This is a genomic window from Cellulomonas sp. PSBB021, assembly GCF_002240455.1.
GTDB classification, from domain to species: domain Bacteria; phylum Actinomycetota; class Actinomycetes; order Actinomycetales; family Cellulomonadaceae; genus Cellulomonas; species Cellulomonas uda.
In genome coordinates this window covers 1-57,671 of the sequence record NZ_CP021430.1, presented here as the reverse complement: position 1 = coordinate 57,671, position 57,671 = coordinate 1, and the positions used below count along the sequence as shown (strand labels likewise).

Here is a 57,671-nt window from a genome sequence, read left to right as displayed (position 1 = left end):
TCGTGTACTTGACGGTCAGCGGGTCCTCGGAGACGACCTCGTACGTACCGAACGACTCGTCCTTGGCGACACCGGGGTTGCCCGCGGCGAAGCTCGACCCGTCGACGTAGTTGAACCACGCGCGCGTCGGGTAGGTCGTGACCTTCGCGTTGATGTCCGTGTTGCCGTTGCTCGTGTTCGGGTTGAACGAGAAGAACTGGTTCGTCTCGGCAACGGTGAGCGTGCCGCCGGTGGTGGCCGCCTCGGAGGCCGACGGAGCGCCGGTGGCGTCGTCGTCCGAGTCGCCAGGCGCGTTGGAGCACGCGGTGAGCACGAGCGCGGTGGTCGCGAGAGCCGCGACACCGGCCAGGGATCGCCTGATCTTCAATGTTCCTCCAGGGAAGGTGGAGGTCCGCAGGACCGCTCGTACGAGGTACGGCTGTGAGGCAGACCGCCAGGGTTTGGCGCAACGTTAGTCAAGCGTTTTCGGGCAAAGCGGGCTGGGACCCGGCCGACCCCTGATCGTTACCCGATTGATACTGACCAGTACGTCTCAACTTTCGAGACAGCGGCGGCGATTCATGCCGAAAAACTACCTCTCTCCAGCGGGAAGGCTGTCCACCATCCGTCAAATCGGCGACGGTCCCACGCGCGATGTGTTAAGGCCCCGTTACACACCGGCCACCTGCCGGACACGTCCCGGCAACACGACCGACCGCCGACGCCTCGGCAGGACGGCACAATGCGGGCGTGAACCTCACCGACCTCGCCCGCCGTGCGGGACGCACCCGCTGGTTCGCGCGGCTCGGCCGCGCGACGTCGCGGCTCGACCGACGCCTGCAGCGGGCGACCGGCGGGCGGTGGACGGTCCTCGGCCGCGCGCGCCTGCCGCAGCTCGTGCTCACGACCACCGGCCGCCGCTCGGGCGAGCCGCGCGAGGTGGTGCTGCTCCACGTGCGGCACGAGGACGCCTGGGTGGTGCTCGGCTCCAACTGGGGCCAGGCCCACCACCCCGCGTGGGCGCTCAACCTGCTGGCCGACCCGCGGGCCCGGGTCACCGTCGAGGGGGCCACGCACGAGGTGGCCGCGCGTCTCGCCACGCCTGCCGAGTCACGGGTGCTCCTGCCCCGCCTGCGGGAGACCTGGCCGGGCTACGAGGCGTACGAGCAGCGCGCCGGCCGCGACCTGCACCTGTTCGTCCTCGAGCCCGTCCGGTAGGCGTGCGCACACCTACCACGCGGTAAGTCTTTTCGGTTAGGCTCGCCCGCGTGGGATCGCTCCCGCACGCTCGTCGTGCGGCTACGGGACCCACCGGCTCGCGCCGCCGCCGTCGTGATCCCCGTCGTAAAGGACCTGTCGTGACCCCACCCCTCGAGACCGCCGGCCGCACCGAGACGGGCACGGCGCCCTACCTCGACGCGACGCTCCCCGTCGCGGAGCGCGTGGCCGACCTCGTCGGCCGCATGACGCTCGCCGAGAAGGTCGGCCAGATGATGCAGCTCGACTCGCGCGGGTCCGTGCGCGGCCTGATCGAGGACACGCACGTCGGCTCGATCCTGCACACGTCCCCCGCGCTCGTGCGCGAGGCGCACGAGGTCACGGCCGGCACGCGCCTGCGCATCCCGCTGCTCATCGCCGAGGACTGCATCCACGGCCACTCGTTCTTCGAGGGCGCGACGATCTTCCCCACGCAGCTCGGCATGGCCGCCTCGTGGAACCCCGGCCTGGTCGAGCGCGCCGCGCGCGTCACGGCCGTCGAGGTCGCCGCGACCGGCATCCACTGGACCTTCTCCCCCGTGCTGTGCATCGCACGCGACCTGCGCTGGGGCCGGGTCTCCGAGACGTTCGGCGAGGACCCGTTCCTCATCGGCGAGCTCGCGTCCGCGATGGTCAAGGGCTACCAGGGCGACGGTCTGACCGACCCGACGGCGATCCTCGCGACCGCCAAGCACTTCGCCGGCTACTCCGAGACGCAGGGCGGGCGGGACGCCACCGAGGCGGACATCTCGCGCCGCAAGCTCACCGCCTGGTTCCTGCCGCCGTTCGAGCGCGTCGCCCGCGAGGGCTGCGCGACGTTCATGCTCGGCTACCAGTCGATGGACGGCACGCCGATCACCGTGAACGACTGGCTGCTGACCGACGTCCTGCGCGGCGAGTGGGGCTACACCGGCACGCTCGTCACGGACTGGGACAACGTCGGCCGCATGGTCTGGGAGCAGCAGATCCAGCCCGACCACGCGCACGCGGCCGCAGCCGCCGTGAAGGCGGGCAACGACGTCATCATGACGACGCCGCAGTTCTTCGACGGCGCCCAGGAGGCCGTCGCGGCCGGCATGCTCGACGAGGCCGCGATCGACGCCGCGGTGTCCCGCATCCTCACCCTGAAGTTCGAGCTCGGGCTGTTCGAGGACCCGCGCCGCCCCGACGACGCGCGCATCGCGCAGGTGCTCGGCACCCCCGAGCACGAGGCGCTCAACCTGGAGCTCACGCGCCGCTCGATCGTCCTGCTGCGCAACGAGGGCGTCCTGCCGCTGGCCGGCGGCTGCACGGCGGGCGACGACGAGCGCGCCGTCGCCCCCGCGGGCGCCGAGCGCCGGCGCGTGCTCGTCGTCGGCCCGAACGCCGACGACACCGACGCGCAGCTGGGCGACTGGGCCGGCCGCTCGGGCCAGGTGGACTGGCTGCCCGACGGCCACCCGCGCCACATGATCGAGACCGTGCTCGACGGCCTGCGCCGCCGCTCGCCCGAGGGCTGGGAGGTCACGTACGCGCGCGGCGCCGACATCCTCACGCTGACGCCGGACCCCGAGGGCGAGTACTTCCCCGACGGCCAGCCGCGCCCGCAGGTCGTGGCGCCGTGCGAGCCCGACCCGGAGCTCATCGCCGAGGCCGTCGCCGCGGCGCGGGACGCCGACTACGTCGTCGCCGTGGTGGGCGACCGCATCGAGCTCGTCGGCGAGGGACGCTCGACCGCGACGCTCGAGCTCATCGGCGGTCAGGTCGCGCTGCTCGACGCGCTCGCCGCGACCGGCACGCCGCTCGTCGTCGTCGTGGTCGCCTCCAAGCCGCACGTGCTGCCGGACTCGGCGCTCGACGCGGCGGCCGTCGTGTGGGCCGCGAACCCCGGCATGCGCGGCGGGCAGGCGGTCGCGGAGATCCTGCTCGGCCTGGTCGAGCCGTCGGGGCGGCTGCCCATCACGTTCGCGCGGCACGTCGGCCAGCAGCCGACGTTCTACAACCAGCTCCGCGGCCAGCACGGCACCCGGTACGCGGACCTCACGCAGCGTCCGGCGTTCGCGTTCGGCGCCGGGCTGAGCTACACCACGCTCGAGTACGCCGACCTCGAGGTGCTCACGCCGTCGGTCACGGCGGCCGACGAGGTGCGCGCGCGGGTCACCCTCCGCAACACCGGCACGCGCCCCGCGCTCGAGACCGTCCAGGTCTACGTGTCCGACCTCGTCACCACGACGATGTGGGCCGAGAGCGAGCTCAAGGCGTACCGCCAGGTGGAGGTCGCGCCCGGCCAGAGCGTCGTCGTCGAGCTCACGCTGCCGGCGTCCGCGTGCTCGATCGTCGACGCCCAGGCGCGCCGCGTCGTCGAGCCGGGTGCGTTCGAGCTGCGCGTCGGGCCGTCCTCGGTGCGCGAGCAGCAGCTCGTCGCGGGGTTCACCATCACCGCGTGACGCGATGTCCGGTTCACGGCCCGTTCGTGACCCGCCTGGACGTCAGGCGGGTCACGGGCGGGTCACGAGGTGGTGACGGACGTCGCCGGAACCGGTTCCACCGGCTACGGTGACGCCATGCAGGTTCGGGTCATCGGCGACCGTCGGGTGCTCATGCTGCCCGCGGAGGGTCCCGCGATCGGTGCGGCACAGGCGACGGATCTCGTCGGCGACGCCTGGGGGTTCGACGCGTCGGTCGTGGCGGTCCCCGCGCAGCGGCTCGACCCCGACTTCTTCCGGCTGAGCACGCGAGTCGCCGGCGAGATCGCGCAGAAGCTCGTGAACTACCACCTGCACCTCGTCGTGGTGGGTGACGTCAGCGGGCACGTGGCGTCGAGCGAGGCGCTCGCGGGCTACGTGCACGAGTCCAACCGGGGCCGCCACGTGTGGTTCGTCGCGGACGACGACGAGCTCAAGCAGCGGCTCGTCGGCTGAGCGGCGCGCGCCGGCCGGGCCGGCGCCGGGCGTGAGCTACCGCTCCTGCCACGTGCACAGGCACAGGCGGTTGCCCTGCGCGTCCGCGAGCACCCAGAAGCTGGGCGCGTGCGAGTCGTCGACGAGCCGCCCGCCGGCCGCGAGCGCCGCGTCGATGCGTGGCTGCACCTCGCCGGGGTCCACCCACACGTCCAGGTGCCACCGCTGGCGCGGCTCCTGCGTGCCCGACCACTGGAACCACACCGTGGGGAGCGCGCCCGCGGGGTCGCTCAGGTCGTCCTCGCCCGTGTACGCGAGCGCGGCGGTGTAGAAGCCGCGCACCTCGGCGTGGTCGGGGCTGTCGAGCGCCAGCTCGACGAGGCTGCGCTCGGCGCCGCGCAGCTCGTGGCCGGCGTCCGCCGCGAAGCGGCTGATGTCGCGCGCGAGCCGCACGTCCGCGTCCGTGACGCCGCCCGCGTCGTGGCTCGTGAGTCGCACGTCGACGAACGCGTAGCGCAGGTCGAGGTCCGGGTGGTGGTCCTGCTCCTGCGCGGCCGCGCCGATCCGGTCCACGAGCGCGAGCCCCGCGGCGAAGCCTCCCGTGGCGATCCGGGTGTGCAGCCCGCCGGGCAGGTACACCCAGCCCGTCAGGCCGGCGTCGGCGATCTGCTGTCCCGTCAGCGTCTCCATCTCTCCATGCTGACGCCGACCTCCCACACGCGCAGCGTGAGGTGCGCCAGGCGCAGGACCGCGGTCCGTGCGGACGTTCCCCGGCTGCCCCGCAGACGCCCGCGAACCGGTCAGGATTCGAGAAGCCCGCGCACTCTCGTCGTCCCTAGCCTGGTCATGGCACCACGGACGGAGCGCCGACGAAGGGGACGAGACCATGGCTGGACGTGACGAGCAGGGCAAGGGCTTCACCGACGAGGAGAAGGCCGCCGTCAAGGAGCGCGCCAAGGAGACGCGCGCGGCGAAGAAGATGACACCCGAGCAGGCTGCGGCCGAGGTGGTCGCGAAGATCGCCGAGCTCCCCGAGGACGACCGCGTGATCGCCGAGGCGATCCACCGGCTCGTCCAGGACAACGCCCCGGACCTGGCGGCCCGTACCTGGTACGGCATGCCGGCCTACGCCAAGGACGGCAAGGTCCTGGCGTTCTTCCAGCCCGCGTCCAAGTTCAAGGCGCGCTACGGGACGCTCGGGTTCAACGACCCCGCGAACCTCGACGACGGGCCGATGTGGGCCACGACGTTCGCGATCACCGCGCTGACGCCGCAGGTCGAGGCGCAGATCGCCGACCTGCTCAAGCGCGCCGCGAGCTGACGCGCACCGAGGACGGCGGGCGCTGCCGGGCCCCGGTCGCGCCCGTCGTCGCGCGTCAGCCCACCTTCTGGGCGCGCAGGATCGAGGTCATCTTCTTGCCGCGTGCGAGCTCGTCGACGAGCTTGTCCATCCACCGGATCCGCTGCACCAGCGGATCGGCGATCTCCTCGACGCGGTAGCCGCAGATCACCCCCGTGATGAGCGTCGCGTCGGGGTTCATCGCTGGCGCCTGGGCGAAGAACGTCTCGAGGTCGACCTGCGAGTCGACCGCGGCGCGCAGCCCCGCCTCGTCGTAGCCCGTGAGCCACGTGAGCACCTCGTGCAGCTCGTCGACCGTGCGGCCCTTGCGTTCCACCTTCGTCACGTAGAGCGGGTAGATCGACGCGAACGTCATCCGGAACAGGCGCTGCTCGTTCATCTCGTCCCTCCGTCGGCCCCTTGTCAACCCTATGCCGCACATGACGCACCTGATACTGCGCGGGGGGGGGCGACCAGCGCATCACAAGAGCGTGCCGATTCACGACTCAGCGGCTCCTCACCGTGTGAGCCTCGGTGCACCAGATCCCCCACGCCTCTCGCAGAAGCGCACTTGGGGGATTTCTCCGTCTCCCAGGGGGTCCGTGTGCCTCACGGGGCTCTGCGTCCGCGAGGCTCGCTGCGGTACACCAAGCCTGCGATGACCGTCGAAGAACTCGTGAGCCGGCTCGAGGGGCGCGGGCTCGTGATCTCTGACGAGGACAAGGCCGCCCGGTACCTCCGACACATCGGTTACTACCGGCTCTCGCCGTACGCGATCCCCTTCCAGGATCGACACCGGCGCCCGACGAGCGCGCGGACGACCCCGCCGGCGACGAGCAGCGCACGAGCTGACGCCCGGCCGCCCGACCGGGTTCCCCGCGCGCCCAGATGCCGACGCTGCCGGGAACCGGCCCGTCGCGCGGCGGCCTTGCTCAGACGTTGAAGCGGAACTCCACGACGTCGCCGTCGACCATGACGTAGTCCTTGCCCTCGACACGCGCCTTGCCCGCCGAGCGGGCCGCCGCGACGGAGCCGGCCTCGACGAGGTCCTCGAACGAGATGACCTCGGCCTTGATGAAGCCCTTCTGGAAGTCCGTGTGGATCACGCCGGCCGCCTGCGGGGCGGTCCAGCCCTGGCGGATCGTCCAGGCGCGGGCCTCCTTGGGGCCGGCCGTGAGGTAGGTCTGCAGGCCGAGCGTGTGGAAGCCGACACGGGCGAGCTGGTCGAGGCCCGCCTCGTCCTGGCCGTTCGCCTCGAGCATCTCGCGCGCCTCGTCCTCGTCGAGCTCGACGAGCTCGGACTCGAACTTCGCGTCGAGGAAGATCGCGTCGGCGGGCGCCACGAGCGCGCGCAACTCGTCCTGCATCGCGGTGTCCGCGAGGCCCTCGTCGTCGGTGTTGAAGACGTAGATGAACGGCTTCGAGGTCATGAGCTGCAGCGCGCGCACGTGCTCGTCGTCACGCAGGCCCGCGGCGAACAGCGTGGTGCCGGTCTCGAGGACGTCCTTGGCGCGCTGCGCCGCGGCGAGCACCTCGGGGTCCGTCTTCTTGCCGCGGACCTCCTTCTCGAGCCGCGGGATCGCGTTCTCGAGCGTCTGCAGGTCCGCGAGGATCAGCTCGGTCGAGATGATCTCGATGTCGTCCTTCGGGTTCACCTGACCGGAGACGTGCACGACGTCGGGGTCCGCGAACGCGCGCGTGACCTGGCAGATCGCGTCGGCCTCGCGGATGTTCGCGAGGAACTTGTTGCCCAGGCCCTCACCCTCGGACGCGCCCTTGACGATGCCCGCGATGTCGACGAACGACACCGTGGCAGGCACGATGCGCTCCGATCCGAACACCTCGGCGAGCTTCGTGAGGCGCTCGTCCGGGAGCGGCACGACGCCGACGTTGGGCTCGATCGTCGCGAACGGGTAGTTCGCGGCGAGCACCTGCGCGCGGGTCAGGGCGTTGAAGAGGGTGGACTTGCCGACGTTGGGCAGGCCGACGATGCCGATGGTGAGTGCCACGGGCGGCAAGTCTACGGGGGTACCCGCGCCCGCCCGACCGGGGGCGCTACTCGAACGCGATGACGCGCTGCAGCAGGACGGGCGCACGGCGGTCGAGCAGCCGCCCACCGACGCGCACCCCGACCGTCAGCCACACCGCGCCGAGCACGACCCCCAGGGCGAGCGCCGCCCAGCCGAGCGCGGCCGACGAGCGGGACACCGCGAACCACGCGAGCAGCGCGGGCGGCGACGCGGCGACGAGCACGAGCGCCCACCCAGCGGTCTGCGAGAGCACCGTGGCCATCGACGCGCCCTGGCGGGTCTGGAACGGGTTCTCGCCCGGCTGCTGCACGGGCTGCACGAACAGCGCCGAGACGATGCTCGCGCCGCCGTAGGACGTGAGCATGACGCCCGCGGCGGCGCCGAGCAGCGCGGGCACCGCGTCGAGGCGGTCCGTGACCGCGGCGGTCACGACGACGATCGTCGTGACGAGCGGGACCGCGATGATGCCCGACGCGACGACGCGACCCAGCCGGTCGACCACTCCGCGCACGCCCGCGCTCACGTGCATCCAGAACGCGGAGCCGTCGTACGACACGTCGGAGCTGACGCCCCACCCGCACACGAACGCCGCGAGCACACCCGAGGCCAGCACCAGGTCCGCGTTGCCGCCACGCCCGACGACCCACAGGATCACGGGCGTGAACGGCACGATCGCGAGGGCGACCGCGTAGCGCGGGTCGCGGAACCAGTAGACGAGGCAGCGGCCGACGACCGCGCCGAGCGGCGTCGCGGGCACGCGGCTGAGCACCCCGAGCCCCGCTGGCCGTGCGCCGCCGGAGCCGGCGTGCACGGGCTGCACGAGCGTGCGCGCGAGCGCGCCCTCCCAGAGCCGCAGCGCGATCGCGAGGGTCACGCCCGCGATCGCGAGCCGGGCCACGGCGAGCGCCGGGTCCCCCGCGGCGACGTCGGCGGGCGCCGCCCACGCGGCACCGAACGGCGTCCACGCGAGCACACCGACCAGGTCGTCGAACGTCTCGCGGCTGATCTCACGGCCGTTGGTGAGCGTGCCGAGCGTCGGGCCGATGCTCACGACGAGCAGGAGCGTCACGACCGCCGTCAGCTCACGCGCGCGGCGGCGCGCCACCAGCGGCGCCGCGAGCGCGACCACCGCGCGCCCGCCGACGACCGCGACCGCCAGGCCCAGCACCGCGGCGACGACCCCGACGAGGAGCGCACCCGGGTGCCGGAACCACGCGAGGCTCGTCGACAGCGCCGCGACCGCGCTGAGCACGCCCGGCACGCCCACGAGCGCCGCGACCGCGAGCCCGACGACGAGCACGCGCCGCGGGATCGCGAACGTCGCGAACCGCTCCGGGTCGAGCGTGGCGTCGACGCCGAACGCGAGCAGCGGGATGAACCACCAGCCGATCACCAGCGCGGAGCCGACCAGCACGGTGACGGTCCGCTGCAGCGCGACGTCCTGCGTGCCGACCGCGACCATCCCCGCGACGACGATCGCGAGGATGCCCAGCCCGTACAGCACGGCGAACGCGAACCCCACGACCTGCCAGACGCTGCGCCGCAGACCGTTCGCGACGAGCGCGAGCTTCAGTCGGACGAGGTGCGCAACCACGCGAGCCCCTCCCCCGCGACGCGCCCGCCGACGAGCTCGACGAACCGGTCCTCCAGGCTCATGCCGCCGCGCACCTCGTCGACCGTCCCCGCCGCGAGCACGTGCCCGCCCGCGACGACCGCCACGTGGTCGCACATGCGCTGCACGAGGTCCATGACGTGCGACGAGACGATGACCGTCCCGCCCGAGGCGACGTACTGGGCGAGGATGTCGCGGATGTTCGCGGCGGACACCGGGTCGACCGCCTCGAACGGCTCGTCGAGGACGAGCAGGCGCGGGGCGTGCACCATCGCGCACGCCAGCGCGACCTTCTTGGTCATGCCCGCCGAGTAGTCGACGACGAGCGTGCGCGCGTCCGCGACGAGGTCCATCGCGACGAGCAGGTCGCGGGCGCGCTGCGTGACCGTGTCCCGGTCGAGCCCGCGCAGCAGGCCCGCGTACGTGATGAGCTGCTCGCCCGTGAGCCGGTCGAACAGCTTCACGCCGTCGGGCAGGATCCCGATGAGCGCCTTGCCGGCGACCGGGTCGGCCCACAGGTCCTGGCCGTGCACGAGCACCTGCCCCGCGTCCGGGACGAGCAGGCCCGTGGCCATCGACAGCGTCGTCGTCTTGCCCGCGCCGTTGGGGCCCACGAGGCCGTAGAACGACCCGGCCGGCACGACGAGGTCGATGCCCGCGACCGCGACCTTCTCGCCGAACCGGCGCCAGAGCCCGCGCAGCTCGAGCGCGGGCACGCCGGTCCGCGCCGTCGGCACTCCGGTTCCGGCGGACGGGGGCATGGCCGGGGGCATGGCCGGGGGCACGGCCGGGGATGCGGGCTGAGAGGCCGGCTGAGAGGCGGGCTGTGAGGCGGGTGGCGAGGTCGTCACGTCGTCGGGCACGCGGTCAGCATACGGACGCGCGCCGACACCGTCGGCGGTCCGTGGTCCCGCACCGGGCCGCTGAGCTGCGGTCGGGACGGGTGTCGGTGGTGTCTGGCACGGTTCGGCGCATGGGACAGCTGCTGCTCGGGGTGCTCGTGGGACTGGTCGTCGGCGTGGTCGCCGGGGGCGCCGTGGCGTGGGCGAGCGCGTCGCGCCGGTCCGAGGCCGCGGTGCGGCGCGCGGAGGTCGCCGCCGCGGCGGCGGGCGCGCGCCTCGAGTCGGAGCGGGCCGCCGCGCTCGAGGCGTCGGCGCGCTCGGCCGAGCAGTTCCGCGCGCTCGCGTCCGACGCGCTCGCGCAGTCCTCCGAGCAGTTCCTCGCGCTCGCGTCGCAGCGGTTCGCCGCGGATCGGCAGACGCAGGTGGGCGAGCTCGCGCAGCGCGAGCAGGCGGTCCGCGAGCTCGTGGAGCCGCTGACCCGCACGCTCGACGAGGTGCGGGGCCAGGTCGCCGCGGCGGACCGGGCGCGCGCGGCCAGCGACGCCGCGCTGCGGGAGCAGGTCGAGACGATGCGGGTGGCGTCCGAGCGCGTGCGCACCGAGACCGCGCAGCTCGTCACCGCGCTGCGGTCCTCGCAGGTGCGCGGGCGCTGGGGCGAGACGCAGCTGCGCCGGGTCGTCGAGTCCGCCGGGATGCTCGCGCACGTCGACTTCGTCGAGCAGGAGCAGGTGCGCACGGACGAGGGCCTGCAGCGCCCGGACATGGTGGTGCACCTGGCTGGTGGCAAGCACCTCGTCGTGGACGCGAAGGTCGCGTTCCTCGGCTTCCTCGAGGCGCACGAGGCGACCGACGAGGGCGTGCGCGCGCAGCGGCTCGCGGCGCACGCACGGCACATGCGCGCGCACGTCGACTCGCTGGCGGCGAAGCGGTACTGGGACCAGTTCGCGCCCGCGCCCGAGTTCGTCGTGATGTTCGTCCCCACCGAGGCGTTCTGGCACGCCGCTGTCGAGGAGGACCCGACGCTGTGGGAGTACGCGGCGGACCGCAACGTCGTCGTCGCGACGCCCGCCACGTTGCTCGCGCTGCTGCGCACGGTCGCGTACGCGTGGCGCCAGGACGCGCTCGCGGCGAACGCCCAGCGGGTGCTGTCGCTCGGCAAGGAGCTGCACGGCCGGATCGCCACGCTCGGCGGGCACCTGACGCGCCTGGGGCGCTCGATCGACGCCGCGGCCGAGGCCTACAACAAGACGGTCGGCTCGCTCGAGACGCGCGTCCTGGTGAGCGCGCGGCGGTTCGCCGAGCTCGGGGTGGTGAGCGAGGACCTGGTGAGCCCGCCCCCGGCGGACCCGCGCCTGTCGGCGCTCAGCGCCCCCGAGCTGCTGGCGTCCGCGAGCGACCAGCTCGTGAGCCTCGACGGGCTCGACGGCAGCGACCGGGCCGGTGGTCGGTTCGACGAGGCCGACGAGGTCGACGACGTCGACGGCTTCGACACGAGCACCCAGCGCGACGAGCGGGCGCTCGCCGATCAGGCGTCCCGCACGCGGGGCGAGGACGAGCCGGGCGAGGCGTCGGTCAGGCCGGCGTGACGTCGAGCGAGCGACGCGTGCCGCGACGCGGGCGGGCCGGCGCGTTGCCGGACGCCTTGAGGTCGGCGCGCAGCTCGCGCGGCAGCGAGAACATGAGGTCCTCGGTCGCCGTGCGGACCTCCTCGACGTCCGCGAACCCGAACGACGCGAGCCGGTCGAGCACGTCGCGCACGAGGATCTCCGGCACGGACGCGCCCGAGGTGACGCCCACGGTCGTCGCGCCCACGAACCACGCCGGGTCCATCTCGGACGCCTGGTCGATCCGGTAGGACGCGCGCGCCCCGTTCTCGAGCGCGACCTCGACCAGCCGCACGGAGTTCGACGAGTTCGCCGAGCCGACCGTGACGACCACGTCGCAGTGCGGCGCGATCTTCTTCACCGCGACCTGGCGGTTCTGCGTCGCGTAGCAGATGTCGTCGCTGGGTGGGTCCTGGAGCGACGGGAACCGCTCACGCAGCCGGCGCACCGTCTCCATGGTCTCGTCGACCGACAGGGTGGTCTGCGAGATCCACACGACCTTGGCGGGGTCGCGCACCACGACGTCGTCCACGTCGTCCGGGGAGTTCACGACCTGGATGTGCTCCGGCGCCTCCCCCTGCGTGCCCTCGACCTCCTCGTGGCCGGTGTGGCCGATGAGCAGGATGTCGTAGTCGTCGGAGGCGAAGCGGACGGCCTCCTTGTGCACCTTCGTCACCAGCGGGCACGTCGCGTCGATGGTCTGCAGCGAGCGTGCCGCCGCGGCCGCGTGCACGGCGGGCGAGACACCGTGGGCCGAGAACACGACCCGCGCGCCCTGCGGCACCTCGTCGGTCTCGTCCACGAACACCGCGCCGCGCGCGGCGAGCGTCTCCACGACGTACTTGTTGTGGACGATCTCCTTGCGCACGTACACGGGGGCGCCGTAGTGCTCGAGCGCCTTCTCCACCGCGATGACGGCGCGGTCGACGCCCGCGCAGTAGCCGCGGGGGGCGGCGAGGAGCACGCGTCGGTTGGTCACCTGCCCGATCCTACGTGCTCGTCGACGACGACCAGGATCTGGGAGGACAGGTCGTGGACCTCGCCGGCGGTCGCGCCCTTCATCTTCTGCGCGCTCACCGTCGAGAGCAGCAGGACCTCGGGCGAGCACCCGGGCAGCACGCGGAAACGCAGGTCGAACTGCAGCTGGTCGTGGTGGACCTTGCCCGACACGTCGAGCTTCTGCCACCCCCGGACACCGCCCGCGAGCTGCACGCACGAGGCGGGGTACGGGTCGCCGTTCGCGTCGCGCAGCAGGAGCTTGCCGAGGAACCGGGTGAACGTGCCCTTCTTGCGGTCCTCGGGGCGGCAGGTGCCGCGGTACTGCTCGGCGGCGCAGCTGGTCACGTGGATCGTGGCCGAGGCACGCATCCACCGGCCGGGCTCGGTGTCGGTGGGGGCCGCGACGAACGCGGTCATCCGGTTGACGTGCGCGGACGGTCCGCCGGGCACGAGGCGCGCCTGGTCGCCCTGGAGGGGCGAGCTGTACGCGCAGCTCGTCGGCAGCGCCCCGGACGTGCCGAACCGGGGGGTCCAGAAGCACTGCTTGGCGTCGACGTCGTCGTTCAGCACGTCGGAGACGGTGAGCGTGCCGGGCTGCGCGCTGATCTGCGTGACGCGGTCGTCCTGCACCGCGACGGAGCTGCGCGCGCCCCAGCTGCCGTGGCACGCGTACGTCCCGGGGAGCGTGAACGTGAACAGCGAGCGCACGGTCACGGTCGACGCGTCCCACGCCAGGAGGTTGCGCGTGGTGCTCTTCGAGCTCGTCGCGTCGCCGTCGTCGGCCTCGCTCGTGACGACGCGGCCGGGCTCGCCCTCGCCCGGCACGCACACGACGCGCCACTGCCCCATGACCTGCCGGTTGGACCCCGGTCCGGGGCGCAGGACGGACGGGACCTGGAGCGTGACGAGGCGCTTCTCGCCGGCCGACGCGATCGCGACCTCGACGGTGCTGCGGCGCAGCACCTGCATGGGCGGCGAGCCGCTCTCGGGCGGCGTGCGGGCGACGTCGACCCGGTTGCCGGAGAACGTCGCGACGACCTCGCCCGAGCGCTGCGGGCGCGAGGCCGCGACCATCCGGTCGAGCTCGATCTGCCGGCGCACCCGGTCACGCTCGATGGCGACCTCGAGCTCGTGGGCCTTGCGCGCCGCGAGCAGCGAGAGCCGCTCGGCGGAGAACGCGCTCACGCGGCGGGCCGCGGACTCGCCCTGCGAGAGGGCCGCGGAGGCGGCCTGGGCGCGCGCGACGGACGTCGTCGCGGTCGCACCGCCGAGCAGGACGGCGAGCACCAGGACCGAGATGACCGCCAGATGACGCGCTGGGTGGCGGGTCCGTCGGCGATGCACGCGCAGACCATAACCGCTCGCCCCGTGCGGGGGAACGCCCGACCGGCGCGTCGTCACCCCGGCGCGCCGGGGCCGCAGGTGGGCACGTCGGACGAGCCCGGGACGAGGGTGTGTGGGCCGCGTGCGGCAGGCTGGGGGCGTGAGCGAGACGACACCACGCGAGCCGCTGCCCCTGCGGGCGGCGGACACGACGCCGGACCGGCCGTGGCCCGTGCGCCACCTCGCGCCCAAGATCGCCGACTACGTGCAGCGCATGCCGCCGGTCTGGATCGAGGGGCAGGTGCTCGACCTCAAGCGCTGGAACACCACGTGCTTCCTCACGCTGCGGGACACCGACGTCGACATGTCGATCTCGGTGACGACGAGCGCGGCGAGCGTGGCGCGCCTCGGCAAGGGGGTCGGTGACGGTGCGCACCTCGTCGTGCACGCGCGGCCCACGTACCACCTCAAGCGCGGGAGCCTGTCGTTCGCGGCGGACGACGTGCGGCTCGTCGGGCTCGGGGAGCTGCTGGAGCGCATCGAGCACCTGCGGCGCGTGCTGGGTGCCGAAGGGCTGTTCGACGAGTCGCGCAAGAAGCGGCTGCCGTTCCTGCCGGCCGTCGTGGGGCTGGTGTGCGCGCAGCAGGGCGACGCGGAGCACGACGTCGTGTCGAACGCGCGCGGCCGGTGGCCCGCGGTGCGGTTCGAGATCCGCCGCGTGACGGTGCAGGGCCCGCGCGCGGTCCCGGAGGTGAGCGCCGCGATCGCGGAGCTCGACGCGCGGCCCGAGGTCGAGGTGATCGTGGTCGCCCGCGGCGGCGGCCCGTTCGAGGACCTGCTCCCGTTCAGCAACGAGGCGCTCGTGCGTGCGGCCGCGGCGTGCCAGACCCCGCTGGTCAGCGCGATCGGGCACCACCTCGACGCACCGCTGCTCGACCTCGTCGCCGACCTGCGCGCGTCGACCCCGACGGACGCGGCCAAGCGCGTGGTGCCGGACGTGGCCGAGGAGCGCGCGCGGATCGCGCAGGCCCGGCTGCGGTCCCGCGCGGCGCTCACGCAGCGCCTGGCCCGGGAGCAGACGGCGCTCGAGCACTGGCGCAGCCGCCCCGCGCTCGCGCGGCCCGGCACGCTCGTCGACGCGCACGAGACCCGCGTGCTCGCGCTGCGCGAGTCGGCCCGGCGCACGCTCGAGCACCTGCTCGACCGGGCGCAGACCGAGGTGCGGGGGCTCGCGGGCCACGTGCGGGCGTTGTCCCCCGCGGCGACGCTCGACCGCGGGTACGCGGTGGTGCAGCGCGCGGACGGCGCGGTCGTGCGGGACCCCGACGAGGTCGCGGTGGGCGACGCGCTGCGCGTGCGGGTCGCGCGCGGGGAGCTCGCGGCGCAGGTCACGCACACCTGAGACCGGGCGCACGGGCCGGGCCATGATCCGGGCGTGGGCGGGGTCTGGTTGACTGGCGGACGTGCCGAAGCAGACCTCACCCGCGCCCGCGGCGCAGGCCGCGAACGACGACGTACCCGGGCTGACCTACGAGCAGGCGCGCGACGAGCTCGTCGCGGTGGTGACGCGGCTCGAGAGCGGCGCCGAGTCGCTCGAGGAGTCGCTCGCGCTGTGGGAGCGCGGCGAGGCGCTCGCGGCGCGGTGCCAGCAGTGGCTCGACGGGGCGCGGGAGCGGCTCGCCGCCGCGCGCGGGACGAGCGACGAGGACGGGGACGCGTGAGCGCGCAGCCCGTGGCCCCGGGCACGCCGCACGAGCGCGCGCTCGTCGTCGGCGAGGCGCTGATCGACGTCGTGGCGCGCGCCGACGGCACGCGCGAGGAGCACCCGGGCGGCAGCCCCGCGAACGTGGCGCTCGGGCTCGGCCGCCTGGGCCGCGCGGTCGACCTGCTCACGTGGCTCGGGGTGGACGCCGAGGGCGACCTGGTGCGCCGCCATCTGGCCGCGTCGGGCGTGCGCGTCCTGCGCGGGGACCGCGGTGCGGTGCGCACGCCGCTCGCGACCGCGCACCTGGACGCCGCGGGGGTCGCGACCTACGAGTTCGAGCTCGAGTGGGACCTGCCGCACGCGTGGGACGGTGACGACGTCCCGCCGCTCGTGGTGCACACGGGGTCGATCGCGGCCGTGCTGGAGCCCGGCGCGGCGCGCGTCGCGCACGAGGTGACGCGGCTGCGCCCCACCTCCACGGTCACGTACGACCCGAACCTGCGGCCCGCGCTCATGGGGACGTCGCGGCACGCGCTGCCGTACGTGGAGGCGATGGTCGCGCTGTCCGACGTCGTGAAGGTCAGCGACGAGGACCTCGCGTGGCTGCACCCGGGGGTCGCGCCCGCGGAGATCGCCGAGGAGTGGGCGCAACGGGGGCCTGCGCTCGTCGTCGTGACCCACGGCGGGGACGGTGCGTTCGCCGCCACCGCCGCGGGGGCGCGCGTGCGCGTCGCGGCCCCGCGCGTGACGGTCGTCGACACCGTGGGTGCGGGCGACTCGTTCATGGGCGGACTGGTCGACGGGCTGTGGTCGGCGGGCCTGCTGGGTGCCGACCGGCGCGCCGCGCTGCGGGACGTCGCGGCACCGACCGTCGAGGCGGTGCTGCGGCGGTGCGCGCGCATCGCGGCGGTCACGGTCTCGCGTGCGGGCGCCAACCCGCCGCGCGCGCACGAGCTCGACTGACCCGAGGTCACCGACCGGCCGCGGCGCTCTCCTTCTTCTCGCGCGCCTGCGCCCGCTCGAGCGACGCCTTGCGGTCGGCCTCGTTCTGCTCGTCGATCTCGCGCGCACGGTCGGCGTCGAACGTGAGGTTCTCGCCGGTCTCCGGGTCGAAGACGAGGAGCTTGGCGGGGTCGAACCACAGCGTCGCGGTGTCGCCGTCCCGGATCCGGGACTCCGAGTCGAGCGCGACGACGAGCTGCGTGCGCAGGCCCTCGCCGTCGAGGTCGCGGTCGAGCTCCTCGAGCGTGCCCGCGACCTCGTGGCTCGTCTCGAACGGCACGTAGGCGTACAGGTCGGAGCCGAGCCACTCGGTGACGTCGACCTCGGTGTCGAACGTGTGGCCGGCGTCGCGCTTGCCGTCCTCGAGCAGCGCGGCGTCCGCGAAGTGCTCGGGGCGCAGCCCCACGATGACGACGCCCCGATCACCGATCCGCGAGCGCAGGTCGTCGGACAGCGGGACCTGCGCGAACGGCAGGCGCAGCTCGCCGTCGACGACCTCGCCCGGCAGGAAGTTCATGGGCGGCGAGCCGATGAACCCGGCGACGAACAGGTTGACGGGCTGCTCGTAGAGCCCGCGCGGGGAGGCGACCTGCTGGAGCTCGCCCTTGCGCAGCACCGCGACGCGGTCGCCGAGGGTCATGGCCTCGGTCTGGTCGTGCGTGACGTACACGGTCGTCGTGCCGAGCCGGCGCTGCATGCGGGCGATCTCGGTGCGCATCTGGCCGCGCAGCTTCGCGTCGAGGTTCGACAGCGGCTCGTCGAACAGGAACGCGTTCGCGTCGCGCACGATCGCCCGGCCCATCGCGACGCGCTGCCGCTGGCCGCCCGAGAGGTTCGCGGGCTTGCGCTGCAGGTGGTCCTGGAGCTCGAGGGTGGACGCGGCGTGCTCGACCTTCGCGCGGATCTCGTCGTCGGTGAACTGGCCCTTGGTGAGGCGCAGCGGGAACGCGATGTTCTCGAACACCGTCAGGTGCGGGTACAGCGCGTAGTTCTGGAACACCATCGCGAGGTGCCGCTCGCGGGGCGCCTTGTCGTTGACGACCTCGTCACCGATGCGCAGCTCGCCGGACGTGATGTCCTCGAGCCCGACGATCATGCGCAGCAGCGTGGACTTCCCGCAGCCGGACGGCCCGACGAGGATCACGAACTCGCCGTCCGCGATGTCGAGGCTCACGCCCTTGACGGCGAGGAACCCGTCGCCGTAGCGCTTGACGATGTCCTTGAGGGTGATGGCGGCCATCGGAAGTCTCCTTGTTCAGCCCTTGACGGCGCCCTGGGTCAGGCCGGACACGATCTGGCGCTGGAACAGCAGCACCAGGATGACGACGGGGACGGTCACGACGACCGCGGCGGCGGAGATCGCGCCCGTCGGCTCCTCGAACTGCGACGCGCCGGTGAAGAACGCGAGCGCGGCGGGGACCGGCCGCGCGGCGGACGTCGAGGTCAGCGAGATGCCGTAGACGAAGTCGTTCCACGCGATGAAGAACGCGATGAGCGCGGTCGTGAACACCCCGGGTGCGGCGAGCGGCACGATCGCCTTGCGGAACGCCTGCCACGGCGTCGCGCCGTCCACCTGCGCGGCCTGCTCGAGCTCCCACGGGATCTGCCGGAAGAACGCGGCGAGGGTCCAGATGGAGATCGGCAGCGTGAGCGACAGGTACGGGATGATCAGGCCGAGCCACGTGTCGTACAGGCCGATGTTGCGCCACAGGTTGAACAGCGGCGTGACGATCGAGATGACGGGGAAGATCGAGACGCCGAGCGCGGTGGTGAGGATGAGCCGCTTGCCGCGGAAGTCGAGCCGCGCGATCGCGTACGCCGCCAGGGTCGCGAGGACCACGGCGACGAACGTGGCGATCAGCGAGATGCCGATGGAGTTGCGCAGCGCGGGCAGGAACAGGTCCTTCGCGGAGCCGACGAAGATCTGCTCGTAGTTCGTCGTCGTCCACGTCTTGGGCCAGAACGTGCCGAGGTTGAGCTGGCTGGGCAGCTTGAACGAGGTCGCGATGATCGACACGACGGGCAGGAGCGCCCACACCATGACGACGACGGTGATGACGGCCCACCCGACCTTCATGCGGGTCGTGAGCGTGCGCATCAGCCCTCCCCCTCGCGCTGGCCAGGTCCACCTTGAACAGCTTGATCGCGATGAAGCAGATCCCGATGACGCAGAAGAACAGCAGCACGGAGATCGCGGAGCCGAGGCCGATCTCGAGGCGCCCGATCGACGTGCGGTAGGCCAGCAGGGACAGCACCGTCGTGCCGTTCGCGCCGTTCGTCATGATGAAGACGTTGTCGAAGATGCGGAACGCGTCCAGCGCCCGGAACAGGACCGCGACCATGATCGCCGCCTTCATGTTCGGCAGGACCACGCGCTGCAGCCGCTGCGCCCACGTCGCGCCGTCGACCTCCGCCGCCTCCTCGAGCTCACCGGGGACCTGCGAGAGCCCCGCGAGCAGCAGGAGCGAGATGAACGGCGTGGTCTTCCAGATCTCGGACGCCATGATGACGGCCAGGCTCGTGCCCTGGTGGGCGAACCAGTTGAGGTCCGGGTCGACGCCCGGCACCCAGTCGAACCAGTGGTTGACGAACCCGGAGCTGATGTCGAACGCGTAGAACCACGCGAACGCGGAGACGACCGTGATGATCCCGTAGGGCACGAGGATCGCGGTGCGCAGGACGCCGCGCAGCCGCTGGATCGCGCGGTGCATGACGAGCGCGAGCAGGAAGCCCAGCACGAGCTCGACGAGCACGGTGACGACCGTGATGAGCGCGGTCACCGCGAACGCCTGCCACCACACCGGGTCGCTCAGCACGACGACGTAGTTCTCACCGCCGTTGAACGCACGCTCGTCGGGTGCGGTCAGCCGGTAGGAGAACAGCGAGTCGTAGAACGCCTGCAGGATCGGGTAGATGGTCACCGCGACCATCACGACGAACGCGGGGCCGGCGAGCCACCAGCCGAGCCGCGCCTCGTCCCGCGCGCGGTCGCTCAGGCGCGGCCGCCCGCGCCTGGTGGTGCCCGTGCCCGGGTCGGGGGCGGTCCGGGACCGGGCGTCCGCTCCGGCCCCCGGCGGGATGGACGTGGTCACAGCAGCGCCTCCCCTCGCAGGACGGCGGTGATGAAGTCGGTGGACCGGCGCGGCGTGGTGTCGGGGTCCACGTCGGCCGGCGGGTGCCACGTCTCCTGCAGGCCGGTGGACACCTCGTTGTAGTACGGCGTCTGCGGTCGCGGCGCGGCCTGCTCGAGCGACTCGCGGATGACGTCCGCCATGGGGAACGCCTTGTGGACCGCGGGGTCGTCGTACGCCTTCGTCGACGCGGGCGGGTTGCCGTTCGTCGCGAAGTACTCGGCCTGGTTCTCGGGGGTGACGATGCACTGCGCCGCCTCGAGCGCGAGGTCGACGTGCTCGCTGAACGCGCCGATGCCCAGGCTGATGCCGCCGTACGGCGGGCGGGACTCGGTGTCCGCGTCGACGCGCGGGTACAGCGCCCAGCCGATGTCGTCGACGAGCGACGCGTCGAGCGTGCCGTCCTCGACCGCGGCGTTGGTCGCCGACCACACGAACGGCCAGTTCACCATGAACGAGCCGCTGTCCCGCTGGAAGACGGTCATGGTCGCGTTCTCGTCGGCGGTGGGCAGGCCCGCACCGCCCAGCCCTTCGCGCCCGATCGTGCCGATGATCTCGGCCGCGGCGCGGCCCGCGTCGGACTCGAGCCCGAGGCGCAGCTCGTCGGCCGGGGCCTCGGGGTTCTCCAGCACGTGCCCGCCCGCGGACTCGACCAGCGCGTTCACCCACACCGTGAGCGACTCGGCCTTCGCGCCCTGCACACCGAGGACCTTCCCCTGCTCCTTGGCGGCGTCCATGATCTGCTGCCACGTCACCGGCTCCTTGGCGGGGTCCAGCCCCGCGGCCTCGGCGACCGACTTGCGGTACCAGAGCAGCTGCGTGTTCGCCCAGAACGGGATCGCGACGAGCTCGTCCTTCCACGTCGCGCCATCCAGCGCACCCTGCACCACGTCGGTCGTGACCTTCTGGGCCACGTCCTTCGGGATCGGCGCGAGGAACCCGGGCTCCGCGAGCTCGGGGATGAACGGCGGGTCGAGGCTCATGATGTCGATCGACGAGTCCTTCGCCGCGAGCCGCCGCGCGAGCTGCTCCCGCTGCGACGCCGCGTCACGCGGCAGGACCTCCGTCGCCAGCCGGTACCTGCCGTCCGCCTCCTGCGTGCAGCGCGCCGCGATCTCGACCTGGCCGCCGTTGTCCGGGTTGATGTACCACGTGAGCGTCGGTGGCCCGGACTCGGCCGCGCACGCCGCGAGGGGCAGTGCGACCGCGACCGCGGCGACCGCCGCGATGTGGCGGGTGCGTCGACCCACGGTGGCCTCCGTCCGTTGCGCCTCGTCGTGCTGGGTCCTGGGTACACCCCGCGCGGGGCCGCCGCACGTCCAGAGCACGCGACGGGGTTCGTGGACGTCTTGTGCACGTTCGTCGCGCTGTGCGAGGGCCGCCCGGTGCGCCCGGCGCGAGCGCTACCGTCCTGCTGTGTCGAACTACCTCGGCGCAGTGCTGCGCCGTGACGTCGTCCCCCGCGTCCGCGAGTGGCTCACGGTCCGCGGGTCCGTGGGGTCCGAGCACCGGTTCGTCGACCTCGACGAGCGCACGGTCCTGCTCCTGGTGAGCCGGGACCTCGACGCGAGTCTCGCCCCCGGCCGGTTCTTCCGCGGCACCGCCGTCTCGCCCGAGCACGGCGCGATCGGCTTCGGGCTCGCCGGCTGGCAGGCCATGCCCGCGGGCGCGCACGCCGACCCGCACGGCGTCTCGGGCGAGTTCGTGCTGCTGGAGTGGGACGACGACGCCGTCGTGGCCCGTCGCGACGTGCTCGGCTCGGTCGCGCTCGCCTCGACGACGGGCGACGGGTTCGCCGCGGTGAGCGACTCGCTGCTCGTGCTCGTCGACCTGCGGCGCTGGTTGGGCCAGGGCGTCACGCAGCGCACCGAGGTGCTGCTCGCGCGCACGTTCCCGAACAACTTCGCCTCGCAGCAGATCAGCGAGGAGACGCACGTCGTCGAGGTCGCGTACGCCGCCGCCGGGCGGGGCGTACGCATCCCGCTGCGCACGCTGCGCGCCGAGCCGGACGGTCCGCTGCTCGCGTCGCGGGTCGTCGACGTCGACCTCGACCCCGTCGAGACGATGCGGGGCGTCGCGACCTTCGTCGCCCGCACGATGACCACGCTCGCGCTGCGCGACGACCTCGACGTCCGTCTCATGCTGTCCGGCGGGTACGACTCGCGCGTGCTCCTGGGCGGTGCGGTGCACGGCGGCGCCGCGCACCGGCTCGCCGTGCACACGCGCGGCGGCTCGGGCAGCCACGACCTGGACGCGCGCGCGGTCGCGCCGATCGCGGAGCACTACCGGCTGCGCCTGAACGCGCCGCGTCTCAGGAGCACCCCGTCGCAGGACGCCGGCGCGCCGCTCGCGCTGCTCGCCTCCACGACGCTCGGCTTCTACGACACCCTCTCGCCGCTGAGCACCGTCCGGCGCGGTGCGATCACCATCAACGGCGTGGGTGCCGAGATCTACAAGGGGAACTGGAAGTGGCGCACCGAGCGCCAGATGTTCGAGCAGACCAACCAGCGCGCGGTGCAGCTCGGGGCCATGCGCGCGCAGGCCGCCAAGGGCATCCGCGCCACCGGCGGCGACCCCCGGTGGGCCGACGCGAGCGAGCTGCTCTACTGCGGCTTCCGCAACGGCATCCACGGCGCCGGCAACTCCATCGCGCTGTCGATGACCGGCCTGCGGCCCCTGCACCAGGTCGCGCTCGCCGCGCTCGGCCACCAGCGCGTCGACGGCCTGCCGCCGCGCGAGCGCCGCGACCGCGCGCGACTGCGCGGCCAGGGCGAGAACGTCATGGCGGGGCTGCTCGCGCTCATGGACACCCAGCTCGCCGCGATGCCGTACGACCGACCCGACAAGACGCTCGCACCCGACCTGGTCGCGCAGCGGCTCGCGGACCTCGGCGGCCCGCTCGGACCCGAGGCGAAGACCGAGCTGCCCGTGCACGGGTCGCCGTCGGACGTCCCCGCGGGCCCCTCGGCCCTGGGCCTCGGCGTCGCGGAGCATGCGGGGATGGCGGTCGAGATGTCGACCGAGCACCTCATGCGCCTCGCGGAGCGCGGCCACGAGTCCGTCGAGCACCCCGCGGTGCGTCCCTCGTACGGGCGGGTCCTCAAGCGGGCGCGCGAGCGGCTGGTCGACAACGGCGAGTCGCCCCGCGACGCGGGCGCGATGCTCGGCAAGCTGCTGACGCTCGCGATGATCGGCTGACCGCCCGGGCGTGAGACCGGCGAGCGGGGACCGCGCGGTTTTGCGACGATGACCGCCGTGACGACACGGATGACTCCCGCCGAGGCCTGGTCCGCGCTCAAGGACGGCAACAACCGGTTCGTGGCAGGCGAGATGCTGCACCCCTCGCAAGGCGTCGACCGACGCGCCGAGGTGACGCAGTCCCAGCACCCGTTCGCGGTGCTGTTCGGCTGCTCCGACTCGCGCGTCGCCGCCGAGATCATCTTCGACCGCGGGCTCGGCGACCTGTTCGTGGTGCGCACCGCCGGGCACGTGCTCGACACCACCGTGATCGGCTCGATCGAGTACGGCGTCGAGGTCCTGGGCACCCCGCTCGTCGTCGTGCTGGGCCACGACTCCTGCGGTGCGGTGGCCGCCGCGACGTCCGCGCTCAACGACGGCACGCTGCCCCCGGGTTCGTGCGGGCGGTCGTCGACCGGGTGATCCCCAGCATCGTCGGCCTCACGCGCCGGGGCGAGGGCGCCGAGTCGCTCGACGCCGCCACGCTGGGCCACGAGCACGTCAAGCACACCGTGCGCATGCTGCAGGGGTACTCCGTCTCGCTCGCGGACGCCGTCGAGCAGGGCCGGTGCGCGATCATCGGCCTGGAGTACACGCTCACGGACGGCCGCGTGCGGGTCGCCGAGGTCGTCGGCGACGTCGGCGAGCTCTGAGCGCCGCGGCCGGTCGCGCGTGCGGCAGGATGGGCGCATGACTTCTGCGCTTCCCGACGACGCGGTCGAGTACCGGATCGAGCACGACACGATGGGTGAGGTCCGGGTCCCGGCCACCGCCCTGTACCGCGCCCAGACGCAGCGCGCGGTCGAGAACTTCCCGATCTCGGGCTCGCGGCTCGAGCGCGGGCACATCGAGGCCCTCGCGCGCATCAAGAAGGCCGCCGCGCGGGCCAACGCCGAGCTCGGCGTGCTGCCCGGCGACGTCGCCGAGGCGATCGCCGCGGCCGCCGACGAGGTCGCCTCCGGCCTGCACGACGCGCACTTCCCGGTCGACGTCTACCAGACGGGCTCGGGCACGTCGTCGAACATGAACACCAACGAGGTGCTCGCGACGCTCGCGACCCGCGCGCTCGGCGCGCCCGTGCACCCCAACGACCACGTCAACGCGTCGCAGTCGTCCAACGACGTGTTCCCGACGAGCGTGCACGTGGCCGCCACCGCGGGCGTCGTGCGCGACCTGGTCCCCGCGCTCGAGCACCTCGCGGGCGCGCTCGGCGCGAAGGCCGACGAGTGGGCCGGGGTCGTGAAGTCCGGGCGCACGCACCTCATGGACGCCACGCCCGTGACGCTCGGCCAGGAGTTCGGCGGGTACGCCGCCGCGGTGCGCTACGGCGTCGAGCGCCTGCAGGCCGCCCTCCCCCGCGCGGCGGAGGTCCCGCTCGGCGGCACGGCGGTGGGCACGGGCATCAACACGCCCGCCGGCTTCCCGCAGCGCGTCATCGAGCTGCTGCGCGAGGACACCGGCCTGCCGCTGACCGAGGCGCGCGACCACTTCGAGGCGCAGTCCTCGCGCGACGGGCTGGTCGAGCTCTCGGGCGCGCTGCGCACGATCGCGGTGTCGCTCACCAAGATCTGCAACGACCTGCGCTGGATGGGCTCCGGCCCGAACACCGGCCTGTCCGAGATCGCGATCCCCGACCTGCAGCCGGGCTCGTCGATCATGCCGGGCAAGGTGAACCCCGTGGTGCCCGAGGCGGTGCTCATGGTCGCGGCGCGCGTCGTCGGGAACGACGCGACGGTCGCGTGGGCCGGCGCGTCCGGGTCGTTCGAGCTCAACGTGCAGATCCCGGTCATCGCGTCGGCGGTCCTGGAGTCGATCCGCCTGCTCGCCAACGCGAGCCGGGTGCTGGCCGACAAGACCGTGGCGGGCCTCGTCGCGAACGTCGACCGCGCGCGGGCGTACGCCGAGTCCTCGCCGTCGATCGTCACGCCGCTCAACCGCGTCATCGGCTACGAGGCCGCGGCGGCGATCGCGAAGCACGCGGTCAAGCGGGGGCTCACGATCCGCCAGGCCGTCGTGGACCTCGGCTACGTCGAGCGCGGCGAGGTCACCGAGGCGCAGCTCGACGCGGCGCTCGACGTGCTGAGCATGACGCGCCCGCCGCAGGGCTGACCCTCGCCCTGGCGCGACCCACCCCGCCTCGGCGGGGGCCGGCCCCGCCGGCCCCCGTCAACGCGCGCCGGAGACCTCCCGCGCGGCGTCCGTCGTGACCGGCCGCGCGTGGGGTCGCACCGCGTGCATCCCGAGCGCGGCCACGAGCCCGAGCACGAGCGCGCCCGCGGTGAGCAGGAGCGTCTGCGCGGTCGCGGCGGCGAAGCCCGTGTGGACCGCGTCGAGCGCGGCCACGCGCACCTGCTCGGCGAGCGCGGCCGGGACCCCGTCGGGCGGGGCGAACCCGGCCGCGCCGTTCGAGAGCGCGGACGGGTCGAGGCGCGCGAACCCGTCGAGGAAGGGCGCACGCACCGCCTCGGGGAGGTCCCGGGCGGCGTCGGCGGCCGCGGCGGGGATCTCGACCGACAGGCGTGACGTGAGCATCGCGACGACGGCCGCCGAGCCGACCACGCCGCCCATCTGCCGCGTGGTGTTGAAGGCGCCCGCTCCCGCACCCGCGGTGCGCTGGTCGAGCCCTGCCGTCGCAGCCGCCGCGAGCGGCGAGAACACCAGGCCGGTGCCGATGCCGAACACCGTCATGGGCACGACCAGCGTCCAGACGGGCGCGTCCGGCCGCACCGCGGCGGCCAGCCACGCGACGACCACGGCGAGGGTCGCGAACCCGGCCGCGACCACCCACTTCGCCGGCACCCGGTCGGACAGCCGTCCCGCGAGCGGCGCGACGACGCCGGACACGAGCGAGCCGCCCGCCCCGACGAGCGCGGCCCGCAGCGGCGAGAGTCCCAGCACGAGCTGCAGGTAGATGGTGAACGGGAAGAAGATGCCGGTCATCGAGAACGTCACGGCGGCGCCGGACACGTTCGCGAGCGAGAAGTTGCGCACGTGGAAGAGCCGCAGCGGCAGCAGCGCGCGGTCGCCGATCCGGTTCTGCCACCAGACGAACGCCGCGAGGACCAGCACTCCCGCACCGATCACCAGCCACACCGAGACGGGCCCCCGGATGGTGCCCCAGTCGTAGGACTCGCCCTCCTGCAGCCCGAACACCAGCAGGAACATGCCGACCACGGAGAGCAGGACGCCGACGACGTCGAACGAGCGCGCGTGCGTCGGCAGCGACGGCAGCGTCCGCACCGCGAACCACAGCGCCACGACGCCGACCGGGATGTTGATGAAGAAGATGTACTCCCAGCCCACAGTCTCGACGAGCACGCCGCCGAGCACCGGGCCGGTGATCGTGGCGACGCCCGCGACCGCACCCCACACGCCCATCGCGGCGCCGCGCCGCTCGGGGGGGAACACGCGCGTGATCACCGACATGGTCTGCGGCGTCATGAGCGCCGCCCCGACGCCCTGCACCGCGCGCGCGGCGACGAGCAGGGCGACCGAGTCGGCGAGCCCGCAGACCGCCGACGTCACGGTGAACAGGACGAGCCCGGCGATGAACACCGGCCGCGGCCCGAACCGGTCCCCGAGCCGCCCCGTGACCAGCAGGAGCACCGCGAACGAGAGCAGGTAGGCGCTGTTCACCCAGCCGACCTGCGTGATGCTCGCGTCGAGCTCGCGCCCGAGCGTGGGCACCGCGATGTTCACGATGGTCGTGTCGAGCATGATCATGAAGAACCCGAGGCACAGCGCGGGCAGCACGCTCCACGGGGAGCGCCCGTGCAGGTCGACCTGGCCGGGGGCCGGCGCGGCGGTGGGCCGCGCGGGGCTGGGGTCGTGCGTCATGGGGCCTCTCGGACAGCGCGCGGACGGTGGACGACGCTCGGGGCGGCGACGCGCGCTCGTCGGGGCCCGTCGTCGAGCGTAGGACCAAGGACCCACACATGCGCGCGACCGCCAGAGCCACCCGAACGGGTGACAACCCGGGGAAGTTGCTGTGGGAACCCGACAGAACTCCCCGGTACCCCGCACTCACCCGGACAGAACCCTCGCGGCGTTCGTGGGACCGCTCCCGGGGCCTCTGCGCGCTGGGTTACTGTCGCCCCGCCCGGCCCGCTGCGGACCGGTGACGACGAGGTCGGGAGGTCGACGCGTGGGCTGGAGGTCACGGCTGCTGCTGCGCCGGGCGACGGCGCAGGGCACCCTGCTGCTCGCGGTGCTGACCGTGACCCTCGTGGCGACGACGCTGCTCGGCACGTTCGCGCTGCTGCTCACGGCGAGCGAGACGCGGGCGCCGCAGGTCGCCCTCGAGCGGGTCGACCTGGGGGACACGACGATCGACCTGCGCTCGGTCGTCGGCGGCAAGGACGGGACCAGCGTGGCCGCCGCCGCGCACGCCGCGATGGACGCCATCGTCGGCGACGTCGCGCAGGAGCGGGACGTGTGGACGTCGTCGCCGTGGCTGTCCGTACCCGGCACCGCGGACCCGGTGGACCCGATCGTGTACCTCGCCGACTACCCCGTCGTGCCCGAGCACACGACCCTGCTCGCCGGCGAGTGGCCGACGACCGCGTCCGTACCCGGCTCGTACGCCGTCCCCGTCGCCGTGCCGCAGGACGCGGCCGAGCGCTACGGCTGGGAGCTCGGCGACGAGGTCGCGCTCGAGGGCGTCGAGCTCGGCGCCGACCTGCGCATGCGGGTCGTCGGCGTGTACCGCGCCGAGCCGCCGCGCGCCCTGTGGCAGCGCGACCTGCTCTCGGGCCGCGGCCACGAGCCGTACTTCCCGGTGCCCGGCTCGTTCGGCTCGGTCGTCACCGAGGCGTGGGGCCCGATCGTCGTCGCGCACGACGTGGACGCGATCGTCCCGGGCACCCTCACGCTCGTCGCCAGGCCCGACCTCGGGTCCGCGACGCCCGCGCAGCGCGCCGGGCTGCGCGACCGGCTCGAGACCGCCCAGACCGACGCGTACGCGTCCATCCCGGCCGCGAGCGTGCAGGTCAGCACGACGCTCGACCGCACGCTCGACGAGATCGCGGCCACGCTCGCGGTCACGCGGGCGGGCGTGGTCGTCGTCGGGCTCCTGCTGCTCGTCGTCGCCGTCACGGTCCTGCTCATCGCCGCGCGCCTGCTCGCCGAGCGGCGGACCGCGGAGCAGACGCTGCTCACCTCGCGCGGGGCGTCCGCACCGCAGCTCGTCGGCCTCGCCGCGCTCGAGGCGCTCGGCGTCGCGCTGGCCGCCGCGCTGCTCGCCCCGTGGCTCGCGCGCCTCGCGTACGGCGCCCTCACGCGCGCCCGCCTGCTGCGCGACGCGGGGCTCGCGACCGACCCCGGCACACCGACGACGCTCTGGCTCACGTGCGCGGTCGCCGCCACGCTGCTCGCCGCCGTGCTGCTCGCGCCCACGCTCCGGCGACGGGTCTCGGCGGTCGACTCCGAGCAGCAGGAGGTCCGCCAGGACCGTCGCCAGATGTTCGCCCGCTCGGGCGTCGACCTGGCGGTCGTGGTCGTCGCCGGCGTCGCGCTGTGGCAGCTCGTCCGGCACGGCGCCACGGGTCTCGCGGGCTCACGCGGTCTGGACCCCCTGCTCGTCGCCGCCCCCGCGCTCGTCCTGCTCGCCGGCGGCGTGCTCGCGGGCCGCGTCCTGCCGGTCGTGGCACGCACGGGCGAGGCCGTCGCGCGGCACAGCCGGTCGCTCGTCGCCCCGCTGGCCGCCTGGCAGGTCAGCCGTCGCCCGCACCGGGCCGCGGGCGCCGTCCTGCTCGTCACGCTCGCGGTCGCGGTCGGCACGTTCGCGCAGGGCTGGCTCGCGACGTGGCACCTCTCGCAGCGTGAGCAGGCCGAGCTCGCGGTGGGCACCGACCTGCGCGTCGACGAGCTCGGCGGCTCCCCGCTCGAGCAGTCGGCGCTGCTCGCGGGGCTGCCCGAGGCGCCCATCACGTCACCCGTCGCCCGGCGTCAGGCGCAGGTCGGCATCGCGACCGGTGCGAGCGCGCTGAGCACCGGGGTCCCGGCCACGCTCGTCGCGCTCGACACGCGGCACGCGGGCGACCTGCTGCGCGGCCGGCTCGACGGCGGGTGGCCCGCGGTGACGCGGGACCTCGCGCCCGCGTCCGTCGTCCGCGGGGCACCGCTCCCCGCGGGCACGCGGTCGATCTCGTTCGACGTGCAGGGCTGGCTCGCCAAGCGCATCAAGGGCGCCGAGCTGCGCGTGTCCGTCCTCCTCGCCGACGAGCGCGGCCTTCGCACCACGCTGGACGTCGGCATGCTCGAGCCCACGTCGGGGCGTCCCGTCGAGGAGGCCGTCCCCACGACGTTCACGCTCGACGTGCCCGAGGGCGTCGGAGCCCTGCAGCTCCTCGGCGTCACCATGGACATCCGCCTCGACCCGCTCGCGGTCGACCTCCTCACGCCCGAGAACTGGGAGGTCACGGTCCACGGCATCGTGTCGCGCATGCAGGCGCTCGACGCGGACGGCGAGCCGACGCCCGTCGACCTGGCACGCGCGCAGTGGCGCACGACGTCCCCGTCGACGTGGAACCCGCTCGCGGAGGGCAACCGCCTGGGCGCCACGTGGGTCGAGGCCGGCGCGCTGCACGTGACCGCCGCGACCAACATGGGGCTGGTGCTGCAGGGGTACAGCGCGCTGTACACCACCGCGTTCGAGCGCGAGCCGATCGTGCACGCGATCGTCACGCCCGGCCTGCTGAGCACGCTCACCGCCGAGCCGGACGAGACGCTCGTCGTCCAGGTCGACGGGATCGACGTGCAGGTGCGCGTCGACGCCGTCGTGCCCTACCTGCCGTCGGTGCCCGACGGCGACGCCCTGCTCGTGGACCGGGACGCGCTCACCCGCGCGACCCTCGTCGCCGGCGGTCGGGACGCGCTCACCGACGAGTGGTGGGCCATGGTCGACGACGCGGCCGCACCGGCCGCCGCCGCGGCGGTCGCCCGCTCGGAGCTCGGGACCGCCAGCACGCGCGCGGCAGCCGTCGTCGAGGCGACCGACGGTCCGCTGCGGGTCGGGATCCCCGCCGCGCTGTGGAGCGTCACGCTCGCCGCCGTCGCGCTCGCGGTCACCGGCGTCGCGCTCAGCGCGACCGTCGCGGTGCGCACACGACGGCTCGAGCTGGCCCGCCTGCAGGCACTGGGCGCGTCGCGCGGCGCGCTGTCCCGCGCGGTGCTCGGCGAGTACGCGCTGCTGGGGCTGCTCGGCACCGTGGCGGGCGTGCTCGTGGGCGCCGCCCTCGTGCGCGTCGTCGGGCCCCTCGTGACGGTCTCGCCGCGCGGTCTGGCGCCCGTGCCGGGCGTGCTCGTGCAGTGGCCGTGGCCCGCGCTCGCGGCGGTCGTCGCGGTGATCGGCCTCGGTGCCACGCTCGCGGTGGTCGTGACCACGCGCGCACTCCTGCGCCGCACCTCCGGCGCGCTCCTGCGACTGGGGGACGAGGGATGAACGTGTCGACTCGCGTGCGGACGGTCGTCGGGGGCGCCCCGCTGCTCGTGCGCCGCCGCGCGCGCACCGATGCGGGCCTGCTCGCGCTCACGGGTGCGCTCGTCGCCGCGCTCGTGCTCGTCGCGCTCCTCGCGCCGCGGCTGGTCACGAGCGTCGCCGACGAGGGCGCGCGCGACGTCGTCGAGCGGGGCCGTCCGGCCACCGACGTCGTCGCACGCGTCTCCGGCGCCGTACCGCCCAAGGCGGGCGTCCGCCCGGACCACGCACCCGACGACCAGCGCAGTGCTGCGAGGACGGTCGCCGCCGGCGTACCCGCGTCGATGCTCCGCGACCTCGCGGGACCGTCGCTGTCGACGTTCACGTCCGCGTGGACCGGGAACCTGCCCAGCGGCCAGTTCGTCGCACGCGCGGGCTACGTGCTGCCCGCGGACGGCGCCGACCCGGTCCGCTGGGTCACCGGCCGCGCACCCGAGCAGCTCGACGACGTGGTCGTCACCGAGGACCAGTCGCTCGCGAACGTCGAGCGCCGTGTCGAGGTGGGCGTGAGCGTCGACGGCGCCCGCGCGCTCGGCCTCGAGCCGGGCGACGAGGTGCGCGTGACCACCGCGATGGTGTCCCGGCTGACCGCCGTCGTCGTCGGCACGTACGAGGTGACCGACGCCGACGACCCGGTGTGGACCACGCTGCCCGAGCTCGTCCGGGCCATGCCCGCCCCGGGCGGGTCCGCGGACCTCGCCGCCGTCGGGCTGCTCGTCACGGACGCGTCGCTGCCCGACCTGCTCGTCGCCGTCCAGCCGTCGGCGGTGACCACCGACGTGCGCTTCGTCTCGGTCCCGGACCGCATCACGGCGGCGCGGGCACAGGTCATCGCCGCCGAGGTCGCAGCGCTGCGCACCGACCCGCGCCCGCTCCAGCTGCTCGACGCGCGCCAGCCCACGCTCCTGACGTCGCTCGACGACGAGCTGCTCGCCTACCGCGACCGCCTGGCCGGTGCGACCGCGCAGGCGAGCGTCCTGCTCATGGGGATCGTCGCGGTCGGAGGGCTCACCGTCCTGCTCGCCGCGCGGCTCATGGTCGAGCGGCGCTCCAGCGGCCTGACGCTCGAACGCGCACGCGGGGCGTCGGTCACGTCCGTGGGCTGGCGCGCGCTGCTCGAGTCCGTGCCCGTCACGCTCGCCGCGACGGCGCTCGCGGTCGCCGCGCTCCTGCTCGTCATGCCGCCGCAGGGCGCGTGGTGGCCGGGCGTCGCGGTCGCGACCGTGGGCGTGGTCGCGCCCGCGCTGCTCGCGGGGGCCCTGGTCCGACGGTCGTGGACCGGCCGACGCGTGCCCGCCAACCGCGCCGACCGTGACCGGCTCGTGTCACGTCGCCGCACGCGACGGCTCGTCGCGGAGCTCACGCTGCTCGCGGTCGCCACCGGCGCGCTGCTGTCCGTCCGCGCGCGCGGTCTGCTGTCGAGCAGCGTCGGCGACGTCGACTGGCTCCTCGCGGCGACCCCCGTGCTGCTGGCCGGCGCCGCGACCGTCCTGACCGCGCACGCCCTGCCGCCCGTGCTGCGCCGCCTGCGGGCCGTCGCCTCGCGCGGCCCCGCGCTCGCCGGGCTGGTCGCCACGGCACGTGCCGAGCGCGCGAGCCGCACCGCGATCCCGCTGCTCAGCGTGACGGTCGCGGTGGCGCTCATGGTGTTCAGCGGCATCACGGTCGCCACCGTGGACCGCGGGCAGGTGCGTGCCGCGGACCTCGTGGTGGGCGGCGACGTGCGGATCGACGGGCCGGTCGGGGACGACGCGTTGGCCGCGCTGCGCGAGCAGGACGGCCTGACGAGCGTCACGGGCTCGCGCACGTGGGTGAGCCGCACGTTCGGCGTGGGCTCGGGCGTGGACGTCACGCTGCTCGCCGTCGACACGGCACCGTTCGAGGCGCTGCGCGCCGCCCGCGGCGAGAGCGACGCGGGCCTCGCCCGGCTGGCGGACGGCGCACCGGGGACCGGGGTGCCCGCGCTCGTGACGGCGGACCTGGAGCCCATCGCCGAGACCAGCGACCCGCAGGTCTGGGTCACCGAGTCGTTCGTCGCGCTGGACCCGCGCGGCACCACCGACCTGCGGGTCGACGGTGCGCCGACCGTCGTCGTCGACCGCGCCGTGCTCGCCGCCGCGATGGGCGTCGAGATCCCCGCCGAGACGACGTGGCTGCTGGGGCCCGGAGCCGACGACGCCGTCACCGCTACGGCCGTCGAGGGCCTGCCGAACGTGCGCGTGCTGAGCCGCACCGACTGGCTCGACGCGTGGAACACCTCGCCGCTGACCACAGGGCTGCGCACGCTGCTGCGCGTCGCGCAGGGCGCGCTCGCGGTGCTCGCCGTCGTCGCGCTCGTCCTGACCGTCGTGGCGACCGCGCGCGACCGCCGGCGCACGCTGCACGTCCTGCGCACGCTCGGGCTCGACGCGGGCACCGCGCGCCGGCTGTCCGCGGGCGAGGCCGCGCCCGTCGCCGTCGCCGGCCTGCTCGCGGGCTGCGCGATCGGCGTCGCGGTGCCGTGGCTGCTCACCGGCGCGCTCGGCCTGTCGACGCTCACGGGCGAGCCCGACGGCACGCGCGTCGCGACGACCTGGGTCCCGTTCGTGCTCGCGGCGGGGGCGCTCGCGCTGGGCCTCGCGGTCGCGGTCGAGGTCGAGGCCCGCACGCGGCGCGACGACGACCTGGCCCTCGGCATCCGGGAGGCGGAACGATGACCACGACGAAGGAGGCGCGATGACCACGACGCTCGACCGGCTCACGCAGGAGGCCGGCGCCCCGGCGTTCGGGCGGGACGCGCTCATCGTGTGCGACTCGCTCGTGCGCATCTACCAGTCCGAGGGCATCGAGGTGCAGGCGCTGCAGGGCCTCGACCTGCTCGTCGAGCCCGGCGAGCTCGTCGCGATCGTCGGCGCGTCCGGCTCCGGGAAGTCGACGCTGCTCGCCGTCCTGTCTGGCCTCGACGTGCCGACCGCCGGGCGGGTGCGCGTCGGCGACTGGGACCTCATGGCCATGACCTCCGCGCAGCGTGTGGCGTACCGCCGCCAGATGGTCGGGTTCGTGTGGCAGCAGACGGCCCGCAACCTCGTGCCGTACCTCAGCGCGACCGAGAACGTGACGTTGCCCCTCGCGCTCGCGGGCAGCGGCCGGCGCGAGCGCGAGGCCCGCGCCGCCGAGCTCCTCGAGCTGCTCGGCGTCGGCTACTGCGCGGACCGGCGGCCCGGCCAGCTGTCGGGCGGCGAGCAGCAGCGCGTCGCGATCGGCGTCGCGCTCGCCACCTCGCCGCAGGTGGTGTTCGCCGACGAGCCGACCGGCGAGCTCGACTCCGCGACGTCCGACCTGGTGCTCGAGAGCCTGCGGATGGTCAACCGCGAGCTCGGCACCACGGTCGTCGTCGTGACGCACGACCCGGGCGTGAGCGAGCACGTGCAGCGCACGGTCGCGATCCGCGACGGGCGCACGTCGTCGGAGACGGTCCGCCGCACGCACCTGCGTGACGACGGCACCGAGCACGTGGTGGCCGAGGAGTTCGCCGTGCTCGACCGCGCGGGGCGGGTCCAGCTGCCTGCCGAGTACCGCGAGGCCCTCGAGCTGTCGGGCCGCGTGCGGCTCGCGCTCGAGGCGTCGCACGTGTCCGTGTGGCCCGACCGCCCGCGCGTGGCCCCCACGCAGCCCACCGCCGCGCCCCAGGACGGCACGCACGAGGGAGGACCCCACCGATGAGCGTCGAGACCGCGCACCAGGGCAAGCACGCCGCGAGCACGTCCGAGCCGATGGTGCTGGTCGACCACGTCTCGCGCACGTACGGCAGCGGGGACGCCGCAGTGCACGCGCTGCGGGACGTCTCGCTGTCGATCTCCCCCGGTGAGCTCGTGGTGCTCGTCGGACGCTCCGGCTCGGGCAAGACGACCCTGCTGAACGTCGTCGGCGGGCTCGACCGCCCCGACGAGGGGCGCGTGGTCGTCGACGGCCAGGAGGTGTCCCGGCTCGGCGAGCGCGGGCTCGTCGCGTTGCGGCGCGACGTCGTGTCGTTCGTGTTCCAGACGTTCGGGCTCGTGCCCGTGCTGTCGGCGGCCGAGAACGTCGGCGTCCCCCTGCGGCTGCGCAAGATCCCGCCGAAGGTCCGCGACGAGCGCGTGGCGCTGCTGCTCGACCTCGTCGGGCTGGGCGGGCACGCCAACCAGCGGCCCGGGGAGCTGTCGGGCGGTCAGCAGCAGCGCGTCGCGATCGCGCGTGCGCTCGCGAACTCGCCGCGCCTGCTCGTCGCGGACGAGCCCACCGGCCAGCTCGACTCGGCCACGGGCGTCGCGATCATGGGGCTGCTGCGCGCGGTCGTCGAGCACGAGCGCACCACGGCCCTCGTCGCGACGCACGACCCGGTCATGATGTCGCTGGCCGACCGGGTCGTGCGCCTGCAGGACGGCGTGCTCACGCAGGACTGAGCACAAGACTGAGCACAGGTCTGCCCCCGGGTCGGGCGTCGGGCTCAGACCTCGATGCCCTCGAGCAGCTCCGTGACGAGCGCCGCGACGGGCGACCGCTCCGAGCGGGTGAGCGTCACGTGCGCGAACAGCGGGTGGCCCTTGAGCGCCTCGATCACCGCGGCGACACCGTCGTGCCGACCCACGCGCAGGTTGTCGCGCTGCGCGACGTCGTGCGTGAGGACCACGCGCGAGCTCTGCCCGATGCGCGACAGGACGGTGAGCAGCACGTTGCGCTCGAGCGACTGCGCCTCGTCCACGATCACGAACGCGTCGTGCAGCGACCGGCCGCGGATGTGCGTGAGCGGCAGGACCTCGAGCAGGTCGCGGTCCATGACCTCCTCGACGACCTCGCGCGAGACGAGCGCGCCGAGCGTGTCGAACACGGCCTGCGCCCAGGGGTTCATCTTCTCGGCCTCGGAGCCGGGCAGGTAGCCGAGCTCCTGACCGCCGACGGCGTACAGCGGTCGGAACACCATGACCTTGCGGTGCTGCCGGCGCTCGAGGACGGCCTCGAGCCCCGCGCACAGCGCGAGCGCGGACTTGCCCGTCCCGGCGCGACCGCCGAGCGAGACGATGCCGATCTCCTCGTCGAGCAGCAGGTCGATCGCGATGCGCTGCTCGGCGGAGCGGCCGTGCACGCCGAACACGTCCCGGTCGCCGCGCACGAGCGCGACGTGCTTGTCCGCGGTCACGCGCCCGAGCGCGGACCCGCGGGGCGAGTGCAGCACGAGGCCGGTGTGGCACGGCAGGTCCCCCGGGGCGGCCGTGCCGAACCCCGGCTCCGACGAGGAGGGGACGACGTCCGCGAGCGGGAGCGACTCGTGCTCCCACAGCTGGGCCATCTGCTGCTCGGTGAGGTCGAGCGCGTCCATCCCCGTCCAGCCGGACTCGACCGCGAGCTCGTGGCGGTACTCCTCGGCGCGCAGCCCCACCGCGGAGGCCTTGACCCGCATGGGCAGGTCCTTGGAGACCACGGTCACGTCCCGGCCCTCGGCGGCGAGGTTCGCCGCGACCGCGAGGATCCGCGTGTCGTTGTCACCGAGCCGGAAGCCCGCGGGCAGCACGGTCGGGTCGGTGTGGTTGAGCTCGACGCGCAGCGTCCCGCCGAGGTCGCCGATCGGCAGCGGCTCGTCGAGGCGGCCGTGCTGGACGCGCAGGTCGTCGAGCAGGCGCAGCGCCGAGCGTGCGAAGTACCCGAGCTCCGCGTGGTGCCGCTTGCCCTCGAGCTCGGTGATGACGACGACCGGCAGGACCACGTCGTGCTCCGCGAAGCGGTAGATCGCCCTGGGGTCGGACAGCAGGACGGACGTGTCGAGGACGTGGGTCCGGCGGGCGTCGTCCTGCCCGGCCGGCTCGGGTCCGGTGGGGCCCTGCTGAGCTGCGCTGCTGACCACGGCGTGCTCCCTCCGGCGCTACGTGCGCCGCAGAAGGCGTCGCGCTCCGGTGGCCCGCACGCGGGGGTGCGGGGGCCGGCTCGCGGCGGCGGGACGGGGGCGGTCCGACCCTGCGAAGGGCCGGGTCCGGCCCTCCTCCCGGAGCGGATGCTCCATGGGCTAGGCCTCCCGGGGACGCCGGGGCGACGTCCTTGTGGTGACGCTAACCCCGGCCGCGCGCGGGTCGCAGGCTCGACGCGCCGTCCGAGACACGAAGTTCACCTGCACCTCGCCGGGCGTCCACCCGGCGGGGTGACGGCGCCGCGGGAGGTCCGCTCGTGGCGGGTCGTCCGGGGCAACCGCGAGCGCGCGTCAGCGCCCGAGCCGCCGTTCCCGGACCGCGTAGTCGCGCACCGCGCGCAGGAAGTCCACGCGCCGGAAGTCCGGCCAGTACGCCTCGCAGAAGTAGAACTCCGAGTGCGCCGACTGCCACAGCAGGAACCCGCCGAGCCGCTGCTCGCCCGAGGTGCGGATGACGAGGTCCGGGTCCGGCTGCCCTTTGGTGTACAGGTGTGCGGCGATGTGCTCGACGTCGAACGACTCCGCCATCTCGTCGAGCCCGAGGCCCTTGTCGGCCGCGTCCCGCAGGTAGGCGCGCACCGCGTCGGCGATCTCGCGGCGGCCCCCGTAGCCCACGGCCACGTTGACGTGCAGCCCGACGACGTCGCGCGTCGCCTCCTGCGCGTCGCGCAGGGCCTGGGCCGTGTGCTCGGGCAGCAGCTCGAGCGAGCCGACCGCCTGCACGCGCCAGCGGCGGGTCGCGGCGAGCTCGCGCACCGCGTCGTCGATCACGACGAGCAGGCCCTCGAGCTCGTCGGCGGGGCGGTTGAGGTTGTCGGTGGACAGCATCCACAGCGTGACGACCTCGACGCCGACGTCCTCGCTCCAGGCGAGCACCTCGCTGATCTTGTCCGCGCCCGCGCGGTACCCGCCGTGCGTGGACTTGCCGGTGGACCGCGCCCAGCGGCGGTTGCCGTCGAGGATCACGCCGACGTGCCGCGGCATCCGGTCCGAGGGCAGCGACGCGGCGAGGCGGCGCTCGTACAGCCCGTACAGCGGATGGGGCAGGCGCACGCGCTCTCCTGTCGCGATCGGTACCGGCCGGGCTCGCGCCCGGCGGGTGCGGCGTGGTGTGCCGGCGCGGTCAACCGTACTCGTCCGTCGATGTGCGTGAGGCAGGATCGTCCGTGCGGCGCTGGCGGTCGACACCGCTACCTACGGTGCCGTAACCTACGGGGTCGTAGGTTCCCGACGACGAACGCGAGGCACCATGGCCAGCACCCCCGCCCCCAGCGGCACCTCGGGCGTCGTCCGCGCGGTCGAGCAGGTCGCCGCGACCGTCAAACCGCTCCTGCGGGGCTGGATCCACGCCGGCGTCTCACCGTTCGTGCTCGCCGCGTCGATCGTGCTCGTCGCGCTCTCCCCCACGGCCGCCGCCCGGTGGTCCACCGCGGTCTTCGGCCTGTCGGCCGTCATGCTGTTCGGCACCAGCGCGGTCTACCACCGCGGCACCTGGTCGCCGCGCGTCGCGGGCGTGCTGCGCCGCCTCGACCACACCAACATCTTCCTCATCATCGCGGGCACCTACACACCCCTGGCCGTGCTCCTGCTGCCCGCCGCGACCGCCCGGAACCTGCTCATCGCCGTCTGGGCGGGCGCGCTCGTCGGGCTGCTCGCCCGCGTGTTCTGGCTCTCCGCACCCCGATGGGTCTACGTGCCGGTGTACGTGATCCTCGGATGGGTCGCGGTCGCGTTCCTGCCGCAGTTCTACCGCGAGGGCGGCGCGGCGGTCCTGTGGCTCATCGCCGCCGGCGGCCTGGCCTACACCGTGGGGGCGGTCGTCTACGGCACCAAGCGCCCCAACCCCAGCCCGCGGTACTTCGGGTTCCACGAGATCTTCCACGCGCTGACCGTCATCGGCTTCACGTGCCACTACATCGCCGTGTCGATCGCGAGCTACTCGCTGCGCTGACCCGCCGGCACCACCGCGTACCGCCGGTTGGCGAGCGACGGGTTCGCCTCGCGCACGCCGCGCAGCTCGACCGGGTCCAGGTCGACCGTGCGGATCGACGGCTCGTCGTCGAGCTCGAGGCCCACCACGCCGTCCGGCCCCACGACGAGCGAGCGCCCCACGACGCCCTTGCCCGCCATGCCCACCGCGACCACCGCGGCCGTGTTCTCGATCGCACGCGCCGTCGCGAGCGTGCGCCAGTGCATCGCCTTGAGCGCACCGTCCGCCCACGCCGCGGGCACGACGAGCACGTCCGCACCCGCGTCCACCACCCGCCGCGCCGACTCCGGGAACCGCAGGTCGTAGCACGTCAGCACGCCGAACCGCACGCCCGCGACGTCGAGGACGAGCGGGGGCGCGTCCGCCGGGCCCGGCCGCAGCCGGTCGGACTCGCGGCTGCCGAACGCGTCGTACAGGTGCACCTTGCGGTACGTCCCGACGAGCGCGCCCGTGCCGTCCACCGCGACCACGACGTTCGCCGCGCGCGGGTCCTCGTCGTCGCCCGGGACCGTCACGCCCGCGAGCGCCGCGACGCCCGTGGCTGCCGCCCGCTCCCGCAGCGCTGTCACGTACGGGCCGTCGAGCGGCTGGGCGTGCTCGGCGCCCACACCGCCCGGGTCGAACGCCGAGGCGTACTCGGGCAGCACCAGCACGTCGGCCCGGACGTGGTGCGCCTGCGCGAACGCGTCACGCAGGACCACCACGTTCGCCGCCGCGTCCGCCGACGCCGCGACCTGGGCGATCGTCACACGGACCGCGGGCCGCCGCGGCGGTTCGGGGCGCTCGCTCACCGCGTGCCGTCGGTCGCGTCGTCCGGCTCGCTCGTGCCGTCCGCACCGCGCTCCCGCGCCGCGGCCTCGGCGGCCTCGTCGGCCTCGAGCTGCTTGGCGCGCCGGTCGACGACCCGCAGGTGGCGCGTGAGGGACAGGAACAGCAGCACCGCGACCGCCGCGAGCCCGAACGTGAACACGAAGCCCAGGAAGCCCGGTGAGCCCCCGGTGGCCGCGGTGACGGTGGGGCTGGGGCTCGGCGCAGGCGTGGCGGCCAGGACCAGCGCCAGCGTGTCCAGCGCGTTCATCGACCCGTCCCCGTCGTCTCGTCGGCCGGCTCGAGCGAGCCGAGCGGCTGCACCGAGATCCCTGCGAACAGGTCGTGCTCCGGGAGCGTGACCGGCACGCGCGACTCCGCGAGCTCGTACTCCTCGGTCGTCCAGTGCGCGAGCTCGACCTCGCGCGGGACCGCGAAGAAGAAGCCCTCGGGGTCGATCTGCGTGGCGTGCGCCCGCAGCGCCGCGTCCCGCCGGTCGAAGTACGCCGCGCACTCGATGCGCGTCGTCACCTCGCGCTCCGGGATCTCCCGCGCCTGGCGGGACTCGATCCAGTCCCCGAACGGGGACTCGCCGCCCGCCTCCAGGATCGCCTCGTGCATCGCGCGCAGACGCGCGAGCGAGAAACCGTGGTTGTAGTACAGCTTGAGCGGCGCCCACGGCTCGCCGTGGCCCCGGTAGCGCTCGGGGTCGCCCGCGGCCGCGAACGCCTCGGCGGCGACCCGGTGGCACATCACGTGGTCGGGGTGGGGGTAGCCACCCGTCGGGTCGTACGTCGTCATCACGTGCGGCCGGAACTCGCGCACCACCTCGACCAGCGGCGCGCTCGCGTCCTCGAGGCCCACGAGCGCGAAGCACCCCTCGGGCAGCGGCGGCAGCGGGTCCCCCTCGGGCAGCCCCGAGTCGACGAAGCCGAGCCAGCGCTGCCGCACACCGAGCGCGGCCGCGGCCGCGGCCATCTCGTGCCGGCGCACCTCACGCATGCCCTCGATGCCGCCCGGCACCTCGCCGTAGCGCTCGTTGAGCACGTCGCCGCGCTCGCCGCCGGTGCACGTCACGACGAGCACCTCGACGCCCTCGGCGGCGTACCGTGCGGTGGTCGCCGCACCCTTGCTCGACTCGTCGTCCGGGTGCGCGTGCACCGCCATCAGGCGCAGCGGCTCACCCGCGGCGTCGGTGCGGCGCACGAACGCCGACCCGGCGGGAGCGCTCGGGGACGAGGTGTCGGTCACGTTCTGAGGGCGCCGTGGTTCGGCGGGCAGCTCGGGCACGGGACAATGATCGCGCACGGCACCCACGAACCCGGAACCGGTCCGCCGACCACACAGGAGGAACCCCCGTGGCCAGCACGCCCGCCGCGAGCCCCACGCCGCCCGCGGGACGCTACGGCGACGACCCCGACGAGCGCTCGCGCGTCCCGTGGCTCGTCACGGTCGTGCTCGCCGCCCTCGTCGGCGCGGTCGTGGTGGGCTGGATCGGCATCAGTGCGCTGCGCGACCCCGTGCAGTGGAAGACCATCGGGTTCTCGGTGCACGGCGCGGACACGGTCGACCTGACGTTCGAGGTCACCAAGGACCCGGAGAGCACCGCCTCGTGCCGCGTGCGTGCGCTGTCGCAGTCGTACGCCGAGGTCGGCGTCAAGGACGTGCAGATCGGCCCGGGCGCCCGCACCCAGCGCGTCACCGTCGTCATCCCCACCGCGGAGCTCGCCGTGAGCGCGAGCGTGCAGACGTGCGACCCCGTCGAGGACGCGCGGGACGCCCCCTGACGCGACCGCTTGCTATCCTGGGCGTTTCGCACGCCGCCCACGCCTCGTCGCGTCCGGCCCGCTCCCAGCGCGGCACGGCACGACGAACCGGGACCGGACGGTCGACGCGACCGGACGGAACGGCGACACCCCGCCCCAGACACCGCCGACCGGTGACGCCTGCGGCCTCGAGCCGTGGGGTCACGGAGGGCGCCGACGGGACGCACCAGGAAGCAGGAAGGAGCGATCGTGACCGACACGACTGCGGCCACTTGGCTGACGCAGGAGGCCTACGACCGCCTGAGCGCCGAGCTCGAGGACCTCAAGGGCCCCGCCGGGACGAGATCACGCAGCGCATCGCCGCGGCGCGTGACGAGGGCGACCTCAAGGAGAACGGCGGCTACCACGCCGCGCGCGAGGAGCAGGCGAAGAACGAGGCCCGCATCCGCGAGCTCGAGGCGAAGCTCCGCACCGTGCAGATCGGCACGCCGCCCGACGACGGTGTCGTCGAGCCGGGCATGGTCGTGACGGCCGTGGTCGCGGGCGACGAGGAGGTCTTCCTCCTGGGCTCGCGCGAGATGGCCGGCACGACGGGCATCCAGGTCTTCTCCCCCACCTCGCCGCTCGGTGCGTCGATCCACGGCAAGTCCGTGGGCGACACGACGAGCTACGCCGCGCCGAACGGGCGCGAGATCGAGGTGACGATCGTCGCCGCCAAGCCGTTCGAGGGCTGAGCAGCACCACGACGGGCGCGTCCCCCGGGTCACCACCCGGGGGACGCGCCCGTCGTCGTCCCCGCCACCGCGCGCGAGCCGGCCCGCGCGCAGCGGTCAGTCCGTGAGCCGGTAGCCGGCAGCGCGCAGCGCGTGCTGCACCGCCGCGCAGTGGTCCGGTCCCTTCGTCTCGACCTGCACCTCGACCGCGACCTCGTCGACCGCCAGCTCGGTCTGCGTGCGCACGTGCGAGACGTGCATGACATTCGCCCCCGTGGCGGCCAGGTCGTTGAGCAGCCGCGCGAGCGAGCCCGGACGGTCGTCGATCCGCACGTGCAGCCACAGGAACCGGCCCGCCGACGCGAGACCGTGCCGCACCACGCGCAGCAGCACCTGCGGGTCGATGTTGCCGCCCGACAGGATCGCGACCACGGGCCCGGCCAGGTCACCGGGCGGTGCGGCCATGAGCGCGGCGACCGCGGCCGCACCCGACGGCTCGACGAGCAGCTTCGCGCGCTCCGCGACGAGCAGGAGCGCGCGGGACAGGTCCTCCTCGGACACCGTGCGGATCTCGGTGCGGGTGCGGGCGAGCACCTCGAACGGCACGTCGCCGGGCAGGCCGACCGCGATGCCGTCCGCCATGGTGCGCAGCTCGGGCGCCCTGGTCGGGACGCCTGCGGCGAGCGACGCGGGGTACGCGGCCGCGTGCGCCGCCTGCACGCCGACCACGCGCACGTCGGGGCGCAGCTCGGCGAGCGTCGCGACGACGCCCGCCGCGAGCCCCCCACCGCCGACCGGCACGACGACGGTCGCGACGTCCGGCACCTGCTCCACGATCTCGAGCGCGATCGTCCCCTGGCCGACGACGACGTCGCGGTGGTCGAACGGGTGGATCAGCGCCGCTCCCGTGACCCGTGCATGCTCACGCGCGTGCACCAGCGCGTCGTCGACGCTCGACCCGACGAGCTCCACGCGGGCGCCGTACTCGCGCGTCGCCGCGATCTTCGGCAGCGCCGCGTCGGTCGGCATGAACACCACGGCGTCGATGCCCAGCAGCCGCGCGGCGAGCGCGACGCCCTGCGCGTGGTTGCCCGCCGACGCCGCGACCACGCCCCGCCGGCGCTCCTCGTCGGACAGGCCCGCCATCCGCACGTACGCCCCGCGGATCTTGAAGGACCCGGCGCGCTGCAGGTTCTCGCACTTGAGCAGCACGGGCGTACCGGCGAGCTCGGACAGCGCGCGGCTCGTCTCGACCGGGGTGCGCTCCGCGACCCCGTCGAGCAGCGCGGCCGCCCGCCGGACGTCCTCGAGCCAGGTCATCGCCCGCCGTCCCCGGACGGACCCTCGTGCGCGGCATCGTCGTGCGACGGCTCGTCTCGCGCCGGGTCGCCGGACGCGTCCTCGAGGTCCGTCGCCGCACCCTCGTCGGGCCCGACGGCCGCCTCGCCACCCAGCTCCTCCTGGTGGGCGAGCTGCGCGACGGCTCGGTCGATCGCCGGGTGGCCCACGGGTCTGAGGAGCACGTGGTCGTCGTGCCCCAGCTGCGGGAACTTGTCGTGCCCGTGCAGGTACAGCACGACGGTGTTCAGCACCGCGACGATCGGCACGGCGAACAGCGCGCCGAGGATGCCCGCCATGAACGAGCCCGCGGCCACCGCGAGCAGCACCGCGACGGGGTGCAGCGACACCGCGTGACCCATGAGGAAGGGCTGCAGGACGTGCCCCTCGAGCTGCTGCACGGCGAGCACGATCGCGAGCATGATCAGCGCGACCACGGGCCCCTGGGTGACGAGCGCGACGAGCACCGCGACCGCACCGGTGACCACGGCACCGACCACGGGGACGAACGACCCGAGGAACACGAGGATCGCGAGCGGGAACGCGAGCGGCAGCTGCAGGATCGCCGCACCGATCCCGATGCCGACCGCGTCGACGGCCGCGACGAGGATCTGCGTGCGCGTGTAGGCGCCGAGCGTCACGACCCCGCGCCGCCCTGCCTGGTGCACGTGCTCGCGCGTGCTGCGCGGCAGCAGCCCGACGAGCCACGACCAGATCTGACGGCCGTCGTGCAGGAAGAAGAACGTGCAGAACAGCGTGATGATCGCGCCCGCGAGCACGTGGCCGATCGTCACGGTCGCGTGCAGCGCTCCGGCGACGAGCGTGTCGCTGTTGTCCGCGGCCGCCTGCCGCGCCTGCTCGACCCACCCCTGCACGTTCTCGGTCGAGATCTGCAGCGGACCCGTGGCGAGCCAGTCGAGCAGCGTGTCGACACCCTCCTGCGCCTGCTGCCACAGCTCCGCGATCCCCAGCACCACCGAGCGCCCGGCGAGCACGAGCAGCCCCAGCACGAGCACGACGAGCGCGCCGAGCGACACGCCCGCCGCGGCGGCCCGGCTCATGCGCGCGCGCCGCTGCAGCCACGTGCTGAGCGGCTGGAGCAGCACGGTCAGCAGCAGCGCGACCGCGACGGGCACGACGACGAGCTTGAGGTACGCGATCGCGGCGACGCCCACCGCGAGCGCGGCCGCGATGAGCAGCAGCCGCCACGACCACGCGGCGGCGCGCTGCACGGACATCGGGACGGCGTCGGCGGCGCGCGGCGCCGCGGGCCCAGGAGCGTTCACCGCCCCAGGCTACGGTCGCGGGCGGGCCCGCATGCGCCAGGAACACTCCGGCCGACCGCACGGTTGTGCCACCTGCGAGGGCGCGCCCCGCGCAGCACCCGGCGCGCGAGGCCGGCGCCCCGTCGAAGGAGACCCGCGATGGGATGGCTCTTCGGATCCGCGATCCGCACCACGATGGTCGAGCCCGAGCGCGCGCTCGTCGGCCGCGACCGGTACGCCTACACCGTGCCCGAGACCCACGTGGTCCTCGGGACGCCGCTGCAGGGCCCCTGGCCGCAGGGCACCGCGGTGATCCACCTGGCCCTCGGCTGTTTCTGGGGCGCCGAGAAGGAGCTGTGGCAGCTCCCCGGTGTCGTCACGACGGCCGCCGGCTACCAGGGCGGCTTCACGCCCTACCCCACGTACGACGAGGTCTGCACGGGCATGACCGGGCACACCGAGACCGTCCTGGTCGCGTACGACCCCGCGGTCCTGCCGCACGACGAGCTGCTGCGGCACTTCTGGGAGGCGCACGACCCGACGCAGGGCTTCCGCCAGGGCAACGACGTCGGCACCCAGTACCGGTCGGCGGTCTTCACGACGACGCCCGAGCAGGCGCAGGCCGCGCACGCCACGCGTGACGTCTTCGCGCCGAGGCTCGCGCGCGCGGGGTTCGGGGACATCACGACCGAGATCCGCTCCGCCGACGAGGCCGGCCCGTTCTACTACGCCGAGCCGTACCACCAGCAGTACCTGGTCAAGAACCCGAACGGCTACTGCCCGGTCCACTCGACGGGCGTGACGTGCGACTGACCTGACCCCGGCCGGCGGCCCTCGGGCCGCGGTCCGACCGCAGGGTGGGCGGTGCTGTCTCCCCCCGGAACACCGCCCACCCGCGGCGCGCGCGTGGCTCCCCCTGAACCCGCGCTGCGACGAGGGCCTTGCGACGACCGGACGCACACCGTTGTGCGACCCAGCGAGCTGCTGTGGCCACGAGGCGATCGGTCGACCTGGTCAGAAGGTACGAGTCCGCGCGAACGGTGTGAACCCGGCGTCCACGTGGCGTCGGACCGCAGTCCAACTTCTCCTCAGGGCTCGACCGCCGTGGGCCGGTCGTCCACGGCCGCGACATGGTCGCTGTGACCGAGCGGCTTGTCCGGCGCGACCACGTCCCGTACCCGGCGCTTGAGCTCGGTGATCTCCGGGAACCCGCCGTCGCGCCCGCGGTCCCACAGGACCACCGGGGCGTGCTCGTCGTCGGTGGCCGGGGCAGGACCCTGCCCCGGCCATGCCTCGACGACGAACACGCCACCGGTCCCCGGACGCAGCGCGACCTCGTCCACCTCGCGGTGGAAGGTCGTCAGCAGCTCCTGGGCGTACCAGGCCGCACGCAGCAGCCAGCGGCACTGCGTGCAGTAGGTGATGACGACGCGGCTCAGCGCGACGTCCGCACGATGTCGACCACGAAGACGAGCGTGTCGCCGCCCTTGATGCCGGCCTGCGGCACGCCGCGGTCGCCGTAGCCGAGGTGCGACGGGATCGACAGCAGCACGCGGCTGCCGACCTGCTGGCCGACGAGGCCCTCGTCCCACCCTGCGATGACCGCGCCGACGCCGATCGGGAAGCCGATCGACGAGCCTCGGTCGTACGAGTTGTCGAACACCCCGCCCTGCCAGGACTGGCCGAGGTAGTGGACCTCGATGTCGTCGCCCGCCTCGACCAGCTCGCCGTCGCCCCGGCTGAGGACCTGGACCTCGAGCTCACCGGACGGAGCCGCGGCGGGGAACGTGAGGGTCGGCTTCTGGCCGAACGAACCCGAGACCTCGGGCAGGGCAGCAGTCATGGAGGAACCTCCGGTGGGATCAGGTGGGATCAGGTGGTGCGAGCGCCCGGTAGCGGACGCCCGCCCATCCTCGCGCATACCGCCGACACGGGCATCACGTCGTCCAGCCGCAGGCCGTGTCGTCTGCGAGGGTTGGACGCGTGACCGAGATCGCCGACGCCGCGCCGCCCGTCACACGCGCCCACGTGCCCCCGCTGCACGCGCTCGCGGCGCTGCTCGTGTGCGGGTCGGCCGTGCTGCTGTTCGCGGTGCACGTGCGGCCGCTGGCGTACGTGCCGCTCGTCGTCGGCGTCGCGCTCGGCCTCGCCGTCGACCGCGTGCTCGGCCGGGACCTGCTGCTCGTCGCGGTCGGCATGAGCATCGTCAGCGCGATCCCGCTGGCCGCGGACCTGTCCGACGCGGGCATCGCACGGTTCGCGGTGGCCCTGTCGCTCGCGGTCGTCGTCCCGTACGTCCTGTCCCACCGCGTGTTCGGCGACGACGTGATCCGCTTCCCGTGGCGCACCGGGCAGCGCTGGACGCGGTTCCAGTGGGGGTACCTGCTCGTCGTCGTCGCCGCGGGGTACCTGCTGCTGCCGTTCTACTTCCTGACCTCGGGCGCGTACCGGAACTGGCCCACCGTCCAGGCGCCCGACGAGATCGCGCGGCTGTTCGTCGGCGTCAACGCGGTGGGCACGTGGGACGAGCTGTTCTTCATCTGCACCGTGTTCGCGCTGCTGCGCCGGCACTTCCCCGTGTGGCTCGCGAACCTGCTGCAGGCCACGGTGTTCGTGTCGTTCCTGTGGGAGCTCGGCTACCGGTCCTGGGGGCCGCTGCTGACGGTCCCGTTCGCGCTCATCCAGGGCTGGACGTTCAGCCGCACCAAGTCGCTGACGTACGTGCTCGTCGTGCACCTGCTGTTCGACGCCGTGGTGTTTATGGTGCTCGTGCACGCGCACTCGCCGCACCTGTTCGACATCTTCGTCACCGCGCGGCGGTGACGCCCGCACACCCGACGACGTCCGCACCGGAGCGCCGATGACCCTCACCACCTGGGCGGGCAGCCACACGTTCAGCGGCGGGCCGCTGCTGCGCCCGACGAGCGTCGAGGAGGTCGCCGACGTGGTCGCCGCCGTCCTCGCACGACCGTGGGCACGTGCGGGTCCGTCAGTCGACGAGATCGCGCAGCCAGCGCAGCTGGCGGTCCAGCTGGAAGCCCTGGCCGCCCTCGTGGCGGTTGAACTCGTACACCTCGATCTCGGTGCGCGGCCGCTGCGCCGCGAGCCCCGCGTAGTGGTTGTACGCCGCGAAGACGGTCGAGGGCGGGCAGATGTCGTCGCGCAGCGCGACGCTGAACAGCGCGGGCGCCGTCGCACGGCGCGCGAGGTGCACGCCGTCGACGTAGGACAGCGTGCGGAACACCCGCTCGGTGGAGCCGCGGTGCACCGCGAGGTACTGGACGAGCTCGCCGTACGGGAAGCCGTCCGTGATGTCGACCGCGCGGCGGATGTGGCACAGGAACGGGACGTCGGGCATCACCGCGACGAGCCCGTCCGACAGGCCCGCGGCGGCGAGCGCGAGGCCACCGCCCTGGCTGCCGCCCGTGACCGCGACGCGTGCCGGGTCCACGCCCGGCAACGCGCGCACCGCGTCGACCGCGCGGACCGCGTCCGTCATGATCCGGCGGTAGTAGTACCGCTCCGGGTCCTCGACGCCACGCGTCATGACGCCGGGCGCGGCCGGGCCCGAGCCCGCCTCGTCGGGCGTGTGCGCGCCGCTCCCCCACGTCGAGCCCTGGCCGCGCGAGTCCATGACCAGGTGCACGAACCCGGCCGCGGCCCACGCGAGGCGCTCGTGCGCGAACCCGCGGCCACCGCCGTAGCCGATGTACTCGACGACCGCGGGCAGCGCGTCGCCCTGCGACCCTGCGGGTCGCGTGACCCATGCCTTCACCGGCTGACCGTCGAAGCCCGCGAACGTCACGTCCGTCGTCTCGCCCGGCCGCAGACCGGTGTCCTGCGGCCGGGCGTCGAGCAGGACGTCGTGCCGACGCGCCTGGGTGAGCGTGCGGGACCAGAAGTCGTCGAGGTCCGCGGGTTCGTCGAGCTCCGGAAGGTAGCGCTCGAGCTCGGGCAGGGGGAGGTCGAAGAGAGCCACCCGCCGACCCTAGCGAGGTCGACGGGTGGCTCCGTGTCAGGTGTGCGGCGCGCCGGGTCGCAGCCGGCGTCCCCGCGTCAGTTCCGGAAGATCGCGAGGATCCGCAGGATCTCGAGGTACAGCCAGACGAGGGTCACGATGAGGCCGAAGGCCGCGGCCCAGGCCATCTTGCGCGGGGCGCCGCCCTCGACGCCGCGCTTGATCGCGTCGAAGTCGACGATGAAGCTCGCGGCCGCGAGACCCACCGCGAACAGGCCGACGAGGATGCCCAGACCGCCGCTGCGCAGCGGGCCGAAGTCGCCGCCGCCCACGCCCGCGATCATGAGGACCACGTTGAGCAGCGAGAACACCAGGTAGCCGACCATCGCGAGGACGAGCCAGCGCGTGAACTTCGGCGTGACGCGGACCTTGCCGGACTTGAAGACGAACAGCGCGCTGGCCGCGACCGCGACGGTGCCGAGCACGGCCTGGCTCACGATGCCGGGGTACGCCGCCTCGTAGAACGCGCTGATGCCGCCCAGGAACACGCCCTGCGCGACCGTGTAGAGGGTGATGAGCACCGGGCTCGGCTCGCGCTTGAACGCGTTGACGAGGCCCAGCACGAGGCCGACCACCGCACCCGCGATCCACAGGCCCGGGGCGAGCGCCCACGTCGCGGCGCCGACGACCACGAGGAGGGCGAGCAGGCCGCCCGTCTTCATGATCACGTCGTCGTACGTCAGGCGGCCCGTCTCGCGGGTCGTCGCTGCCGGTGCCGCGTACAGGTCGTCGAGCGTCGCGGCGTCCACGGTCGAGTACGTCGTGCTCGACTGCGCGTAGACGGTGCCACCGCCACGGCGCTTGTCCTCGCCGAAGACGGGGCTGTTGCTGAAGACGGGGTTCGCCACGTCGTCCTCCTGATCGGCCCGCGCCACCTCGGCGCAGGTCTGTGGTCCTCCAACGTACAAGGTGCACGGGCAGTTCCCGGGTCCTGACCGACCGTCCTGGGGACGGACCCGCCGCCGTCCGCGCGGGGCAAGGTCCACCCGCAGTCGGATGCCTCGGGCCGGGAACCTGGCCCTAGGTGTACTCGGCCATCACGTTGGTGACAGGGCGTTGACGTGGGCGAGGGCCTCCGGCGTAGTGGAGATGTCTCGTCTTCACGATCCGGAGGCCCTCGTGGTTCACGCTAATGCGCGGCTGACGCCGCATGGGAGATGGTTGTTGGTGCAGCGGGTGCGGGTGCAGGGGCGCCCGGTCGCTCATGTCGCCCGCGAGCTGGGTGTCTCGCGCCAGTGCGCGCATCGGTGGGTGGCTCGTTTCGATGCGCAGGGCCGTGCCGGTCTGCAGGACCGGTCCTCGCGTCCGCGACGGTCACCGGCGGTGACCAGCCCTGAGCGGGTCGCACTCGTGCTCGCTGCGCGTGAGCGGTTGCGGCGCGGTCCGGACGAGCTCGCGCGGGCGACCGGAGTGCCGGCGCGGACCGTCTCGCGGATCCTGCGCCGCGCCCACGTGCCCTACCTGTGGCAGTGCGACCCGATCAGCGGTGAGCCGATCCGGGCGTCGAAGGTGACCGCGGTCCGCTACGAGCACGCGCACCCGGGTGACCTCGTGCACGTCGACGTCAAGAAGGTCGGGCGGATCCCGCAAGGCGGTGGGTGGAGAGCGCATGGGCGAGCCGGCACCCAGGCCGCGAAGAAGAAGCGCCCGCTGATCGGCTATGACTACGTCCACGCCGCCGTGGACGACTACTCACGAGTCGCCTACGCCGAGATCCTGCCGGACGAGAAAGGCGCGACCTGCGCGGGCTTCATCGACCGTGCCCTGACCCACTTCGCCGCGCTGGGCACACCCGTCAGAGCCGTCCTCACCGACAACCACTGGTCCTACGCACACGCCCACGAGGTCGCTGCGGTGCTCGCCGCGCACCAGACCGCGCACTGGTTCATCAAGGCCCACTGCCCCTGGCAGAACGGCAAGGTCGAACGATTCAACCGCACCCTCGCCAGCGAATGGGCCTACCGGCATCCATGGACCTCGAACGACCAGCGAACCACCGCCTTCACCACCTGGCTCAACGAGTACAACACTGAACGTCACCACCACGCCGTCGGCGCCGCCCCCGTCACCCGACTGTCACCAACGTGATGGCCGAGTACACCTAGGGTCGGGGCGACACGTCACCGAACGGAAGAGCCTCCGCGATGATCGAGGCAACGAACCTCACCAAGCGATACGGCGAGAAGCTCGCCGTCGACTCCATCTCGTTCCGGGTCGAGCCCGGGACCGTCACCGGCTTCCTCGGCCCCAACGGGGCGGGCAAGTCGACCACCATGCGCATGATCGTCGGCCTCGACCGTCCGACGTCCGGGCACGTCACGGTCAACGGCAAGCCCTACGCCGAGCACGCCTCGCCCCTCACGCAGGTCGGCTCGCTGCTCGAGGCGAAGGCCGTGCACACCGGCCGCAGCGCCCGCAACCACCTGCGCGCGCTCGCCGCGACGCACGGCATCGCCGACGCACGCGTCACCGAGGTCATCGAGATGACGGGCCTCGAGTCGGTCGCCAAGCGCCGCGTCGGCGGCTTCTCGCTCGGCATGGGGCAGCGCCTCGGCATCGCCGCCGCGCTCCTGGGCGACCCGCGCACCCTCATCCTCGACGAGCCGGTCAACGGGCTCGACCCCGAGGGCGTGCTGTGGGTCCGCAACCTCGTGAAGTACCTGGCCGGCCAGGGCCGCACCGTGTTCCTCTCGTCGCACCTCATGAGCGAGATGGCCGTGACCGCGGACCACCTCATCGTCATCGGGCGCGGCCGGATCATCGCGGCGGGTCCGGTGCAGGACATCGTCGAGCGCGGTACCCGCACGTCCGTGCGCGTCGTCAGCCCGCAGGCCACGCAGCTCGCCGAGCTGCTCACGGGGCCCGAGGTCAGCGTCACGTCGACCGAGCCGGGCTCGCTCGTCGTGCACGGCGCGACCGCCCCGCAGATCGGTGAGGCCGCCGCGGCCGCGGGCGTGGTGCTGCACGAGCTCACGCCCGTGCAGGGCTCGCTCGAGGAGGCGTTCATGTCCCTCACGCAGGACACCGTCGAGTACCACTCCACGATGGGCCACGACGGGTCCGCACCCCTCGGCACGACCGGTCAGGAGGCCGCGCGATGACCGCCACGACCACCGACGCACCCACGGCCGGCGCCGACGTGCGTGTCACGTTCCCGCGGCTCGTGCGGTCCGAGTGGATCAAGCTCTGGTCGCTGCGCTCCACCGTGTGGACGCTCGCCATCACCGCCGTCGTGATCGTGGGCTTCGTCCTGCTCATCACGTGGGGCATGCTCGACGCGAACGAGATGTCCGGGAGCAGCGACGACGTCAACGCCCTCGACGCGTTCGGCGCCATCCCGTACCTCGGCCCGACGGCCGTCGCCGTGCTCGGCGCGCTGACGATCACCGGCGAGTACACCACCGGGATGATCCGCAGCAGCTTCGCCGCCGCGCCGCGCCGCCTGCCGGCGCTGTGGGCGAAGGGCCTCGTCCTCGCGCTCGTCGTGTTCGTCGTGACCGCTCTCGCGGTCGCCGTCGCGGCTTCGCTGCAGGCGCTGATCTTCGGCGGGCAGGGCGCGTCGGTCGACCTGGGCGACCCCCAGGTGGTGCGCGCCCTCGTCGGGAACGCGCTCTACGTGACGATGATCGGGGTGCTCGCGTTCGGGCTCGGCGTGCTCATGCGGCACTCCGCGGCCGCGATCACGACGACGCTCGGCATCCTGCTGGTGCTGCCGATCCTGTTCAGCCTGATCCCGTGGAAGCCGCTGCAGGACCTCACGCCGTACCTGCCGAGCGTCGCGGGCTCCCAGATGACGTTCACCGACGCGATGATCGAGCAGCAGGCGGGCTTCACCGACTCGGTGGTGCTCTCGTCGTGGGAGGGCTTCGGTGTGCTGCTCGCGTACCTCGTCGTCGTCCTCGCCGCCGGTGCGTGGCTCACCAAGCGCCGCGACGCCTGACCCGGCACGACCCACGCGGCCCCGTGACCTGCCCGGTCGCGGGGCCGCGTCGTCGGTGCGCGCGGTCCTGCGCCACGTCCGCGGCGCCTAGGTGTACTCGGCCATCACGTTGGTGACAGTCGGGTGACGGGGGCGGCGCCGACGGCGTGGTGGTGACGTTCAGTGTTGTACTCGTTGAGCCAGGTGGTGAAGGCGGTGGTTCGCTGGTCGTTCGAGGTCCATGGATGCCGGTAGGCCCATTCGCTGGCGAGGGTGCGGTTGAATCGTTCGACCTTGCCGTTCTGCCAGGGGCAGTGGGCCTTGATGAACCAGTGCGCGGTCTGGTGCGCGGCGAGCACCGCAGCGACCTCGTGGGCGTGTGCGTAGGACCAGTGGTTGTCGGTGAGGACGGCTCTGACGGGTGTGCCCAGCGCGGCGAAGTGGGTCAGGGCACGGTCGATGAAGCCCGCGCAGGTCGCGCCTTTCTCGTCCGGCAGGATCTCGGCGTAGGCGACTCGTGAGTAGTCGTCCACGGCGGCGTGGACGTAGTCATAGCCGATCAGCGGGCGCTTCTTCTTCGCGGCCTGGGTGCCGGCTCGCCCATGCGCTCTCCACCCACCGCCTTGCGGGATCCGCCCGACCTTCTTGACGTCGACGTGCACGAGGTCACCCGGGTGCGCGTGCTCGTAGCGGACCGCGGTCACCTTCGACGCCCGGATCGGCTCACCGCTGATCGGGTCGCACTGCCACAGGTAGGGCACGTGGGCGCGGCGCAGGATCCGCGAGACGGTCCGCGCCGGCACTCCGGTCGCCCGCGCGAGCTCGTCCGGACCGCGCCGCAACCGCTCACGCGCAGCGAGCACGAGTGCGACCCGCTCAGGGCTGGTCACCGCCGGTGACCGTCGCGGACGCGAGGACCGGTCCTGCAGACCGGCACGGCCCTGCGCATCGAAACGAGCCACCCACCGATGCGCGCACTGGCGCGAGACACCCAGCTCGCGGGCGACATGAGCGACCGGGCGCCCCTGCACCCGCACCCGCTGCACCAACAACCATCTCCCATGCGGCGTCAGCCGCGCATTAGCGTGAACCACGAGGGCCTCCGGATCGTGAAGACGAGACATCTCCACTACGCCGGAGGCCCTCGCCCACGTCAACGCCCTGTCACCAACGTGATGGCCGAGTACACCTAGGGTGGTGCTCACCGGACACAGGAGAGCACCCATGGATCCCGCGATCGCCGACGTCGAGCGCCAGGTCGCCCTGCTGCTGCGCCTCGCGGACCGCAACCGGCGCCGCAGCCGCCGCCTGGAGGGCACGCTCGAACGCTCCGCGTACCTCGCGCTCGGCCGGCTCGCCGACGACGGGCCCGCAGGCATCAACGAGATCGCCGACCACCTGCGCCTCGACGCGTCCACGGTGACGCGCCAGGTGCTGCAGATGGAGGCCCTCGGCTACGTGAGCCGCTCGCGCGACGACAACGACGCGCGACGCTCGGTGATCGACGCGACCCCGGCCGGCCTGGCCGCGCTCGAGGCCACGCGACGCGCGCGCGCCGACGTGTACGCGCAGGTCCTGTCCGACTGGGCGCCCGACGACCTGCAGCACCTGGCCACGTCCCTCACGCGGCTCAACGCGTCCCTGAACGCCTCGCTCGACGCCTCGTCGGCGGCCGAGTCCCGCTCCTGACCCGGCCGTCCGGCCGAGCCGTACGCCCCGCCGAACGCCCACCGAACGCCCGGTCGCGTACCGCTCGGGCGGACGTAGGCTCACGACTCGTGACGACCCCCTCCCCCGCCGACGACCGCACGCCCGGCGGGACCAGGCGCCGACCGGCACCCGTCCTGGCGCACGTGCTGCGCACCGAGCGGCCGACCCCGCACCTCGTCCGCGTGGTCCTCGGCGGGCCGACCATGGCGCCGTTCGTCGCCGACGAGCACGCGGACTCCTACGTCAAGCTGATGTTCCTGCCGGCAGGTGAGCGCCCGCTGACCGACGACGGTCGCGTCGACCTGGACGCCGTGCGCGCCGCGCTGCCCGAGGGCGTCGCACCACGCCTGCGTGCGTACACCGTGCGGCACTTCGACGCCCACGCGCTCGAGCTGACCGTCGACGTCGTCGTGCACGGCGACCAAGGGCTGGCCGGCCCGTGGGCCGCGGGACTCGTCGGCGGCGAGGAGATCCTCGTCTCGGGCCCGGGCGGCGCGTGGTCGCCCGCGGTCGACGTCGACCACCACCTGCTCGTCGGCGACGCGAGCGCACTGCCCGCGATCGCGGTCGCGCTCGAGCGGATGCCCGACGACGCGCGCGGCGTCGCCGTGGTCGAGGTCGACGGCCCGCAGGACGAGTTCCCGCTCACCGCTCCCGCGGGCGTCGAGGTCCGCTGGGTGCACGCCGACCGCGGGCACCCGGGGCGGCGGCTCGTCGAGACGACGCTCGCGCTGCCGTGGCCCGGCGGCCGCGTCGGCGCGTTCGTCCACGGCGAGGCCGGGGCGGTCAAGGAGGTGCGCCGGCACCTGCGGCTCGAGCGCGGCGTCGCGCGCGCGGACCTGTCCGCGTCGGGGTACTGGCGCATCGGCGTCGACGACGAGGGGTGGCGCCGCGCCAAGCGCGCCTGGGTCGCCCAGGTCGAGCAGACCGAGCAGGCCGCCGGGCTGGTCTGACGCGGGCCTTCGCGTCGGACGCTCCGGTGGGAGGATGCTCGCGTCCGCGCCCGTAGCCCAACCGGCAGAGGCGGCCGGCTTAAACCCGGCTCAGTGCGGGTTCGAGTCCCGCCGGGCGCACGACGACGAGAGCCCCGGTCCACCAGGACCGGGGCTCTCGTGCGCGCGACGGGCGGACCGTCAGGACGCGGACTTCTTCTTCGCGGCGGGCTTCGCGGCGGGCTTCGCTGCGGCCGCGATCGCCGGGTCGGCCGGCTGCGCGTCGGACTTCTCCTCGACGACGCGCGGCTTCGGCGGGACCGACGCGGCGCGGAACTCCGCGCGCGGGTCGTGCAGCGCACCCAGCGGGACGACCTCGCGGCGCAGCAGGAGCGAGCCGGTCCAGCCGGCCATGATGCGCAGCTTGCGGTTCACGGTCGGCATGGCGAACACGTGGTACGTGCGGTGCAGCACCCACGCGAGGAACCCGCGGACCTTGATCTTGCCGAACATCTGGGCGACGCCCTTGTACATGCCGAGGGACGCGACCGCGCCGATGTTCTTGTGCGAGTAGTCCGTGACCTCGGCCGAGCGCAGCACGCGCGCGAGGTTGTCGCCGAGGTGGTTGCCCTGACGCAGCGCGTGCTGCGCGTTCGGCGGGCAGAACGACCCGGGGTTGTACAGGTCCGGCACGGCGGCGCAGTCGCCCGCCGCGTACGCGTCCGGCACGATCTCGCCGTGCTCGTCGACGACCTGCAGCGCGGCGTTGCACGTCACGCGGCCCATCTTGTCGAGCGGCAGGTCCGACTGCTGCAGGACGGGGTTGGCCTTGACGCCCGCGGTCCACACGATCGTGTCGGCGTCGAACTCGAGCTTGTTCGACAGGACCACGTGCCCGTCGACGCACGAGCTGAGGAACGTCGACAGGTGGATCTCGATGTGCCGCTTGCGCAGCTGCTCGAGCGTGTAGCCGCCGAGCTCCTCGCTCACCTCGGGGAGGATGCGGGGGCTGCCCTCGACGAGCACGAACCGCAGCTCGTCCTGCTCGATCTGCTTGTAGTGCGCGATCGTGTAGCGCGCGATGTCCTCGAGCTCCGCGAGCGCCTCGATGCCCGCGAACCCGCCGCCGACGAACACGAACGTGAGCATCCGCTTGCGCAGCTCGGGGTCCCACGTCGAGGACGCGACCTCGATGCGGTTGAGCACGTGGTTGCGGACGGCGATGGCCTCCTCGACGTTCTTGAAGCCGATCGCCTGCTCCGCGAGGCCCGGGATGGGCAGCGTGCGGGCGACCGAGCCGAGGCCGACGATCAGGTGGTCGTACGTGACCCAGTACGGCTCGCCCTCCTCGGGCGTGATCTCGACCGTGCGCTCGGCGTGGTTGATCTGGGAGACCTTGCCCTGGAGCACGTCGACGCCCTTGAGGGCGCGGCGGTGCGGTGCGACGACGTTGCGGGGGTCGATCGAGCCCGCGGCCGCCTCGGGAGGAACGGCGCGTACGTCATGTACGGGCGAGGGTCGACGACGACGATCGCGGCCTCGCGCCGACCGAGGCGCTTGCGCAGCCGGCGCGCCGAGTACAGGCCGACGGTGCCGCCACCGAGGACGAGGACCCGGGGGACCTTGCGCGACTTGGCGGGGCGGACCGCGGTCTCGGCAACCGGGGTGGAGGCAGACTGAGGCATACCTCAACGGTATCGGCGCACGCGCGACCCACCACCTCAGCACCCGGTGACGATGCGCACATCGGGCGACCCGGCGTGTGAAAACCGTCACGAGAGCCGCTCGCGGCCCCCGGTGGCCGGGGTCAGGCGGGCGGCACCGCGTTCGTCCGCACGACCTGCGAGTACCACCGGGCGCTCGACTTGGGCGTGCGGCGCTGCGTCTCGTAGTCGACGTGCACGATGCCCCAGCGCTGGGTCATGCCCCGCGCCCACTCGAAGTTGTCGACGAACGACCACGCGTAGTACTGCTGCAGGTCCACGCCCTCGGCCACCGCCCGCGCCGCCTGCTGCAGGTGCGTGCGCAGGAAGTCGAGACGCTGCGGGTCGTCGATCTGGCCCTGCGCGTCGGGGTCCGGGATGCCGTTCTCGCTGATGACGAGCGGCGGCACGTCCGGGTAGTCCGCGGGCAGCCGGACGAGCAGCTCGTACAGGCCCTCGGCGTGCACCTGCTGCCACCCGGCCGACGACGGCGGGTACAGCTGCAGCCACGCACCCGGTCTTGTCGATGCCCGCCACGCCGTAGTACTGACCGCGAGCAGGTCGCACGGCTGCGAGATCGTCTCGAGGTCACCGGGCTGGACGAGCGCCTCGAACGCCGCGCGGTCGCCGCGCAGCTGGCCGGGCTTGTCGCCCACGGCCTCGTCGGGGTACGTGCCGCGCAGCACCGGGTCCAGGTAGAGACGGTTCTCGGCCGCGTCGAGGCGGTCCGCCGCCGAGCTCGGCGCCCGCGGCCCCGTAGACCGGCATGAGGTTGAGCGCGATGCCGATCCCGCCGCGTCCACCGATCTCCCGGAACGCCTGCACCGCCTTGCCGTGCGCGAGGAGTTGGTGGTGCACGGCCGCGAGCCCCGCGTCGATGTCCCCGAGCGCCGGCGCGTGCTCCGTGCCCGCGTAGCCGACCATCGCGGTGGTCTTCGGCTCGTTGATGGTCAGCCAGGTCGCGTCCACGTCCCGCAGCGACTCGAACACCACGGCCGCGTAGTCGGCGAACCGGTCGGCGGTGTCGCGCACCGCCCAGCCGCCCGCATCCTGCAGGGGCTGCGGCAGGTCCCAGTGGTAGAGCGTGATCGCGGGGTGCATGCCGCGGTCCAGCAGGCCGTCGACCACGCGCCGGTAGTGGTCCAGGCCCTTCTGGTTCACCTCGCCGCCGCCCGTG

Annotated in this window: 47 protein-coding genes, 1 tRNA gene and 5 pseudogenes (1 of these 53 running past the window's edge); 26 read left to right on the top strand and 27 right to left on the bottom strand. The window is 73.7% G+C overall.

Annotated features, from left to right (window positions below; genetic code table 11):
- Positions 1-367: the beginning of an ABC transporter family substrate-binding protein gene (locus CBP52_RS00270; protein WP_094179338.1), read on the bottom strand. It extends 1,466 nt beyond the left edge of the window; only the first 367 of its 1,833 coding nucleotides appear in the window; the start codon lies at positions 365-367; its stop codon lies off the left edge, out of view.
- Between the two features lie 362 nt (positions 368-729).
- Between CBP52_RS00270 and CBP52_RS00265 the strand changes: the two genes are divergently transcribed.
- The 3 genes from CBP52_RS00265 (at position 730) to CBP52_RS00255 (ending at position 4,136) form a co-directional block, all read left to right on the top strand.
- Complete coding sequence (locus CBP52_RS00265) at positions 730-1,197, top strand: nitroreductase family deazaflavin-dependent oxidoreductase (RefSeq protein ID WP_094179337.1); 468 nt, start codon at positions 730-732, stop codon at positions 1,195-1,197.
- A gap of 140 nt (positions 1,198-1,337) precedes the next feature.
- The gene (locus CBP52_RS00260) at positions 1,338-3,662 is read left to right on the top strand and encodes a glycoside hydrolase family 3 N-terminal domain-containing protein (RefSeq protein ID WP_094179336.1); all 2,325 of its coding nucleotides are present in this window, start codon (positions 1,338-1,340) and stop codon (positions 3,660-3,662) included.
- Positions 3,663-3,779: 117 nt separating this feature from the next.
- Positions 3,780-4,136, top strand: coding sequence for a DUF4180 domain-containing protein (locus CBP52_RS00255; RefSeq protein ID WP_094182017.1), 357 nt, complete (start codon positions 3,780-3,782; stop codon positions 4,134-4,136).
- Positions 4,137-4,172: 36 nt separating this feature from the next.
- Here the strand turns inward: CBP52_RS00255 and CBP52_RS00250 are convergent, their stop codons facing one another.
- Positions 4,173-4,805 carry a 4a-hydroxytetrahydrobiopterin dehydratase gene (locus CBP52_RS00250; protein WP_094179335.1) on the bottom strand — a complete coding sequence of 211 codons (633 nt, stop codon included), beginning with the start codon at positions 4,803-4,805 and terminating at the stop codon, positions 4,173-4,175.
- Between the two features lie 196 nt (positions 4,806-5,001).
- Here CBP52_RS00250 and CBP52_RS00245 point away from each other — a divergent pair, with 196 nt between their 5' ends.
- Positions 5,002-5,436, top strand: coding sequence for an iron chaperone (locus CBP52_RS00245; RefSeq protein ID WP_094179334.1), 435 nt, complete (start codon positions 5,002-5,004; stop codon positions 5,434-5,436).
- 55 nt (positions 5,437-5,491) lie between these two features.
- On the opposite strand, the gene CBP52_RS00240 is transcribed toward CBP52_RS00245, so the two are convergent.
- From CBP52_RS00240 to CBP52_RS00220, 4 genes are all read right to left on the bottom strand, one after another.
- Positions 5,492-5,854, bottom strand: coding sequence for a DUF2200 domain-containing protein (locus CBP52_RS00240; RefSeq protein WP_094179333.1), 363 nt, complete (start codon positions 5,852-5,854; stop codon positions 5,492-5,494).
- Between the two features lie 532 nt (positions 5,855-6,386).
- Entirely contained in the window at positions 6,387-7,463 is a 1,077-nt protein-coding gene (gene ychF / locus CBP52_RS00230) for a redox-regulated ATPase YchF (protein ID WP_094179332.1), read from the bottom strand.
- A 46-nt stretch (positions 7,464-7,509) separates the two neighbouring features.
- Positions 7,510-9,078 (bottom strand): hypothetical protein, encoded by a 1,569-nt coding sequence (locus tag CBP52_RS00225; RefSeq protein ID WP_094179331.1) that lies wholly within the window; start codon positions 9,076-9,078, stop codon positions 7,510-7,512.
- Positions 9,054-9,857, bottom strand: a complete 804-nt coding sequence (locus tag CBP52_RS00220) for an ABC transporter ATP-binding protein (RefSeq protein ID WP_232514580.1) — start codon at positions 9,855-9,857, stop codon at positions 9,054-9,056. The genes CBP52_RS00225 and CBP52_RS00220 overlap by 25 nt, the downstream gene beginning before the upstream one ends.
- A gap of 212 nt (positions 9,858-10,069) precedes the next feature.
- Here CBP52_RS00220 and CBP52_RS00215 point away from each other — a divergent pair, with 212 nt between their 5' ends.
- Positions 10,070-11,524: a DNA recombination protein RmuC gene (locus tag CBP52_RS00215; RefSeq protein ID WP_094179329.1), complete on the top strand. Its 1,455-nt coding sequence runs from the start codon at positions 10,070-10,072 to the stop codon at positions 11,522-11,524.
- Here CBP52_RS00215 and CBP52_RS00210 read toward each other — a convergent pair.
- Both CBP52_RS00210 and CBP52_RS00205 read right to left on the bottom strand, forming a co-directional pair.
- The gene (locus tag CBP52_RS00210; RefSeq protein ID WP_094182016.1) at positions 11,511-12,530 is read right to left on the bottom strand and encodes a 4-hydroxy-3-methylbut-2-enyl diphosphate reductase; all 1,020 of its coding nucleotides are present in this window, start codon (positions 12,528-12,530) and stop codon (positions 11,511-11,513) included. The genes CBP52_RS00215 and CBP52_RS00210 overlap by 14 nt on opposite strands.
- Positions 12,518-13,885 (bottom strand): hypothetical protein, encoded by a 1,368-nt coding sequence (locus tag CBP52_RS00205; protein ID WP_157732449.1) that lies wholly within the window; start codon positions 13,883-13,885, stop codon positions 12,518-12,520. Before CBP52_RS00205 ends, CBP52_RS00210 begins: the two co-directional genes overlap by 13 nt.
- Before the next feature lie 139 nt (positions 13,886-14,024).
- Here CBP52_RS00205 and xseA point away from each other — a divergent pair, with 139 nt between their 5' ends.
- From xseA to CBP52_RS00190, 3 genes are all read left to right on the top strand, one after another.
- Positions 14,025-15,266, top strand: a complete 1,242-nt coding sequence (xseA, locus tag CBP52_RS00200; protein WP_094179327.1) for an exodeoxyribonuclease VII large subunit — start codon at positions 14,025-14,027, stop codon at positions 15,264-15,266.
- A gap of 61 nt (positions 15,267-15,327) precedes the next feature.
- Positions 15,328-15,585 (top strand): exodeoxyribonuclease VII small subunit, encoded by a 258-nt coding sequence (locus tag CBP52_RS00195; RefSeq protein WP_094179326.1) that lies wholly within the window; start codon positions 15,328-15,330, stop codon positions 15,583-15,585.
- Positions 15,582-16,532, top strand: a complete 951-nt coding sequence (locus tag CBP52_RS00190; RefSeq protein WP_198303503.1) for a carbohydrate kinase — start codon at positions 15,582-15,584, stop codon at positions 16,530-16,532. Before CBP52_RS00195 ends, CBP52_RS00190 begins: the two co-directional genes overlap by 4 nt.
- 7 nt (positions 16,533-16,539) lie before the next feature.
- On the opposite strand, the gene CBP52_RS00185 is transcribed toward CBP52_RS00190, so the two are convergent.
- From CBP52_RS00185 to CBP52_RS00170, 4 genes and pseudogenes are all read right to left on the bottom strand, one after another.
- A complete protein-coding gene (locus tag CBP52_RS00185) occupies positions 16,540-17,811 on the bottom strand; it encodes an ABC transporter ATP-binding protein (RefSeq protein WP_094179325.1) in 1,272 nt (423 codons plus the stop codon).
- Positions 17,812-17,826: 15 nt separating this feature from the next.
- The gene (locus CBP52_RS00180; RefSeq protein ID WP_094179324.1) at positions 17,827-18,669 is read right to left on the bottom strand and encodes a carbohydrate ABC transporter permease; all 843 of its coding nucleotides are present in this window, start codon (positions 18,667-18,669) and stop codon (positions 17,827-17,829) included.
- A 7-nt stretch (positions 18,670-18,676) separates the two neighbouring features.
- Positions 18,677-19,567: pseudogene (locus CBP52_RS00175) on the bottom strand (carbohydrate ABC transporter permease); the annotation flags it as partial.
- 92 nt (positions 19,568-19,659) lie between these two features.
- Positions 19,660-20,952 (bottom strand): extracellular solute-binding protein, encoded by a 1,293-nt coding sequence (locus CBP52_RS00170; RefSeq protein ID WP_094179323.1) that lies wholly within the window; start codon positions 20,950-20,952, stop codon positions 19,660-19,662.
- A gap of 166 nt (positions 20,953-21,118) precedes the next feature.
- Between CBP52_RS00170 and CBP52_RS00165 the strand changes: the two genes are divergently transcribed.
- From CBP52_RS00165 to CBP52_RS00155, 3 genes and pseudogenes are all read left to right on the top strand, one after another.
- Positions 21,119-22,900 (top strand): hypothetical protein, encoded by a 1,782-nt coding sequence (locus CBP52_RS00165; protein WP_094179322.1) that lies wholly within the window; start codon positions 21,119-21,121, stop codon positions 22,898-22,900.
- A gap of 69 nt (positions 22,901-22,969) precedes the next feature.
- Positions 22,970-23,592 (top strand): annotated as a pseudogene (locus CBP52_RS00160) (carbonic anhydrase).
- Positions 23,593-23,629: 37 nt separating this feature from the next.
- The gene (locus tag CBP52_RS00155; RefSeq protein WP_094179321.1) at positions 23,630-25,048 is read left to right on the top strand and encodes a class II fumarate hydratase; all 1,419 of its coding nucleotides are present in this window, start codon (positions 23,630-23,632) and stop codon (positions 25,046-25,048) included.
- Between the two features lie 57 nt (positions 25,049-25,105).
- Here the strand turns inward: CBP52_RS00155 and CBP52_RS00150 are convergent, their stop codons facing one another.
- Positions 25,106-26,776, bottom strand: coding sequence for an MDR family MFS transporter (locus tag CBP52_RS00150; protein WP_094179320.1), 1,671 nt, complete (start codon positions 26,774-26,776; stop codon positions 25,106-25,108).
- A 307-nt stretch (positions 26,777-27,083) separates the two neighbouring features.
- Between CBP52_RS00150 and CBP52_RS00145 the strand changes: the two genes are divergently transcribed.
- The 4 genes from CBP52_RS00145 to CBP52_RS00130 are packed head-to-tail and all read left to right on the top strand — an operon-like array spanning position 27,084 to position 34,837.
- On the top strand, positions 27,084-30,380 hold the full coding sequence (locus CBP52_RS00145) for an FtsX-like permease family protein (protein WP_094179319.1): 3,297 nt from the start codon (positions 27,084-27,086) through the stop codon (positions 30,378-30,380).
- On the top strand, positions 30,377-33,112 hold the full coding sequence (locus CBP52_RS00140; RefSeq protein ID WP_094179318.1) for an FtsX-like permease family protein: 2,736 nt from the start codon (positions 30,377-30,379) through the stop codon (positions 33,110-33,112). Before CBP52_RS00145 ends, CBP52_RS00140 begins: the two co-directional genes overlap by 4 nt.
- Positions 33,113-33,131: 19 nt before the next feature.
- Positions 33,132-34,118 (top strand): ABC transporter ATP-binding protein, encoded by a 987-nt coding sequence (locus tag CBP52_RS00135; RefSeq protein WP_094179317.1) that lies wholly within the window; start codon positions 33,132-33,134, stop codon positions 34,116-34,118.
- Positions 34,115-34,837, top strand: a complete 723-nt coding sequence (locus CBP52_RS00130) for an ABC transporter ATP-binding protein (protein WP_094179316.1) — start codon at positions 34,115-34,117, stop codon at positions 34,835-34,837. Before CBP52_RS00135 ends, CBP52_RS00130 begins: the two co-directional genes overlap by 4 nt.
- A gap of 44 nt (positions 34,838-34,881) precedes the next feature.
- Here CBP52_RS00130 and CBP52_RS00125 read toward each other — a convergent pair whose 3' ends face one another.
- Together CBP52_RS00125 and CBP52_RS00120 are read right to left on the bottom strand one after the other, a co-directional pair.
- Positions 34,882-36,273, bottom strand: a complete 1,392-nt coding sequence (locus tag CBP52_RS00125) for a PhoH family protein (protein WP_094179315.1) — start codon at positions 36,271-36,273, stop codon at positions 34,882-34,884.
- A gap of 351 nt (positions 36,274-36,624) precedes the next feature.
- The gene (locus CBP52_RS00120) at positions 36,625-37,386 is read right to left on the bottom strand and encodes an isoprenyl transferase (RefSeq protein ID WP_094179314.1); all 762 of its coding nucleotides are present in this window, start codon (positions 37,384-37,386) and stop codon (positions 36,625-36,627) included.
- Positions 37,387-37,582: 196 nt separating this feature from the next.
- Between CBP52_RS00120 and CBP52_RS00115 the strand changes: the two genes are divergently transcribed.
- A complete protein-coding gene (locus tag CBP52_RS00115; RefSeq protein WP_094179313.1) occupies positions 37,583-38,284 on the top strand; it encodes a hemolysin III family protein in 702 nt (233 codons plus the stop codon).
- Here CBP52_RS00115 and CBP52_RS00110 read toward each other — a convergent pair.
- Genes CBP52_RS00110 through mca form a run of 3 tightly spaced genes read right to left on the bottom strand, consistent with a single transcriptional unit; the run spans position 38,269 to position 40,297 of the window.
- Entirely contained in the window at positions 38,269-39,114 is an 846-nt protein-coding gene (locus tag CBP52_RS00110; RefSeq protein WP_094179312.1) for a nitrilase-related carbon-nitrogen hydrolase, read from the bottom strand. The genes CBP52_RS00115 and CBP52_RS00110 overlap by 16 nt on opposite strands.
- Entirely contained in the window at positions 39,111-39,401 is a 291-nt protein-coding gene (locus CBP52_RS00105; RefSeq protein WP_094179311.1) for a hypothetical protein, read from the bottom strand. The genes CBP52_RS00110 and CBP52_RS00105 overlap by 4 nt, the downstream gene beginning before the upstream one ends.
- Positions 39,398-40,297, bottom strand: coding sequence for a mycothiol conjugate amidase Mca (gene mca, locus CBP52_RS00100; protein ID WP_094182014.1), 900 nt, complete (start codon positions 40,295-40,297; stop codon positions 39,398-39,400). Before mca ends, CBP52_RS00105 begins: the two co-directional genes overlap by 4 nt.
- 191 nt (positions 40,298-40,488) lie before the next feature.
- Here mca and CBP52_RS00095 point away from each other — a divergent pair, with 191 nt between their 5' ends.
- Positions 40,489-40,917 carry a DUF4307 domain-containing protein gene (locus CBP52_RS00095; protein ID WP_094179310.1) on the top strand — a complete coding sequence of 143 codons (429 nt, stop codon included), beginning with the start codon at positions 40,489-40,491 and terminating at the stop codon, positions 40,915-40,917.
- Between the two features lie 228 nt (positions 40,918-41,145).
- Positions 41,146-41,630 (top strand): annotated as a pseudogene (greA, locus tag CBP52_RS00090) (transcription elongation factor GreA).
- Positions 41,631-41,726: 96 nt separating this feature from the next.
- Here the strand turns inward: greA and ilvA are convergent.
- Together ilvA and CBP52_RS00080 are read right to left on the bottom strand one after the other, a co-directional pair.
- Positions 41,727-42,929, bottom strand: coding sequence for a threonine ammonia-lyase (gene ilvA, locus CBP52_RS00085; RefSeq protein WP_094179309.1), 1,203 nt, complete (start codon positions 42,927-42,929; stop codon positions 41,727-41,729).
- Positions 42,926-44,233 carry an AI-2E family transporter gene (locus tag CBP52_RS00080; protein WP_369826248.1) on the bottom strand — a complete coding sequence of 436 codons (1,308 nt, stop codon included), beginning with the start codon at positions 44,231-44,233 and terminating at the stop codon, positions 42,926-42,928. The genes ilvA and CBP52_RS00080 overlap by 4 nt, the downstream gene beginning before the upstream one ends.
- Positions 44,234-44,371: 138 nt before the next feature.
- On the opposite strand from CBP52_RS00080, the gene msrA reads away from it, so the two are divergent.
- Positions 44,372-45,025: a peptide-methionine (S)-S-oxide reductase MsrA gene (msrA, locus tag CBP52_RS00075; protein WP_198303502.1), complete on the top strand. Its 654-nt coding sequence runs from the start codon at positions 44,372-44,374 to the stop codon at positions 45,023-45,025.
- Positions 45,026-45,300: 275 nt separating this feature from the next.
- Here msrA and CBP52_RS00070 read toward each other — a convergent pair whose 3' ends face one another.
- Complete coding sequence (locus tag CBP52_RS00070; protein ID WP_369826361.1) at positions 45,301-45,636, bottom strand: SelT/SelW/SelH family protein; 336 nt, start codon at positions 45,634-45,636, stop codon at positions 45,301-45,303.
- Between the two features lie 11 nt (positions 45,637-45,647).
- A complete protein-coding gene (locus CBP52_RS00065; RefSeq protein ID WP_094179307.1) occupies positions 45,648-46,055 on the bottom strand; it encodes an FKBP-type peptidyl-prolyl cis-trans isomerase in 408 nt (135 codons plus the stop codon).
- Between the two features lie 149 nt (positions 46,056-46,204).
- Here CBP52_RS00065 and CBP52_RS00060 point away from each other — a divergent pair, with 149 nt between their 5' ends.
- Positions 46,205-47,035 carry a CPBP family intramembrane glutamic endopeptidase gene (locus CBP52_RS00060; RefSeq protein ID WP_232514817.1) on the top strand — a complete coding sequence of 277 codons (831 nt, stop codon included), beginning with the start codon at positions 46,205-46,207 and terminating at the stop codon, positions 47,033-47,035.
- A gap of 166 nt (positions 47,036-47,201) precedes the next feature.
- Here CBP52_RS00060 and CBP52_RS00055 read toward each other — a convergent pair whose 3' ends face one another.
- Positions 47,202-48,191, bottom strand: coding sequence for an acetylxylan esterase (locus CBP52_RS00055; protein ID WP_094179306.1), 990 nt, complete (start codon positions 48,189-48,191; stop codon positions 47,202-47,204).
- Positions 48,192-48,268: 77 nt separating this feature from the next.
- Entirely contained in the window at positions 48,269-49,078 is an 810-nt protein-coding gene (locus tag CBP52_RS00050; protein ID WP_094182010.1) for a Bax inhibitor-1/YccA family protein, read from the bottom strand.
- A gap of 241 nt (positions 49,079-49,319) precedes the next feature.
- On the opposite strand from CBP52_RS00050, the gene CBP52_RS00045 reads away from it, so the two are divergent.
- From CBP52_RS00045 to CBP52_RS00035, 3 genes are read left to right on the top strand one after another with little or no spacing between them, the layout of a single operon-like run.
- Complete coding sequence (locus CBP52_RS00045) at positions 49,320-50,318, top strand: IS481 family transposase (RefSeq protein WP_094182009.1); 999 nt, start codon at positions 49,320-49,322, stop codon at positions 50,316-50,318.
- Between the two features lie 56 nt (positions 50,319-50,374).
- Complete coding sequence (locus tag CBP52_RS00040; protein WP_094179305.1) at positions 50,375-51,331, top strand: ABC transporter ATP-binding protein; 957 nt, start codon at positions 50,375-50,377, stop codon at positions 51,329-51,331.
- Entirely contained in the window at positions 51,328-52,170 is an 843-nt protein-coding gene (locus CBP52_RS00035; RefSeq protein ID WP_094179304.1) for an ABC transporter permease subunit, read from the top strand. Before CBP52_RS00040 ends, CBP52_RS00035 begins: the two co-directional genes overlap by 4 nt.
- Before the next feature lie 104 nt (positions 52,171-52,274).
- On the opposite strand, the gene CBP52_RS00030 is transcribed toward CBP52_RS00035, so the two are convergent.
- Positions 52,275-53,243 carry an IS481 family transposase gene (locus tag CBP52_RS00030; protein WP_157732448.1) on the bottom strand — a complete coding sequence of 323 codons (969 nt, stop codon included), beginning with the start codon at positions 53,241-53,243 and terminating at the stop codon, positions 52,275-52,277.
- A gap of 130 nt (positions 53,244-53,373) precedes the next feature.
- Between CBP52_RS00030 and CBP52_RS00025 the strand changes: the two genes are divergently transcribed.
- The 3 genes from CBP52_RS00025 (at position 53,374) to CBP52_RS00015 (ending at position 54,932) form a co-directional block, all read left to right on the top strand.
- Entirely contained in the window at positions 53,374-53,838 is a 465-nt protein-coding gene (locus CBP52_RS00025) for a MarR family winged helix-turn-helix transcriptional regulator (RefSeq protein WP_094179303.1), read from the top strand.
- An 89-nt stretch (positions 53,839-53,927) separates the two neighbouring features.
- On the top strand, positions 53,928-54,812 hold the full coding sequence (locus CBP52_RS00020; RefSeq protein WP_094179302.1) for a siderophore-interacting protein: 885 nt from the start codon (positions 53,928-53,930) through the stop codon (positions 54,810-54,812).
- A gap of 46 nt (positions 54,813-54,858) precedes the next feature.
- Positions 54,859-54,932: transfer RNA gene (locus CBP52_RS00015), tRNA-Leu, on the top strand.
- A gap of 60 nt (positions 54,933-54,992) precedes the next feature.
- Here the strand turns inward: CBP52_RS00015 and CBP52_RS00010 are convergent.
- Together CBP52_RS00010 and CBP52_RS00005 are read right to left on the bottom strand one after the other, a co-directional pair.
- Positions 54,993-56,476: pseudogene (locus CBP52_RS00010) on the bottom strand (NAD(P)/FAD-dependent oxidoreductase).
- A 122-nt stretch (positions 56,477-56,598) separates the two neighbouring features.
- A pseudogene (locus CBP52_RS00005) lies at positions 56,599-57,622 on the bottom strand (glycoside hydrolase family 1 protein).
- Positions 57,623-57,671: the final 49 nt, after the last annotated feature.

Bases quoted from the DNA above. Each gene is read 5' to 3' on its own strand.
- CBP52_RS00255 (WP_094182017.1), top strand. From the start codon at position 3,780: ATGCAGGTTCGGGTCATCGGCGACCGTCGGGTGCTCATGCTGCCCGCG.
- CBP52_RS00250 (WP_094179335.1), bottom strand. From the start codon at position 4,805: ATGGAGACGCTGACGGGACAGCAGATCGCCGACGCCGGCCTGACGGGC.
- CBP52_RS00245 (WP_094179334.1), top strand. From the start codon at position 5,002: ATGGCTGGACGTGACGAGCAGGGCAAGGGCTTCACCGACGAGGAGAAG.
- CBP52_RS00240 (WP_094179333.1), bottom strand. From the start codon at position 5,854: ATGAACGAGCAGCGCCTGTTCCGGATGACGTTCGCGTCGATCTACCCG.
- CBP52_RS00220 (WP_232514580.1), bottom strand. From the start codon at position 9,857: ATGCCCCCGTCCGCCGGAACCGGAGTGCCGACGGCGCGGACCGGCGTG.
- CBP52_RS00215 (WP_094179329.1), top strand. From the start codon at position 10,070: ATGGGACAGCTGCTGCTCGGGGTGCTCGTGGGACTGGTCGTCGGCGTG.
- CBP52_RS00185 (WP_094179325.1), bottom strand. From the start codon at position 17,811: ATGGCCGCCATCACCCTCAAGGACATCGTCAAGCGCTACGGCGACGGG.
- CBP52_RS00180 (WP_094179324.1), bottom strand. From the start codon at position 18,669: ATGCGCACGCTCACGACCCGCATGAAGGTCGGGTGGGCCGTCATCACC.
- CBP52_RS00155 (WP_094179321.1), top strand. From the start codon at position 23,630: ATGACTTCTGCGCTTCCCGACGACGCGGTCGAGTACCGGATCGAGCAC.
- CBP52_RS00150 (WP_094179320.1), bottom strand. From the start codon at position 26,776: ATGACGCACGACCCCAGCCCCGCGCGGCCCACCGCCGCGCCGGCCCCC.
- CBP52_RS00140 (WP_094179318.1), top strand. From the start codon at position 30,377: ATGAACGTGTCGACTCGCGTGCGGACGGTCGTCGGGGGCGCCCCGCTG.
- CBP52_RS00135 (WP_094179317.1), top strand. From the start codon at position 33,132: ATGACCACGACGCTCGACCGGCTCACGCAGGAGGCCGGCGCCCCGGCG.
- CBP52_RS00130 (WP_094179316.1), top strand. From the start codon at position 34,115: ATGAGCGTCGAGACCGCGCACCAGGGCAAGCACGCCGCGAGCACGTCC.
- CBP52_RS00115 (WP_094179313.1), top strand. From the start codon at position 37,583: ATGGCCAGCACCCCCGCCCCCAGCGGCACCTCGGGCGTCGTCCGCGCG.
- CBP52_RS00105 (WP_094179311.1), bottom strand. From the start codon at position 39,401: ATGAACGCGCTGGACACGCTGGCGCTGGTCCTGGCCGCCACGCCTGCG.
- mca (WP_094182014.1), bottom strand. From the start codon at position 40,297: ATGGCGGTGCACGCGCACCCGGACGACGAGTCGAGCAAGGGTGCGGCG.
- ilvA (WP_094179309.1), bottom strand. From the start codon at position 42,929: ATGACCTGGCTCGAGGACGTCCGGCGGGCGGCCGCGCTGCTCGACGGG.
- msrA (WP_198303502.1), top strand. From the start codon at position 44,372: ATGGGATGGCTCTTCGGATCCGCGATCCGCACCACGATGGTCGAGCCC.
- CBP52_RS00065 (WP_094179307.1), bottom strand. From the start codon at position 46,055: ATGACTGCTGCCCTGCCCGAGGTCTCGGGTTCGTTCGGCCAGAAGCCG.
- CBP52_RS00045 (WP_094182009.1), top strand. From the start codon at position 49,320: ATGTCTCGTCTTCACGATCCGGAGGCCCTCGTGGTTCACGCTAATGCG.
- CBP52_RS00040 (WP_094179305.1), top strand. From the start codon at position 50,375: ATGATCGAGGCAACGAACCTCACCAAGCGATACGGCGAGAAGCTCGCC.
- CBP52_RS00035 (WP_094179304.1), top strand. From the start codon at position 51,328: ATGACCGCCACGACCACCGACGCACCCACGGCCGGCGCCGACGTGCGT.
- CBP52_RS00025 (WP_094179303.1), top strand. From the start codon at position 53,374: ATGGATCCCGCGATCGCCGACGTCGAGCGCCAGGTCGCCCTGCTGCTG.